Below are 57,671 nucleotides of genomic sequence, written 5' to 3' on the forward strand. Positions count from 1 at the left end.
AATTCGAGAGAAAAAAACAGCAATTCTCTGTTTGATAGCTGTTTGCTGAAAAATGGCCTTTCGTTCCAGCCGAAATAATTCACCCTAGTTCATGTTTTACGGTCGTAAGGCGGTAAAAATGCCCAACGCTACCGCATCTGAGGGCCGATGCCTATATATGTGTAGGCTTACGCCACTATATGTGTAGCTTGACGCGACTATATGTGTGGGTTGACACTGCTATATGTGTGAGTTGATACAGCTATATGTGTAGGTTGATACGTATATATTCGTTAAAAAGCGACGTTTATCGTGTTAAAAAGCGGTTGTGGCAGCTTGTTCGCGCTCCCCGTTTACGCTCGTTGGCTTTTATAGCCAGAGAGCCGTGTCGTGAAAAAGAAGGCATTTCAATCAAAAAGATACCATTCATCGCGTTAAGCTGACATCCGCGATTCTTGTTTTATCCCTTTGAATTAACTCTGTTCCCAATAAATATCGGGTGAGCCAAGTAATCGCATCCAGACATTGCATCTCTATGTAAATTCGCAAGCGAAACTCTTGCATAATCAAAAAAAATCAATACCTTTGCACCCGGTTTCAACAAGACCTTGGAGAGATGCTCGAGTGGTTGAAGAGGCACGCCTGGAAAGCGTGTAAACCCCTAAAGGGTTTCGCGGGTTCGAATCCCGCTCTCTCCGCAGAACTAACCAGACAATGAACAGTTAAGTCCCACAAATCCAACGATTTGTGGGACTTTTTAGATTTTTTGTTACCTACACTAAATCTTCTTGTTTGATCGAATAACACTTAGTGTTTGTAAGATGACAGACAATATTATTACCCCTAGCCCTATATAAAAAGCGGCGTTCAACTCTTTAGCCTCACTAAAAAGAAGCATAGCCAAGATAATGCTATAAATAGGTTCCAGATTATAACTCAAGTTTACCGTGAACGCAGAGATCTTTTTCAGGACTTGTATCTGAAGTAAATACAAACCAATCGTACAAACAGAAGCTAAAAGCAATAAATAAGTAAAATCTAATAGCCCGGGAACAATCGTCGATACAGGAAAATATCGCAAATAGAACGGTAAAATACAGGAAAGCCCGATAAAGCCACCTACCATTTCATACAAGAGCATGGTACTTGTTGAATAATTATTTCCGATCTTCTTATTCGTGATCGTGAACAAAGCCGCTAAAGCGGATGATATAATACCCAAACCTATTCCTAAACGATAGCGAGTATCAAAATGGAAAATCAGCACCACCCCGAATAAAGTCAACAAACTAAAAACAACCTCCTTGAAAGACACTCTATGACAATTAATCAATGGTTCTAGAAAAGCCGTAAAGAAACCTACCAGAGAAAAACAAACCACTCCAATAGACACATTCGAAGCCTTTATACTTCCATAAAAGAAAACCCAATGCAATCCCAGCAATAACCCTACTCCCCCTATTCTCAAGGCATCCCCGAAAGAAATTCGATTCAATCTTTTGCCGACGGATAAAACGAGTAAAAACAACAAAGACGCAAGCATCATACGATACCAGACCAATAGGGCTTCATTCAAGCTAATCAATTTTCCAAATATGCCCGTCGCACCTGCCAAAATAATAGATATATGCAGTTTTATAAATGCGTCTTTCATTATGTCACTATAATATTTAATTATGGACAAATGTACAAAGGAAATATAAGCTATCGAATTCAAACTTGATAAATACTCCGTTTTTTACCCTAATGGTAACTTTTTTCTAAATGGAGAAGCCTACTTTTGTGCCGCAAAAATAAAAAGAAAAGAAACTGATGATGCAAGACAGTATTGATTTTGGAACAATGAACATTCCGAAGTTGTTCCGTATGATGTTTATCCCTACCTTATTAGGTATGGTCCTTTCCGCCACTATTAATATCGCCGATGGAATATTCGTAGGAAGAGGCGTAGGAAGTGACGCCTTGGCTGCGGTAAATATCGTGGCTCCTTTTTTCATGTTAGCAACCGGAATCGGGCTTATGTTCGGAGTAGGCGCATCTATCGTCGCCTCGATCCACCTTTCACACCAGAAAGTCAAGGTAGCGAATATTAATATCACGCAAGCGCTTTCGGTCTCATTATGTATTATGTTATCGCTTTCCTTGTTAGTGATGACATTCCGTGCTGAGGTCGCTCTTTTATTGGGTAGTTCCGAACAATTATTGCCCTCCGTATTGGAATATATGAACTGGATCGCCCCGTTCCTTGCCTTTTACATGTTATTGAATATCGGGTTATTCATTATCCGGTTAGACGGATCACCTACATACGCCATGTTATGCAGCGCTATCCCGGCCCTGATAAACCTAACATTAGACTATATTTTCGTTTTCCCATTGCATTGGGGATTAATGGGAGCCGCTTTAGCTTCCGCTATTTCCGTAATCGTAGGAAGTATTATGATCGTGGTTTATATCGTAGGTTTTTCTAAAGTATTACATCTTTACCGCCCTAAATTCTCGCTTAAAAGTATCTTATTGACAATCCGCAATATCGGATACATGGTAAAGCTTGGTTCTTCCGCGTTCTTAACTGAGGCAGCTATCGCTTGTATGATGCTGGTGGGTAATTATATATTCATGAGATACCTTGGGGAAGACGGGGTTGCCGCCTATAGTGTAGCCTGTTATTGCTTTCCTATCGTATTCATGGTGAACAATGCGATCGCCCAGTCTACCCAGCCGATCATAAGCTACAACTATGGCATACAGCAGTGGAAAAGAGTACGGCAGGCGTTTAAGTTAGCCCTGCTATGCGCTGTCGTGTGCGGAGGACTCGCCTGCGTGGGTACTATTTTATTCTGCCCGGAAGTCTCCTCCTTATTTCTCGGTAATCATGGCAACGCTTACGAGATAGCGGTCTCCGGCATTCCCTATTTTTCTTTGGGATATGTCTTTTTCGCTCTCAATATCGTTTGTATCGGGTACTACCAGAGCATAGAACGTTTCAAACCCGCTACGCTATTCACTATTCTACGAGGAATCGTGATTATCACCCTAAGTTTCATGTACCTACCTGTTGTCTGCGGAATTAAAGGTATTTGGCTGGCCATACCTTTGTCGGAATTAATTACTTTTGTAATCATAGTGGTATACTATCTATTGAAACGTAGAAGAGCATGAAAGAGGAAGTTCGCCAGAAAGTGATGGAACGGTTTTCAATCTCTGAGCAGGCCATGCAGTTATTGCTGGAAAGCGCAGAGATGATGTCGTTTGTCCCCAAAGATATAATCGTACATGAAGGTGAGATAAACACGAATATGTATATCTTATCCAAGGGAATCTGGCGGGCTTATACATTTAATGATGGGACGGAAGATACCTTTTGGTTCGCCGTGGAGAGCGAGATCGCACTCCCGGTATGGGGATATACTTCCGGCTCTCCTTCTCTTTATACCATAGAAGCCGTTACGGAAAGCGAGGCGTATTGCCTATCCAAACAGAAACTAGAAATCCTATTTCAATCCTCCGTGCAATTAGCAAATATCGGAAGAAGGATTCTAGAGAATTTTATGCTTGAGATCGAGACTTCATGGTTAAGTTCTTACAAACGAACCGCCATTGAACGTTACGCCATTCTATTGGACAAGCAGCCCGAAATCATCCAATCCGTCCCCCTAAAATATATAGCATCTTATCTAGGTGTCACGGCTCAATCCTTAAGTAGAATCCGAGCGAAGTTAGCTAGTTCCTTAACCTTTATCGTGTAAAGCCCCTTCATATCCCCTCGGACTGGAGATACCATGTCCAGCCATTTATATTTACCTGTACGGCATTCCATGTATTATCAGCAAAGAAAAAGATAATCTTATATCTATCTTGGCGATCCAGATATTCTTGTACATCCATATTATTTCCCTCCATACTAGTCAAGGCTAAAAAATCTGTCAAATTAATATTGAATACCTTTTTGCCAGTAGACTTCTCCGTTACGACAAAACGTGTCGGCCGATCTTCCATCAGCCGCATCGTGTTCAACTCGACAGCTGCCGCCGATGATGACTTTTGTTCCATATAATAAGGTCGGAAACTTAACACATCATCCTCCAATAACGAGTTGTCATAGGCCAGATGGCCATTCGACTCGATGATCTCATATTCATAATCATTCATGTTCACATTCCAATTATCTCCGGAGGTAGCCCGGATATAACTATCGGAATAACCTTGAAAAACAAACCGTATCTTATTCGTATCTTTTATCAGATCAATCGTCTCAGTCTGATGGCTGGTCCCTGTAAAATCAACGTCACTGATATAACCATACCAAAGAGGCTCCAGTTCTTTACTGATGATGAGAGACTCCTCACGTTTCAGCCTTAACCTCATATCAGTAATCGTATTCTCTCCCCTAGGCGTATAAATATCGTAGGAGTCACGTGCGCCGGCCCAAGCCAGAAATTGGTATTCTCCTATCGGAAGCTTTACCTCCATTTGGTAATTGCCTGTCGCCAACGCTTCACCTTCCTCTACTTGACTGAACAGAAACTTTCCGTCTTTGTCAAATACATAAAGCTCCACTTTATCCACCTGCGTATGGAACGCATCCGTGAAAAGCATATTATAGTCGTACTTAAACTTGACAAATAAACGACATTCGGGAAGATCCTCATGAAACATATCGCAAGAGGTCAATATCCACGGACAGATAATAAGGATTCCCCAAATTGTATAACGTATAAGACGGTTCTGTTTCATATTTTTCTATTTTTCTAATTAATCCTTACTCTAATTAAAGGGAGTTCCCAGAAGGAAAAAACACTGTTTGGAAACTCCCCTTTTCTAACCTGCGATACCTAACTAATAACCTAAAATCATAAGATCTCCTCTTGGCTATACCAAGTCCACGGGTTCACGTTAATCTGGATAGACAACCATGTCTCATCATTCTCATCTGGCGTATCTGGGTCCGGATCCGGAATAGTAGGATAACCCGGATTATTAAATCCCTTGATATTAATATCATAAACGGAATTACGCACAACCCCAAACTCTCCAAACTCATTCATCGCCTTATCCGAGTCATCATGTTTAATCATGATCTTGTAATAACTTACACCACCATCATAATAAAAGACCGTACCATAACTACCCGCCCCTTTATTCTCTACGGCAAGCCTTGCGTCTACAAATTTCTGTTTAAGTGCCGCAGCCTGCGTTTCTGCGCTTTGACCGGATTGCTTAAATTCATCTCCGGTTGGAATAGTAACCTCCTTGGAGGAATCCACGTATTTTACATACCGGTTGAAGGCTGTTGATATAGAGGTTGGATAACCGTCAGGGTTCCCATCCTTATATTTCTTTGTCAACTCATTTTCTATCCAGTCCATCAAGGTATCATATGTATAGCTTACGCCATTTACGATCATCCAAGACTCACTCTCTCCCACATCAACCGTACCGCCATCTAACTTTTTCAGTTTCTTCGGCGCGAAGTTCGCTTGTAAAAGGACTTGGGTCGTATAAGCATGGTTGTTATACTCTTTTTCTTGTGTATTCTCCAGACAATATTCAGTAACGGGATTAGATGCTGAACTTATCTCATTCCAAGATATGGCAGATGCGTTCGTCGAAGCAGACACAAAATTGTAATTATTCGTATACGCCACTTGATTCGCCTCGTTCCACTCACCGATATTCGTATTGTTGTAATTCGGGTCTACCCGGTATGAACCGATCTCATACCTATCGAATGGAGTGACACAAGTACTGCGAGCATCCGGAGTATTGGCAGGATCTTCATTCCAAGTCTTAATCCTCCTCGATACAGGATAATACCATTTATTAGTAACGTTCAGAATCCATTTCGGGCTATAGATCGATGCCGTGCTATTATCCATAGCGCCATCGCTGGTATATACACGTACTTTAGCGACAACACGATCTATATAAATCGCTAGCGGATTCTTTACCGCGACATCTTGGCTCTTATAAAGAGTTAAGTTTATCGTATTTCCCGAGTTATCCGAAGGTTCCAGATGACCTTTTGAGTTTGTCATCAAAAATGTTCCTGTTTTCGCGACACTCGTTGTTATCGACTCATCCTTCACCGCCTTGTTCACATCCACGAAACTAGAGCCTTCCCCGACGCTGGAGAAACCGGCACCCGGATTCGCGATAATCAGTATTGTCTTAGAAGTAGCCGGAATCTGAAAAGCCTTACTGCTACTGCTTGCGCCGGAAGATGTCAAATCACCGGAGCCGGTACTTAGGTCTATCACTTTTGTAACTAGACTCGCATCTTGATCGCCATCGAAGAAAATCGCTTTAACATCCTCAATCTCATATTCGCCTGTTATCGCATTCTCTTGATTAGGGATATTCAATCCACGGGTAACGGCGGCGGGAGTCTTAATATTCAAAGCCACCCACGCATCGCCCGAAGGATCGGTTACTACATCGCTATTCCCATCCGAAATAGCATGGTCATCACTACACGCAGCAAACACTAGCGTCGCAAGCGCAAACATAAAAAGTCTTTTCTTTTTCATTTTACAACAATTAAACTGTTTCTAACTAAACACTTATCACTTTTTATCTCTTAGTCATCTTTTAATCCGTCACGACCGTTTGGGATAATTGACTAATATTTAACTTTATACGTTGTACAGAATTAGTATTCGAGGATACACCGGGATCTTTTATAGTAGTCAGGTATATAATGCCACTTCTCTGTTTGGACATTGTATTCCCCAAGACTTCAATATAAATTGTCCCATCATCAACCGTGATCTTATCCGTGTCCTCCCGTACAGCGCCGACGGAAGGACGCAGCTTTATCCAGCTCTTAGGATCATCCGCCCCATCTTCCACATATGCGGAAAGACAATAGTAGTTCATATCGAAACTATCGCTGCTATCCGCAGCCGGCATATATTTAATTGTCACTCCAGCCGCCGGTATAGCATATCTTTGCCTAATACGCACCGTCTTTTCGAGAGTCCCCAATTTCAGCGTGATATACGCATGATCTAACAAGCCATTCGATATTTGAGCTTCCACAGCCGTGATATTCGGATCTGATGTCGTATCATCCACGATCGGTATTCTCGCTCCATTAGATGGGTTTACCAGCAAGGGTACCCCAATGCCGACCTCGTTTCCATTATCACTAATCCGGCAGGCATTCGGAAAACGAGTCCGGCAATCCGTAATCAATTTAAAAACCTCAAAATTGGCACCCTCACTCGTATAGGCGATAAATACCGAATTACTGACTCCCAGAAAGAAATCGTTGTTCGCTACAACTTCGTATGAGTCTCTATTATCAACTGAGATCTCATAATCCAGAGCTGTGTTGGAAGGTTTAGAGGCTTTTGCATCTTCTACCGTATCATAGCCGGGACCTTTTGCCGTAACAATAGTGAATTGATAAGAATGATTACGTTGTAAATCCATTAACTGGACATCCTTATTGACGATCGCCATTTTATAGAAATAATCCCGTCCCCCATACGCACCTTGAATAATCAAGTGTGTATTATTCCGCATATCAGACTCATATAAATAGACTGGATCATTCTCAGTACTCTCCCCCCCATCTATGAAATCTGCCTGAACCAATAAGGATGAATAAGCAGCATCATTCCTGTATTCAGTCAAATTAGAGGTATTATCCCTAATGAGACCATCCAGCGTATGAAACGGTCCTTGCCTAGGTACATTCATAACCGCCACAACTCCCTTTAGCTCAAAGTTCGTCGCCTTATTGACAATTACCATTTTAGCGATCGCCCGGGTAAGCATCAAGGGCGTTCCGTCCGTATTCTCGATCTTTGTTGTATGATCTATCTTATCTACTTCCAGTAAATAACTCATCGGGATCACTTGCCCGTTACCACTATAAGGAATGACAGAAACCGAAGGTACCGCCAATGGAGCCGTCAGCATATTCGTACAGAAATCAGCCAATGTCGTCAAACCTTGCATCAATTGGGCAGAAAATCCAGTTTCATCGAATCCATATTCCGTAACCGCATCCCCATAATAAAATCTATCGGGTGAATTAGCCAATATCAATAACTGATATTTACTGTCATTCGATTGTTTAGTCAATATCACATATCTTTTTCCCGCTAATTCAAAGGCTTGCACGGCTTCCACAAAAGTAGCGTTAGGCCCTTCTCCTTTGAAAACAAACATCCATGGGTTCTTACCCACCGTACCCTCATCCATAAGTCCTTTTGTTGACGGGAGATGGTACGAATTAGCACGGGCGAAAATCTCCAGCTGTACTTTTTCAGAAAAGACTTCTTCCTCTCCTACCTGTTCAGACAAAGCAAATTCATGCTCACAGCCAGATAGCATTAATAGGGATAACAGAGCCCAAAAACCGATCATATGCATACTAATTATTCTCATTCTTTCACGCAACGAATTGTAAAACCAAATTGATGACTCGAAGACTTGGGAGTTGTCGCTAAATAATTATACTCTATCCCCCAAATATTACCGTGAGCAGAACCTTTCTCTTCTCCACTTGACGTATCAGTCCACCCCGGAGCCGCTGAAGAAGACCAATAATACCCTGTCTCACTCGCATATTCCAAACTACCATCCGTATGCCATCTTCGGCCTGCGGCCGGAAAGAAAATAGAGGCGTTATTGTCCGGATTAAATATCAAGACACCCCCATAAGCCGCTTCCGTCGTATCTAAAGACACTCCTTTATACTTACTGACCTTCCCCGAACCTCTTTCTATGCCATCGATCATATCTCTTTCCACGATAGGACGCCTGTCGAAAAAACCATCCGCATAGAATCCGTACTTGATCTCTTCCAGAATCTTAGGGATATATTTCTCCGGTTTATTCTGTGGATCAATCGGTTTTTCAGCCGTCACCCAATTTCCATCCCCTTTCATTGGATTACGGAATAACGACATTCTTATCTCGGATTTATATACATCATTATAGGTATAACTATTCAACACAATCCTATCCAAGGGACCGTCGCTTGGACGATGATAACCCGGGGGACAGATCTCGTAATAATCTTTCAGTTTATCCCCGCTCGTAGCATCCCAAAAAGTGGGAGTCTCAATACGTCTTATCGGCCATTCCGATAACTCCCACGTAGCACTCTTATTATTCACGTTGGTAGGGTGATACGCACGAAGTGCTAAAGAAGCATATGCTACCGGTAATCCCCATTGAAAATGAGCGCCGGCTTGAGTCGGATACTTAACAAAATCAACTTGATCAGTGCTTTTATCTATCTGCCTCCATTCATCCTTTGTATCAACATCATTTAAGAATGACCGAGCTGTCAAATTGTACGCACTAAATTTTACACCTAAATCCGGCCCCTCGTTTGTACCCCTCCGCATTATATAATCAGGAGCCTCTCCTTGGCGGACATATAAATCAGTTTCGTAAGTCGTCCCATTTTCCGTATAAGAAAGCTTTACGACACCATATCTAGGCACTCCTTTTCTAGGATTCTTGCTCTTCAATCCTATCCGGAAGTAAACACGTCCTCTTCCTTGTACAAAACTGCCTGTCTCACCTTTCTGTGAATTAGGAATAACCGGATAGTCTTCCGGATCTCCCGGAGAACCTGTTCCAACGTTAGGATCAAAGCTAGGTGTCGAGCTTATCACTATAAAATCCTGATATTCGGTTGGAACTTCCACACGCCACTGATACCAATAACTCCACTTGTTCCCACTAATTATCCTTTCTCCACTTTCATCATCCTTATAGAAAGCCCCTACATAAGGGTTAGACCATAGATGATTCGTTGAATTAATATCAAACGGATAACGATTTCCATATTGACTGACCTTTACGGTTATCGTTCTACGAATAGCGTTCTTCCCCGAGAAATCTTCCGCAGCCATCAATGTAATCTCATAGGTTTCCTTACCTATAATATAGTTTGGCAAATCAAGTAAGATATCCATATAGCCCGCTCCAGTACTCGGATCATACGAAATCCTCTCATCAGCGTTCGGCTGCCACTCTTGACTCGACAAAGCGTTAAACACCTCATTCGTTTCCTTATAAGTGTTTGTACTTAGCACTTTTACTTTATCAAAAATCCTCACAACCGGCATATTGGACGAGAAAGAGATTCGTGCCCCGTTAAAATCGGTAATATCGACCTCTGTATGTGACACATTTAGCACTCTATTACCAGATATATTCCAATCATTTGCTATTGAATCCCAATCCGATGCCTGTATATTCATCTCCAAGGGTTGTTTAATGATCCCGGTAAGATCTAGCTTCGTATTTTTAGGTAAGTTATAATCAACCGGCTCTGAGTTTATTTTCAACTCACAGGAGGGATTATAGCTATCCTCCATATCTACCGTAAAAACCACCGCATTTGCCGGATCGTTCTTTCTCTCCAACTCATTAGAGGGCAAAATAATACGAGTGATCTTCCGAGCCCAATTCATTCCGGGAATATTTGGAGTAACAGAGGAGAAATAATCACCATCTTCTCTCAATGTAAAATTACGTGTTACATTCCTCTCAATAGTAGAGCCACTATATTGAGCTGTCAATGGGATCAAATTAGGGATACCACTAAATATAACTCCATTAAAAATATCATCGAAATTATCTGCCGCCTCCAAAACAACATCTACTCGAACTCCCAGACGATTAAGGGCCAGTTGTAATAAAGAAACCGTTGTCCCATCACTCAATTTAGCCCCTTTACCTTTTGGTAAAACCTCTACGTTATTTATTTCCTGCATCATTGGGATCGATTTCTCCGAAGAAAAAGAGCTTGCGGGATAAGCGATAAGATTCAAATCGTCATAACGTGAAAGAGTGTTCAGTTTATTGGCTATAACGTTATCCGTCGGTTCATTCGCCAAAAATACGAAATCATAATTCCCAGCTACGATTGGATGCCGGATGATATTTTCTATCCATTGATTCTTACTATAGTGAATATTAGATATGCATGCTCCCGTTGTCTTATTGAAAGCCAAAACACGAAGCGTATTCACGTCGTAGTCCTCTTCGCTACCCGAATGAGTCGTATTTTGAGAATCTATATTCCTAATAGAAATATAGGCTCCTTCCACATTACCGCTAATCATTGTCTCATCCGTACATGAGAAAAGGATTATCAATAACAAGACTGCCACGAAACCTTTATATATTTTACACTCTTCCACTATCATAAAAATTGCTCTAATGTTATAATGCAAATATCACGATATAAAAAGTCACAATAAACTAAATATGCACCCAATAATGACAATATGAATCACAGTTTACATCTAATTATGCAATTATTTTTCAGGCCGTTACAGTTTCCAGAAAAACAAGATCAAAAGGCTCTATTTTTCTATTATACGCAAGACTCTTATCAAACAGTTCCGATTATCGAAACAAATCACATTAATAAGAATCCACGAAAAAGCCCTTAAACGAAAGATCGCTTAAAGGCTCAATAAACATCCCTTATAATATTCATTTATGTAGAAATTAGGTCCGTTATATTTCGTCTTATCTATAATTATAATATATCAATAACCGATCTCTGTCTTTTTATAAAATCGATACGTTGTGCCTCTCCACTTTCGGATATTAGGATAGAATGGCGTTTCAATGCCTGAATCCAATCTCGTTGCATTTTACAAATCTGCGGACTTTGGGAGTCCATAGAATTGATTGAATAAACTCGTAGCATACTAATTTGGAAATCCAGCTTCTCTATATAAGTATAGGTTGCCTCAAAATCAATGCTTGATAAGTAGAAAAACACCTTATGGCCCTCACTGAACTCTCCTGTGATAGATAAAGCCTCCATATGAGTAAGTAATTGATAAAGTTCCTCTTTCAAGCACAGAACATCCTCTTTCGATATCAAATTCAGGCAAGCAAAGTATTGGACCTCTTTCACGAAAGAAACAAAAATATTCATATCCCAGATAAAACTGGTTTTCGGACAATTCTTTACGCTATAACTTAATTTTTTATGTACATTTATAATTCGTTCTTCCACCACCATCCCATATAGAGAATTTGGAGTCTTTATCTGTCCATGATGATATAACCAGCGGCAAAGACGGAACTTAGACAGATATTCAAAAGAGGAATAAAGCGTAAAAGGCAAAACATTCGATGCCGTACAAACCTCCGTACTCTTATCTCCTTTCACATAGTCAAATATCCGTAAGTAACGATCAATAATCTCATAATAACTTTCTATCGCATTGGCAGACCGGAGCAAGTTCATATCGAAAGTCACTCTATTATGCAAGTGATTTCCTATGATCTGATCTATGGAGATCCCCAACTTATAGGAAATTTGCGCAACCTCATCAATCGTAAAAGCGACCTCTCCCCGAAGCCTGCGGTACACCGCCTCTCTCCCGATACATAAAGTATCCGTCAAGAAATTAGCAAGATTTTGTCCGGGAGGAAGCCTATCTTTCATTGCGGTTATCAATTCATTTACAATACTATCTTTCATTGCCTTATACCTTATTTCCAACTATTAATATTCCTTGATACATTTGGCAAATGTAAAACATGTAAACGATAGTTTTGTACGATAAAGCAAGCCTATGAGAATTGTTCCTTTTCTAATTAAAGCAAATACAGACAGAAAAAGATAGAAAACGAAATTAAACTAAAAAAGCACCTATAAATTTCGAATCGCGCAATCGGAAGATCTAGGTTGTTTCATTTATCGAAACAAGTTCAAACTCTAAAGCGTATTTATAATCTCCCTTTGTCTATTGAAAAACTGGATACGTTGCATCTCTCCACTCTCGGAGATCATGGTAGAGAACTTTTTTAAAGATTGAATCCAGTCTTTCAAGCTATTAAACATCTCAGAATCCTGTGTCGTAATAGAATTTATCGAGTAAACCCGTATCATACTTAACTGCAAAGAACTTGTTTCCAGATAACTATACGTAGCCTCAAAGTTAATATGCGATACATAAATTCGTACACTATTGCCAGCCTCGGTCTTTCCTCTCATGGCAAGTTCTTCCAATTCATCCACCAACACTAATAACTCCTCTTTGATACGTTGTATATCCCCACAGGAAATAAGATGGATATCGGAGAAATATTTAATGTCATTGACCAAATGATGGAAGATCATATTATCCCAAATATAATCCGTAGAATGGATATACTGTGTCAACGATACAAATTCTCTTTGGGTATCAACCAGTTTTTCCGGTATCTTCAGATTCTCAAAATGATTGCATTGGATATGCTTATTCTGATACATCCACTTAAATAAACGAAACTTTGACAAAAGGTCATGCTTCAAATAAAGGGTCTGAGGAATAGTATTGGAAGAGGTACCCAAAGCCGTAGTAGGATCATCCTGAAAGGCCCTAAAGATCTTCACATATCTAGACAAGATCGTAAAATAAGCATTAAAAGGATCATCGTGATCTACCACATTCAAGTCGAACACGGCATTGGCACTAAAACTAACCCCTACTATTTTATCCAATGACACACCCAATTTCCTTGAGATAAGAGCTGCCTCTTCCAAGGTGAAAGGAACCTCGCCACGTAAGCGCCTATAAATGGCTTCTCTGCCAATATAAAGGGTATCCATCAACAGATTCGCCAAATTTGTCTTAGGGGGAAGTTTTTCTTTTAAAGCTTCAATCAAGCCTGTATTTAATTCATTTATCATCATAACCATGTCGAATGAAAAATCATCTACTCTAGTAACATATATAGAGAGGAAGTTGTTTCGAGAACAAGTACATTCGTAGATGGATTTTCAAAGCACGTAGCTTTTCAGCTTATTCATATCAACTATTTTCCCTTCCCGGGAAATAGCCCCTTCCTCTATCATTTCCGAGAAACTACGGGCCAATGAAGGACGGGCCACTCCAAAATATTCCGAAAGCTCTGTTTGATTACGATCCTGCTTATAATGATCTCCTTGAATACGTTTAAGTATATAGTAAGCCAGTTTACCTTTAATGGTCTTAATCGATAATAATTGAAGACGTTCAGAAAGAAATTGTGTCCGGTTGGCGTTAAAAGCCATATAGCTTTGAAGAAAATGCTCGTTTGTCGCCAGCAAACGCATCACCGCATTCTTAGGTATTAAAATGATCTCGCATTCCTCTAAGGCGATAACATCTACCGGGAAGCGATTATTTTCCGCAAACAAAAATGCGGAGGCCAAAGGAGTAGGCGCCGATAAAGTCTCCACTTCCAGAATTGTCCCGCTTTCGGTGATCATCTCAGTCTTTACCCGTCCTTTACTCAATAGATAAAGCGAAGATAAGGCATCTCCCTGACGAGCCACCCAGTCACCTTTCTTAAACGACCTTGTCGAATAATCCAACGAACTGAAAAGAGCGGTTTGCTCTTCCTCAGACAATTTTCCGCAAATAGGACACAAACTCAGATTCATAAAACTTCCTTTTGCGGATAAAGATAAAGAAAATAATCAAAGAGTGTAACAACTGTTACAGGTTAAACGATCTTCTATCCCCTACATTCGCGATAAACTTATAAAATAAAAGCTATGTTCTGTTATCAATGTCAAGAAACCGCCCAAGGAAAGGGCTGTATATTAAAAGGTGTATGTGGTAAGACCGCCGAAGTGGCCGGATTACAAGATTTACTGATGTACTTAATGAAGGGAATCTCCAAACTAACAACGACTTTACGCAAGCGAGGCGTGGAATCAGCCACGGCCAATAAGTTCATCGTCGACGGACTTTTCATGACCATCACAAACGCCAATTTCGATTCATCCAGATTCGTCTCAAAGATCAAAGAAGCCTATCAGCTACGGGAGAACCTTCTCGACGAGCTACATCGACAGGGAATCCATCCATCCTTAACCTGCGATTGTCTGACTTGGAAATCGGACAAAGTAGAGGAAATGGAGGTCAAATCGAAAGAAGTAGGTATTCTCGCCACAGAAAACAAGGATATCCGCTCTCTACGAGAATTACTCACTTATGGGGTAAAAGGTATGGCTGCCTACGTGGAACACGCTTACAATCTAGGCTTCGAGGATACCAGCCTCTATGCCTTTATCCAAGACGCCTTGGTCGCAACGACTCAATCGGACCTGACCGTCGCCGATTTAACCCGATGGGTACTCACCTGCGGCGAATACGGAGTAAAAGCCATGGCCTTATTAGATAAAGCGAATACTTCCACCTATGGCAACCCGGAAATTACGAAAGTGAATATCGGCGTAGGAAAGAACCCGGGTATACTTATCAGTGGGCACGACTTGAGAGACATTCAAGACTTGCTGGAACAAACCGAAGGTACAGGCATAGATGTCTATACACATAGCGAGATGCTTCCTGCACATTATTACCCGGCTTTCAAGAAGTATAAGCATTTTGTAGGAAACTACGGTAGCGCCTGGTGGAAACAAACATCTGATTTCGAGACATTCAACGGAGTTATCCTGTTTACGACCAACTGCCTTGTCCCTCCCCGTTCTTCCGCCACTTATGCCGATCGGGTCTATACGACCGGCTCTACCGGGTTCGAAGGATTCCCACATATCGCCGATCGTAAGCCCGGAGGCTCTAAGGATTTCTCTGCGTTAATCGAACACGCAAAGAAATGCGCCCCTCCAACGGAAATCGAACACGGAGAAATCATCGGTGGATTCGCTCATGAGCAGGTATTCCAATTAGCCGACAAGGTTATCGATGCCGTAAAATCAGGAGCGATACGTAAATTCTTTGTCATGGCAGGTTGCGACGGAAGAATGAAGAGCCGTAGCTACTATACCGAATTCGCCGAGAAATTACCGAAAGATACCGTCATATTAACCGCCGGTTGTGCCAAATATCGTTACAACAAACTGCCTTTGGGGGAGATCAGAGGTATTCCACGGGTATTAGATGCCGGACAATGTAATGACAGTTACTCATTGGTGATGATCGCCCTCAAGTTAAAAGAGATCTTCGGGCTGGATGATGTCAATGAATTACCTATCGCATACAATATCGCATGGTACGAGCAAAAAGCGGTAATCGTATTACTCGCCCTACTCTACCTAGGCGTAAAAAACATTCACTTAGGACCGACATTGCCAGCGTTCTTGTCGCCGAATGTAGCCAAAGTATTGGTCGATAATTTCGGGATCGCCGGAATAGGTAGCGTGGACGAAGACATGGAACTATTTCTAGGAAAGTAAAATAAACCTTTCCCGATCCGCTCTTGTTTTCCTATCACATTTTAATCGATTCAAGATGAATAAGGAACAACAAAAAAGAGTAGCCGCCATTCATGACCTATCGGGATTTGGCAAATGTTCATTGACAGTTGCCCTCCCGATCCTCTCGGCGGCAGGAATAGAGACAAGCGCCTTACCTACGGCCATACTTTCTACACACACAGGAGGTATTCTCGGCTATACTTATAGAGACTTGACGGAAGATATGCGTCCGTTCATGAAGCATTGGAAAGAATTGGATATCCGTTTCGACGCCGTCTACAGCGGCTTTCTTGGATCTTTCGAGCAATTAGATATCGTAAAAGAGTTCTTCTCCCTTTTCAAGCGGGAAGATAACCTGATTCTAGTCGATCCTGTCATGGGCGATAACGGAGAACTATACAAGATATTCACCCCTAAATTCGCCAAAGGAATGAGATCCCTTTGTGAAAAAGCGGACATTATCGTACCGAACCTGACGGAGGCCGCATTATTGTTGGGCGAACCCTACCAAGCAGGTCCCTATACCAAAGCTTATATCGATGGTATTTTACATAAACTAAGTCAGCTAGGCCCTAAGCAAGTTGTCTTGACCGGTGTCTATTTCGACGAGAAAGAACTGGGAGCCGCCACTTTCGATATGGAACGAAATGCGACAGAGTATGTTTTAACAGAGAAAATACCCGGTTATTATCATGGTACGGGAGATGTTTTCGCAAGTGCTTTACTGTCCGGTTTGTTAAATAATTTCAACTTGGAGAGATCTGCGGAAATAGCCGTTCGCTTCACGACAGAAAGTATTCTTCGAACATTCAAGGCGCAAACGGATTATCGCTTTGGCGTGAACTTCGAACAATCCATTCCGGATTTACTAAAAGAACTGAAACTGATATAAATGAGAGCCTTTTTTTTCTCATATTTGCAAATAAAAGGAATATAATAGTATGGCTAAATTAAGAATAGCGTTTTCTGGTATCGGTGCGGTGGGTGGTTATTACGGAGGTATGGTCGCCGCCCGCTATCAAGGAACAATAAAAGCAGATATCTTTTTTATCGCCCGTGGAGAAAATCTAAAGGCTATCCGTGAAAACGGTTTACAAATGCAACTAGGCATCCGGACAATCCATACGGCTCCGGCACTAGCCACCGATAATCCCGCCGAGATAGGGCCGGTAGACTACCTTTTCTGTTGTACAAAAAGTTACGATCTAGAAGAAAACATCCAGCAGCTAAAGCCTGTTATCGGACCTGAGACCGTTATCATCCCCTTGCTAAACGGATTGGATATCGAAGAACGAATCCATAATATACTACCCGAACAAGAGGTCTGGAAAGGATGTGTTTACATCGGTTCTCGCTTGACAGAGCCGGGTGTTGTCGAGAAATTCTCCTTGAAAGAACGTATTTTCTTCGGCAACAAAGATGCAAACAAAGATAAGCAAACCGAGTTGCTTAAATTACTTATGTATGCCCGGTTAAACGCTTTTAATCCAGCGGATATAGACCTACGCATCTGGAAGAAATTCTTCATGATCTCTACGGCGGCTACGGCTACGAGTTTCTTCAACCAGCCCATTGATGAAGTACTAGCCCAACATATCGACCTGTTCATCGCTTTGGGTACGGAATTAAAAAGCGTAGCAGAGGCTATGGGAGTCCGTTTACCCGATGACATCGTCTATACTTCCATCGAGACGCAAAAGATGATGCCGGCCGGCTCCACGACTTCCATGCATAGTGATTTTCTCGCCGGGAAAAAAACAGAGTTGGAAACATTGACAGGATATGTAATTCGTCAAGCGGAGAAGCTCGGCGTTGATGTCCCTACTTATCGATTTATGTATAACGGATTGTCTTTTTATCCCTATCCGAAGAAAACAGAAATATCATAATTATGCAAGATATAATAAACGGGCGTTGTGGTTGGTGCGGAACTGACGAGTTGTATATGAGATACCATGATCAAGAGTGGGGAAAGTTGGTGACTGACGATAAAACACTGTTTGAGTTTCTTGTGCTGGAAAGTTCTCAAGCCGGGTTAAGTTGGATAACTATCCTTAGGAAGCGTGAGGGATATCGCAAGGCATTTTGTGATTTTGATATCGAAAGAGTGGCGCAAATGACCGATGAAGATGTTGAACGGTTGATGCAGTTTGAGGGAATTGTGAAAAACCGTCAGAAAATTAAATCGACAATCACAAACGCAAGGCAGTTTCTCTCCATACAGAAAGAGTTCGGTAGCTTTTATAATTACACTCTATCATTCTTTCCTAACCAAAAACCGATTATCAACACCTTTCAGTCATTGAGTGAGATTCCGGTATCATCTCCCGAATCCGAAGCCATGAGCAAAGATATGAAGAAACGAGGATTCAAATTCTTCGGAGCCACAATTTGTTACGCCCACCTACAGGCTTCGGGATTTATCAACGATCATCTGATGGACTGCGTTTGCCGAAAAAGATAATAAAAAAGGCGGAAACAGCATGTTCCCGCCTTCATTATTATTTTAGTGAGTGATCTTATTGACCGATATAAGTCTCCATGAACTTAGCGCCCGGAGCCGGAGAGATGGTTATTACCTCCGTATCCGCAGGGATCAAGACAGTTTGACCTTGGTGAACAAAGATCTCGTTTCCTTTATTATCACGGATGGAAGCCTTGCCTGCCATACAGATGTAAACGACAAAAGAATCCAGTTCCGAGAAATTACGAACCATAATCGTATCCAGATCCAAAAGGTTTGTCGTGAAATATTTACAGTCCGCCAACTCTACCGTGGCATTCGTATGACCTTTGTAGTGAGTACGGTAATCCGGATACAACGTATAATCGATAGCGTCTTTCGCCAATTCCGTATGCAGCTCACGGCCATTACCGTTCACATCTTTACGGTTGTAATCGTAAATACGATACGTGATATTACTGGTCTGCTGGATCTCGGCGATAAAACAACCCGCTCCGATCGCATGCACACGTCCCGCCGGCAAGAAGAATACATCGCCTTCATTTACGTCGTAACGTTGAAGCACATCCATGATCGTATTGTTCTCCACACGTTTCACATATTCCTCAGCGTCGATTTGCTCAGAGAAACCGGAATACAGGCCAGCGCCTTTCTCTGCCTTGATCACATACCACATCTCCGTCTTACCGAAAGAGTTGTGGCGTTTTTTCGCCAGCTCATCGTCCGGGTGAACTTGAATGGATAAATTATCACGGGCATCGATAAACTTGATAAGCAAGGGGAAAGTCGTCCCGAATCTCTCCATCACCTTCTCTCCCAGCAATTCCTTGCCATAAGAGCGGATCAACTCATCCAAAGACTTACCTTCCAACTCGCCATTATCGACGATTGAATAATTTCCCTCAACATGAGAAAGCTCCCAGCTCTCGCCTACACCATTCTCAACCGGAGTAATACCCTTAAACGGGCAGATATCTGAACCGCCCCAAATCACCTTCTTGAGGATCGGCTTAAATGTAAATGGATATAACATAACGTGTTTTGTGTATAGAGTTTTACTTTTTGACCTTCACTTTCCTTAATACGACGGCGCTACGTGCCGGGATATAAAGTTTCAGCCATTCTTTCTTTTCTTTCTTATATAACGGATCAAATTGCGTGAAATGCCTTATGGTATCATCAGCCAAGCCAAACCCCCCGAAACGGGTAGCGTCGGTGTTCAATACGACCTCATATTCTCCCTTCGGAACTAAGAAACCGTAATCCGTGAACGATTTCGTCGGGCTAAAGTTGAACACAAAAACCAAGTCTTTACGCATATAAGCCAATATCTGATCGCCATCATTATCCCAAACCTTCTGGATAGGGGTATCTTGGAAATTCTTCACATCCCCGATCAATTCCAACATCTCACGGTCGAAATCGCCCAAGAAATGGTACTTCAAATCCAAGTTGTCCACCAAATCCCATTGGCGGCGAGCGTATTTATAAGACCATCCATTGCCCTCCCTCGGGAAGTCGATCCATTCCGGATGCCCGAACTCATTTCCCATAAAGTTCAGATAACCGCCATTAATAGTAGAAGCCGTAACCAAACGGATCATCTTATGCAAGGCGATACCTCTATCTACCATGAAATTATGGTCATCTTTTTGCATATGCCAATACATATCGGCGTCGATCAAGCGGAAGATGATCGTCTTATCACCCACCAAGGCTTGATCGTGGCTCTCGGCATAACTGATCGTCTTCTCATCGGCACGACGGTTCGTCGTCTCCCACCAGATCGAAGACGGATGCCAATCCTCATCCTTCTTTTCCTTGATCGTCTTGATCCAATAATCCGGGATGTTCATGGCCATGCGATAATCAAAGCCATAACCACCATCCTCTATCTTAGCTGCCAAGCCTGGCATGCCACTCACCTCCTCAGCGATCGTTATAGCGCCCGGATTCACCTCATGGATCAATTTATTGGCCAAGGTTAGATAAGCGATAGCGTCGCCATCTTGGTGGCCATTAAAATAATCGCCGTAATTACAGAAAGCCTCGCCCAAGCCATGGCTGTAGTAAAGCATGGAGGTCACGCCGTCGAAACGGAAACCATCGAACTTATACTCCTCCAGCCAGAACTTACAATTCGACAATAAGAAATGAAGTACCTCGTTCTTTCCATAATTGAAGCACAGGGAATCCCATGCCGGATGCTCACGGCGTTCGCCACTCAGGAAATATTGGTCATACGAACCGTCAAAGCGGCCTAATCCCTCCACCTCGTTCTTTACGGCGTGGCTATGTACGATGTCCATGATCACGGCGAGCCCCATCCCGTGCGCCTCGTCAATCAGTTGTTTCAACTCGTCCGGCGTACCGAAACGGGAAGAGGCGGCGAAGAAGCTACTTACGTGATAGCCGAACGATCCATAATAAGGATGTTCTTGTATAGCCATGATCTGAATGGCGTTATAACCATCCTTCGCTACACGAGGCAATATATTTTGACGGAATTCATTATACGTCCCCACCTTCTCCTCGTTGGTGCTCATACCGATATGGCACTCGTAAATCAAAAGGGGAGACTTCTTAGGTTTGAATCGTTTATTCTTGAATTTATAAGGTTTCTCCGGGTTCCATACTTGAGCGCTGAATATCTTAGATTGCTCATCTTGCACCACCCGGCGAGTCCATGCGGGAATACGTTCTCCGCTACCGCCGTCCCACTCGACCAGCAACTTAAACAAGTCCTCATGATACATCTGCGCATCGGTCAAAGCGATCTCCCATACGCCATTCGCCTTACGTTTAAGCTTGTATTTATTATCTTTCTGCCATCCGTTGAATGTTCCAATCAAATAAATAGCGGTAGCATTCGGCGCCCATTCACGGAACACCCAGCCTTTCGTGGTTTTGTGTAACCCAAAATAAAGATATCCGGAAGCCATCTCGGATAAGGTTAGTTTACCATTATTCGTCAGGCTCTTTTCTTTATCAATCACGTATTGATACCGGCCTTCTATAGCCGCCTCATAAGGGGCCAGCCACGGGTCATTTTTTATCAGATTTAGAGACTCCATGATTTATTATAATTTGGTTCTCGGCAAAGATAAAAGAAAAAAACATACCCATTGATAATATTAGGATATTTCTTATATTCGCGGTAAACCGTACAAAGATGAGCAAAGGAACAAAAAGTATAGCCTTTTACCTAATGATGATCCTCATTTTCGGTTCGCTGATGTACTTTATCGCCAAAGAAGGGGAAAGTCAGCAACTGGAAAATTCGATTGCGTCCATCCAAAACGCACCTAGTAATTTAGAAGAGGGATTTACCATATTTACTCAATTATTAGTACATAATATCGAGTCTTCCATAGGAATTCTGCTTTTACAAATCATCACGATATTGCTTACGTGCCGTTTGTTCGGTTGGTTATTCCAGAAGATCGGGCAACCCACCGTCATCGGCGAGATCGTTGCCGGAATCGTGCTAGGGCCGTCCGTATTAGGCAATTTATTCCCGGAGGCTTCCGCCTTCCTTTTCCCTGTGGAATCGTTGGTGAATATAAATATGCTGAGTCAATTCGGACTTATACTCTTTATGTTCGCTATCGGGATGGAACTTAATATCTCCGAGGTAAGGAAAAAGCTGAAAGAGACGATCTTAATCAGTCATACCAGTACGATCGTCCCCTTCTTTTTCGGTATGTTGACCGCCTATTTCGTGTACGACAAATATGCGGATAAGAGTACGCCTTTCCTCTCTTTCGCCTTGTTTATAGGTATCGCCATGAGTATTACCGCCTTTCCCGTATTGGCACGTATTATCCAAGAGAAAGGACTTACCAAGACACATTTGGGTACCATCTCGTTGGCAAGCGCAGCGAATGGGGATATCACCGCATGGTGCTTGCTAGCGGTTGTCATAGCGATCGCACAAGCGGGTTCGATGCTAAGTGCCGTTTACAACATCTTATTCTCGGTCCTTTACATAGTGTTTATGTTTTTGGCGGTGCGGCCATTCCTGCGGATGATCGGACATATCTACCACAACAAGGAGGTAATCGACAAGGGGCTGGTCGCTTTCATCTTCTTGCTATTGATCACCTCGGCTTATCTGACAGAGATATTGGGATTGCATGCCTTATTCGGCGCTTTTATCGCAGGGGTGGTGATGCCGGGAAATGTCAAATTCCGCAAGATCATGACCGAGAAAGTAGAGGATGTATCCCTTGCGCTATTTCTTCCCTTATTCTTCGTATCTACCGGATTACGTACGGAAATAGGTCTTCTAAACAAGCCTGAGTTATGGTGGCTATGCCTTATCTTCATAGTCGTGGCCATCGCGGGAAAGTTTGGGGGAGCGATGTTCTCCGCCCGATTCGTGGGTGAGAGCTGGAAGGATAGCCTATACATAGGGGCGCTCATGAACACCCGCGGGTTGATGGAGCTGGTCGTATTGACGATCGGGTACGAGATGGGGATATTGACACCTTCCGTATTCGTGATCTTAGTGCTAATGACGCTGGTCACCACCTTTATGACAACACCGTTGGTCTCATTCATCAAATTCTGTTACCGGGCGCATGACAAGTTGATGGAGCAAAAAGAGAGAATGCCATTAGAGGGGATATTCAAGGTACTGTTGTCCTTCGGACGAGCCGGAAATGGACAGATCATGCTGGACGTAGCCCACCAGATGTTTGCCCAAGGCAAAAACAAGCTGGAGCTGACGGCACTGCACTTAACGGTTGGCTCGGACGTAAACCCGCTACACACGGATAATTTCGAGGAAGTCAGCTTCGGCCCGATCCTTTACGGGGCCAAGAAGCTGGGCATTCAGATACAGACCCGCTACGAGGTATCGAACAACGCCGGAGTGGATATTTGTAGCATCGTAAACAATGAGGGGTACGATTTCCTTCTGGTCGGTTCCGGGATATCGATGAGCAACACACCAGACGATATAGCGGCAAGCCACTACCGGGCCTCTTTCTACAACCGTTATTTCAAACGCTTCAAAGCTCCGGAATCCTGGTTTTATCCGGGTGCCTTATTGAAAGACAAGACGAAGATGTTTATCGAGCAAAGCAATTGCCCGGTAGGTGTATTCGTGAACCGGAATTTTGTCAAGGCATCGAACGTGATCGTGATCATCGACTCCGAGGAGGATTTATTCCTGTTGGGATACGCCCAGACCTTATTGAAGTCTACACACGGCTCGGCCAGCGTACTTGATAAATCCAGCAGCACGACCCCGGGGAACGAGGTGATCAAGGAAGGAATCCTGCGATTCACGGAAGACGTGAAGCAGACCACGCTTCTACGAGAGAAAGACCTTACGCCCCAGTCTTTCAACGGCTTCAACTTCATGCTGATCAGTTATAAGACATGGAACGATGTCTCCGAGCACCGGAAAGAAGCCTTGCAGAAGATGCCTTCTACGTTGATATTAAGTAAATAATCCGTTATAAACCATATAAACCCGTCTTTATGAGAATCTGTCTTTTCTTCTTGATCACCGTTTTCCTCATGGCCTGCTCCTCTACGGGGAACCAGCGGCAGGAACCGGAAAACCAGACCTTGGAAACGATACTCAATCGCAAAAGCGTACGTAAGTATAAGGATCGCCCGGTAGAAAAGGAAAAGATAGACAAACTGATACGAGCCGGAATGGCCGCCCCCTCCTCCCGTGACAGGCGACCTTGGGAATTCATTATCGTAACCGACCGGAAAGCCTTGGACACAATGGCCGAAGGTCTCCCCTTCGCCCGGATGCTGAAAGAGACAAGGCAAGCGATCGTCGTTTGCGGCGATACGATCAAATCCTCCAACGCTTGGTTTCTGGATTGTTCCGCCGCCTCGCAAAACCTGTTACTTGCCGCCGAATCCATGGGATTGGGAGCTGTATGGACGGCTGTTTACCCCTATCCGGACCGGATTGAGATCGTCCGGAAAGAGCTTAGGCTACCGGATCATATCATGCCGTTGAACGTCATACCTGTGGGATACCCCATGCAGAAAGAGACTCCCAAAAACAAATACAACGTCCAACAGATCCATCACAATGGCTGGTAAAGCTATATGACTTCCAGATAACTCCGTCCGTTTCCCGCCCGGTTCACCCGGATCTGCACGGGAATACGTTCCGTCATTTCCTGTACGTGCGAGATAACGCAGATCTTGCGCCCTTGCGTACGCAGGCTCTCCAAGGCATCCATAGCGAGCCGCAACGTCTCCGCATCCAAAGAGCCGAAGCCCTCATCGATAAACAGGCTCTCTACCTTCATCCGGTTCGAGGAGAGAGAGGACAAGCCTAGCGCCAAGGCCAGCGAGACCAAGAAAGATTCCCCTCCGGAAAGGCTATGCACGGTACGGATCTCGTCGCACATATCTTGGTCGATCACCTGCAAAGCCAAGGTATCCGGCACACGCTCCAACCGGTAACGCTGGGATAGTTGCCGCAATTGCACATTTGCGTAACTCAACAAGACATCCAAGGTGTAGCCTTGGGCGATCCTACGGAACTTGGCGCCATCCGCCGAGCCTGCCAATTCATTCAGCTTCGCCCAACGCTCGCTCATCGCCCTCCGCTCCGAGAGCTCTTGCTGGAAGCCGGCTATCTTCCGCTTATTCTCCTCGTGCGTACGCAGACGGAAACTACATTCAGACTTTTGGGCCGTCATTTCCGACAGGGATTCCTCCAGCGTCTTGCCTTCGTAGGTCTCTTGGTAGGCGGCCAACCAGTTATCCAGTTCTTGCCGGCGTGCGGAAAGAAGGCCGGAAGTCTCCACCAGATCCTTCTTGATCTGTTCCGTAATCCCCCGGTATTGCTCCACCTCGCCGGCGTGCTTCGTCGTACTCTCTTGCAGCTCCTTCAAATGGCTCTTCAAGGCTTCCACCCGTTCGTGGAAGGTACGTTCCACCTGGTCGGCGGGCTGGCCTCCCAGCAGGAGATTCCGTTCCGAGCGCAAACGGGTATAGGATTGATTCTTCTCGTCGTAGGCTTTCGCGGCGTCCTCGTACTGCTTGCGCAAGGGAGGGAGGAAAGCCTCGTACGACTCCCGTTCCGCTTTATAGGCGCTCCGCTCCCGTTCCAATTCCCGCAAGCGTTCCCCGTTGGCTTGCCACTGCCGGGCGAAATCCGTCAAGGTCTCCCGGAAGCTTTCCGGCTCCTTGTTCCAGCCCGTCTGCCATGCGTCGTTCCCGAACAGGGCGTTGGCGGCGGATAGGGATTGGGACAGCTTCTCCTGCTGCTCCCGCTTATCCAATTCTTCCCGGTCGATTTGCTCGGACAGGGATTGTAGCTGATTCCTTAATTCCGTCCGTGCGTTCTCGTCCGCGGCGAGTTGTTTATGCAGCTCCAGTTCTTTCTGTTGCAGGGCGGCGAGTTGTTTCCCGCAGGCCTCCTGCCGTTCTTTCCGGTCGAGAAGCCGCTTGAGGCGCAGGGTAGCTTCCGAGATGTGATCCGCCAAGGCCAACAGACGCTCATGCGCCTCGTGAGAGGCGAAAGGATGCTCAAGGCTTCCGCAGACCGGGCAAGGCGTTCCGGCGGTCAGCTTGTCCCGCAGGCTTTTGATATCGCCAGTCGTCACGAACTGGGCTTGCTCCAACAATAAACGCTCCCGTTCCGTACGGCAGGTCTCGATCGATCGATCCAAAGCCTCCGGTTCCAATTCCTTGAGGGCAAGCGCTACGGACTTCCGCTCTTCCTCAATCTTTACCTGTTCCTTGGCGTGCGTCTCCGCCTCCCGCCGCAAGGATTGCCTCCGAACCTCCAACCGCTGGATTTTCTGTCGGATGGCTAGCAAGGCCTTGTCCGACCGCTCGACTGCCCGGCGAGCCGTAAGGCAGGTATCCAGATGAATCAACAAGGCCGACAGTTGCTCGGCGATCCCCTCCTTGCTCCGGTAACGTTCACGCCACGACGTCAGCTTGTCCCATTCCTCCGAGGCTTTCTTCTGCCGCTCTTCCACCTTCCTGAGTTTCTCTTCCGCCTCCTGCTTCCGCCGGGAGAAGTCTTTCATCCGTTCATCGGCCTCGGAGCGGGCTTTCAAGGCAGATTCCAGTTGCACGTCCAGTTTCCGGGCCTGTTGCAATTCCAGTCGCAGACGCTTAGATTCCTCATCCGTCCTCGCCAATCGCACCTCTCCTTGCTCATACTCCTTCCTTACGGTTTCCAGCGATGCCAACGCCCGTTCCAAGAAACGAGCGTTCTCCTCCCGCTGTTTTTCCTTCGAGGCGATCTGGACCTCGGCCGCTTTCACGGCCTCCCGTAAGCTTTGCCGCTCGACCCTCGCCTTCTCCAGACGGGCCAGCTCCCCCTCCAAGACCGAAAGGCGGGTTTGGGAGGCTTCCACCTCCTCCTCCGATAGAAGCTCTATGCCTTGTACGCGGGCGCATAGCCGCTCGTAGGCCTCCTTCGCCTCGGCGTTCTTGGCGAAGATCCGGCGGGAGATCTCCGAGTATTGCTCCGTACCGGTCAGTTTTTCCAGCAAGGAGGCCTTCTCGCCCTGCTCCGCTTTTAGGAAGGTAGAGAAATCGTTCTGGGCCAAGAGCACCGAGCGGGTGAACTGATCGAAAGTCAGGCCGATCAGCTCGATGATACGGGCTTGCAGGTCCTTGTTGGTTCCCGGCTCCTCTTTCCCGGCATCTATATTATATAATGTAAGGCGGGCGGCCTGCAAACGTCCGCTCTCCTTCTCCCGGGCCCGGGATACGGACCAGCGGGTGCGATACCGACACCCGTTCAGCGCCACGAAATCCACCTCGGCGTAGCCCGAGGCCGTCCCGCGGCGCAAGAGGAAGCGGGGGTCGCTTTGCGGCAACACCTCCTCTTGCACGTCCCTCAGCCGCACGTTATTCTCCTTCGCCAGCTCCGTTCGCGGCGTACGGGAGAAAAGGGCGAGGCACATGGCATCCAGCAACGTGGATTTTCCCGCCCCGGTAGGCCCGGATATAGCGAAGATACCCGCCGAAGCCAAAGGCTCTTCCGTAAAATCAATGGAAAACTCTCCTTCCAGCGACGCCAGATTGCGTCCTCTGATCGCCAGCACTCTCATAAAGAAACCTCCCTCATCACCTCATTAAACAATGTCTCTATCTCCTCGGGCAACTCGCCTCCGTATTTCACGGCAAACGTATGTCTCAGCATATCCAGCGGGGCTATCTTTTGCAAATCATTATACGACAAGGCCCGCTCCTCTGCCTCTCCTTCCCGCCGGGGATACGAAGGAACGATGGAGGTGAGGCGGACTGCCTTCCCGACCAACGCCTCCTCTACCCGATGGCGGAACGTAGGGTCCGGCTCCGTCAGCAGGACCCGTATCTCCACGTAAGGCCAGCGGCTCTCATCCTCGCTGACCACCTCCGGCTCCGGAAGCCCGGCGAGGCATCGCAAGACCTCCTCCGGGGGTAACGGGCTATCCGGTATACGCATCAAGTCCGCAACTCTTGGGATCTCGATCGCCTCGGTACCAGCGACCTTCCCCTCCTCGACCGCTACGGCTATCACTTGATGCCGGTAATTCTTCTCCGAGAACGACATGGGAAGCGGGCTTCCGGCGTAACGTACCGCCTCGCGCCCGCCAATCCGTTGCGCTTTATGGATATGCCCTAGCGCCGTATAAGCGATCCCGGCGTCGAAGGTATCCGCAGATACGGACTCCAGCCCTCCCATGATGGCACGCTCGCTCCGGTCGTCGTCCGATAGTTCGGCTCCGGTGGCGTGGAGGTGGCCCAAGGCTACGATCGCCTCGCCGGGGTTCCTCCGGGCATCCGCATAAGCGTAGAGCCGCTGGTACATCCGGCCGATGCCCGCCACATACGAGTCGGGCTCTCCCTCGGACGCCGCCGGGTAATCCCCTTGGCGGAGGAAAGGCACTGCTAGACAAAGCGCCTCCCGTTCTCCCGCCCGGTTCCTCAAGGGGACAACGAGCGATCCGAGATCGATCTCCCCGGAATCCGTCCTCCCCACGATACCTACAATCGAGGTATTCAATTCCTCCAGCAAGGGATTCGGGGCTTCCAGACGGATCGCGGAGTCATGATTGCCGGCGATGATCACGATCTGCAAGCCCGGATTCCGGCGATTCGCCTCTTTCAGGAAACGATAGAAACGACGTTGCGCCCCGGCGGAAGGGTTCGTCACGTCGAACACGTCGCCGGCGATCAACAGGACATCCGTCTGCCGCTCCACCAAAAGATTTGTCAGAAAACCGAGGAAAGCATCGTGCTCCGCCTCCCGGTCGTAGCCGAAAAAGGTCTGGCCCAGATGCCAGTCGGCCGTATGGATAAGTTTCAATGCCATTTATCTTCTTCTATTTTGATCCGGCAAATGTACTTCTTTCCCTTCAGATATCAGATTTTGGTAGAATGAAAAAGACGAATGATCAAGCGTATCCCCCCTTATATACCGGCAGCACGACCGAGAAGCGGCTTCCTTCTCCCTGCTTAGAACTCAGCGCTATCCGTCCCCCCAAGTTTTGTACGATTCCTTGGCAGATAGACAACCCCAGACCGGCCCCTTGGCTGAATTCATCTTGCTTGAAAAAACGGCTGAATACCTTCTCTTGTTCCTCCTCCGATAGACCGATCCCGGAGTCCTCGACAAATATCGCCGCCTCATCCGTGCCCCTCAGATGCTTAAATCCCAACTTTATATATCCGCTATTCGTGAATTTACAAGCGTTTGTCAAGAAATTGGTTATAACTTGAGAAAGTCTCTTTTTATCCGTATAGATAAACAAATCCCCCTCCGCCTCTTTCGAGAATCGTAGGTGGGTGGGGACCAATAACTGATGGGCGAGGTAAAGATCGTCTACCAACTCCTTGACGGAGCAGCTCTCTTTCTCGAATTTCATTTGTCCCGATTGAAGTCTCGAAACCTCCAGAATATCATTGATGAGCACCAACAGCAGATCGCAGCTCTGATTGATCGTCTTGGCAAACAGCTGCTTGTCGGCCTCGTCTAAGTCCTTCTCCGAGGCCAGCAGGTTCGAGAAGCCTACGATAGAGTTCAGCGGCGTACGTATCTCATGGCTCATGTTCGCCAAGAATTTTTGCTCATATCCCCTCATGAGGATAAGCTCTTTTTCCCGTTTCTTCATGTCATTGATATTGATAAGTATACCGCTCACGTCTTTGCCTCCCTCCGCATTATCTAACGCAGGCATGGCGCTAAAGCGGAATTCCCACCATTCATAATCAGATCCGGCGAAGCGGGCACGGCATTGGAATACCTCCTTGTCCGCCTTCCATAAGGATTGCCTCTGCAGCTTGAAAGCGATGAGATCATCGGGATGTATCAATTTCCACATCTCCTCCAACTCGATTCGCGACGGCTGGTCACCGACAGGATACTTGAAAAAGAACTCCTCATCCTTGAATTCCCAGATGTATATGCCTCCACACTGTATGGCCAAATCCAAGAAGAAATTCTTTTGAGACAAACGGGAGAAGATCATCTTGACTTGCCTCTTCTCCCGCCGGTACAGGTATAAGACAACGATTAGCAGCAGGATAGAGGAGATCTCAAAAATAGGCCTCAGCCTGTAATACTCAAATAAGGGGGAGCGCTCGGGCAGTAAATAGATCGCTGCGAACAAAGCCGCCAAAACCAAGAATATGTAAAGTAGGTGCTTCATCATTCTTCAAATTTATAAGTCCTCGCGGGACTACGGTAAATTATGAGACCAAAGGTATGAATATTTATTAAACAGTCAATGAAAATCAACGATAGTCTTAATAATAAATAATAATGTTAACACGGGAGGAAGAAATAAAGCCGTCTATCACCGTAGTCCCGCGAGAACAGCGCCTACCTCTCCCGCAATCATCCATCCATCCCGGCTTATATCTCGTCCGGAGATTCCCGGTCGGAGCCGAAAAAGGCCCGGCCCGGATGCCAGTCGGCCGTATGGATAAGTTTCAATGCCATGATGGTAATCTTGTTTTATGGAGGCCAAAGGTAGGGAAAAATCTCAGGAAAGACCTTTAGAAAGGAGGAGAGGATGCGGGAAGGAAGCAAGTTGTCATTTCCGGGTGCCGGAAACGGACGTTTCCACGTATCGGAAACGAGAGCTTCCGGGTGTCGGAAACGAGAACTTCCGACACCCGGAATAAAAGTTAAACCTCATCGGGGCTTTCGCTATCTCCATCACCTCCGCCCACGGTTAATGGATAAGGGAAGCGATTCCGGCGTACTTCCTTCAAAAAGACTTTACTGTTGCCACTCGAGCGAGTAGCCACCTCCAAGTAATACGTGCCATCCTCCAAGGCGGGGATGATAAGCGAGAAGGCCGACGGATCGTTGCGCAACACGGAGGTCATCGGCACGGCTACCGACGTTTGGGAGCCGTCCTTCACGAAGAAGAAGCCCACGGCATCTCCCGTCTCGCCGGCGATCTTGATACGTTGCCCGCTGCCGGTCAATCCTCCGCCCGGGGTCAGTTTCGTATTCACGGCACCGGACGCTACGTCCGTCACGCTGATGATCGTAGGCAGCCCCTCCTCCACGTGGCTGACGATCACGCTGATGTCCGTCAGCTTCGAACGAATCTCCGCCGTGGGCGTGGAACGGAGCACGACCTTGTTGCGCGCCGGGTCGAACTGCGCCTTCGGGCCGATGAACGAGCCCTCCACACCCAAGCTGTTCGTCGTGAAACCGAACTCCACGGTACTGCCCGAGTACAGCTCCTCCTCGGCCACACCCTTGATCTCACTGTAAATACCTTCAATCTCCGAGGCCGAATATTTCGTACCGAGCCGAGCGGCGGCCAGCTTGCATAAGTCGCCGATCGAACGACTTTGTACGTAAGTGACGTTGAACGTGAAATCGTCCGTGCGCGCCGTCAACTTGTTCTCCACCAGCTTACCGGTGATACTTCTTTTCTTAGGTTCTGCCATACTATCATTCAGATTATGGGCCTCTCTTGGATAGAGACCCTAGTTATTAAACACCCAAATGTAACAATAAACTTTCACTCCGACAAGCGGGAATCGGATTACTATTCACGCTTTCCCAAAAACTATTTGTAAGCAAAACCTAGCCAACTCATAATAATTTGTTACTTTTGCGGTGGTTTTAAATAGGAACAACATAATTAATAAACATACCTATGGCAAAGATTACAAAAGAGGAGGCCCTTCGGTACCATGCCGAGGGCAAACCGGGTAAGATCGAGGTTATCCCGACAAAGCCTCATAGCACGCAAACGGATTTATCCCTGGCTTATTCGCCGGGCGTAGCCGAGCCGTGTCTGGAGATCGAGAAGAATCCGCTGGACGCGTACGAATATACGGCGAAAGGTAATTTGGTAGCCGTAATCTCCAACGGTACCGCCGTACTCGGGCTGGGCGATATAGGCCCCTTGGCCGGTAAGCCGGTGATGGAAGGCAAGGGATTGCTATTCAAGATATTCGCAGGCATCGACGTATTCGATATCGAAGTGAACGAGAAAGATCCGGAGAAGTTTATCCAGACCGTGAAGGCGATCTCGCCCACGTTCGGAGGAATCAACTTGGAGGATATCAAGGCACCGGAGTGTTTCGAGATCGAGACTCGCTTGAAGAACGAGCTGGATATCCCCGTCATGCACGACGACCAGCATGGTACGGCAATCATCTCCGGCGCCGGGCTGATCAACGCCTTGGAGATCGCCGGCAAGAAGATCGAGGACGTGAAGATCGTGGTGAACGGCGCCGGAGCCGCCTCTATCTCATGTACGAAACTGTACGTGATGCTGGGAGCGCGCAAGGAGAATATCGTCATGTGCGACAGCAAGGGCGTTATCTCTACCAGCCGCCCGGACTTGAACGCCGCCAAGCGGGAGTTCGCTACCGACCGTCCGATCAAGACCTTGCAGGAGGCCGTGGTGGGAGCCGACGTATTCTTGGGCCTCTCCGTGGCGAACGTATTGACCAAGGAGATGGTACGTAGCATGAACGCCGACCCGATCGTATTCGCCTTGGCGAACCCGAACCCGGAGATCTCCTACGCCGATGCTATGGCCTCGCGGGACGATATCATCTTCGCTACCGGACGTTCCGACTATCCGAACCAGATCAACAACGTGCTGGGATTCCCTTATATCTTCCGCGGCGCCTTGGATACGCACGCCAAGGCGATCAACGAGGAGATGAAGCGGGCCGCCGTCTACGCCATCGCCGACCTTGCCAAGGAGCCTGTCCCCGACGTGGTGAACGCCGCCTATAAGCTGAAACGAACCACTTTCGGACGCGACTATATCCTTCCGAAAGCGCTCGATCCCCGCTTGCTGACCCGTGTATCTTGCGCCGTGGCGAAAGCCGCTATCGACTCGGGCGTGTCTCGCAAGACGATCACCGACTGGGAGGGCTACGCCAACCATTTGCGTGAGATGATGGGGTACGATAATAAACTCTTGCGCTCGTTCACCGATATGGCGAAAGCGAACCCGAAACGGGTGGTATTCGCCGAGGCGAACCACGTGAATATGCTGAAAGCCGCCGCCGAGGCGAAAGCGGAAGGTATCTGTTTCCCGATCTTGCTGGGTAACGAGGAGCGTCTGGCCAAGATCGCCGCCGAGGAGAATATCAGTCTGGACGGTATCGAGATCGTCAACCTCCGCCACGACCGCGAGACGGAACGCCGCCACCGCTACGCCCGCATCCTTTCCGATAAGAAGGCGCGCGAGGGCGTGACCTACTCGGAGGCTTGCGAGAAGATGGTAGACCGTAACGCCTTTGGTATGATGATGGTGGCTACCGGCGACGCCGACGCTTTCGTGACGGGTGTATACAGCCGCTACTCGGAGGTTACCAAGATGGCGGAGCAGATCATCGGCATCCGCCCGAGTTACAAACATTTCGGCGCCTTGAACATCCTGACGTGCAAGAAGGGTACGTTCTTTATGGCCGATACGTTGATCAACCGTCATCCGTCGGCCGAGGTATTGATCGATATCGCCCGCCTGACGCACGACGCCGTGAAGTTCTTCGCTCACGAGCCGGTGATGGCGATGTTATCTTACTCGAACTTCGGGGCCGACAAGCAGGGTAGCCCGCTGAAGGTGCACGAGGCGATCGACTTCTTGCATAAGACATACCCAGACATGGTAGTAGACGGAGAGATGCAAGTAAACTTCGCCCTCGACAAGAAGTTGCGCGACGATATGTACCCGTTCAACAAGCTGAAAGGGCAAGACGTGAATACCTTGATCTTCCCGAACCTAAGCTCCGCCAACAGCGCGTATAAGCTATTGGATACGCTGGGTATCACCGAGACGATCGGCCCGATCCAGATGGGATTGAACAAACCGATCCACTTCACCGACGTAGAAAGCTCTACCCGTGATATCGTGAACCTGACTACCGTAGCTGTCGTAGACGCTATCGTTCAGGAACAGATCGAGAAAGAAGGTTGATAGGGCTTATCCCCTATCAATACTATCCCCAGTTGTAGAGACAGGGCGTGCCCCGTCTCATCCCGGCAAAATGGTATTCTAAATTACTATCAGACGGTGGTGAGACGGGGCGTGCCCCGTCTCTACAACTGGATATATCAATTCTGATAGCTTTCGATATTCGCTATTACCTTTTGCGACAATCGCTCCATACATTGCTCCGAGTGGCCGGAGACTTTCGGGGTATATATGACATTATCGAATTGCGTCAAGGTATCCGCATAATTCCCAATACCTACCTCATCGCATAAGAAGAAATTCCGCTTATGGGCGCTAAGCCAACGTTGTAAATCCGGGACACGGAAAGTAGGCCCTACCGACGTATTGATCAATATCTTCAGATTACCGAACAAACGAAACTCACCCGCCCCCAGAAGAATCGTATTACGAGGTAAGCAAGTACATAAAATATCCACCTCCGGCAGCAACTCCCGCAAAGGCAGGTAAGCGATACCGGCGGCCTCGGCATCCAGCTTACGGGTACGGCTGAAATAATGAACCTCCGCCCCCAAGAAACGAAGAGCGTCAGCGATCATTCTCCCGGTGCGACCCAATCCCACGATGCCTACTTTTTGCCCGCCCAGCTCATACGCCTTATGTCTCCACTGTTTCCCGCCGAAACCATGCAACAAACGGACCAGCTCGCTAATGACATACTCCACGACTCCCTCATCGCCATAGTCGCGGATACCCAAGACCGTTATCCCCCGCTCACGTGCGGCGGCGATATCCACATTCGCGCTAGACTCGCTATAGAGGGTACAGCACATCCCGATGTATTTGATATTCGGGCAAGCCTCGATCACGTTCCTCCGGATCTGTGTATTATAAGAGACGAGTACGCAATCTGCGTCCCCGATCCGGTTCACAATCTCCTCATCCGTTTCCGGAATGCCGGTATAAAAAACAACCTCTTTTCCAAGCTCCTTCAAACGCTCCACTCCCCATGTATTCAACCCGGTAGAATCTACCACTACTATTTTCTCAAACATATCTCACATTATTAATTACCATCTTCAATTAATTATCCCTCTCACAAAGCTATAAATAAAATAGCCGCAAAGGGTAACCTTCAGCACGACACTCAATAAAAAACCAGCGAACGCCCCGAAACCAGCCTTCAACGCATCCCCGGACGCCTTGCCTCCCAAAAGTTCCCCCACGAAAGCCCCCACGAAAGGACCCAGCAAGATTCCCCAAGGCGGAAACACGAACATACCGGCCACGGTTCCCACGGCACATCCCCAATTTCCCCACTTGGACCCTCCGCTATACTTAGTCCCCAGCATGGGCGTAACATAGTCCATCGCCTGTGCCAACACGACCAGCAATCCCCACACGACCAACTCCGTAACCGTAAATTCCGCATAGCCCGTAAAATGCAGCAGCCACAAAGCCACATACGCCACCGGCGGCCCCGGCAAGACCGGCAAAAAACACCCCGCCAATCCCACCAACAAACAGATAACGCCTAGTATAACCAATAAGATATCCATACAATCACTATTTACAATAATCCTTTATTTCACCAATTCTCCTTATTAATCAAATTCACCACGACTTTCACCATCATATCTTTTTCCTCCGTCCGGCTTTCCGCTATCATCAAGGTTAAAGCGACCAATGTATTATCAGCGATACGTTTCGTCCCATCCGGATTATATAAGATTCCATTATTATCGAGAAACCACAAGAAAAGCGTTGCGGCTATACGCTTATTACCATCGCTGAACGAATGATTTTTTGTAACCAGATAAAGAAGCATAGCCGCTTTTTCCTCTACCGAGGGATAAAGATCCTCCCCACCAAAAGTTTGGTAAATCTGTCCGATAGAGCTTTTGAAAGAGCCGTCTTTCTCGTTTCCGAATAAATTACTTCCACCAAATTTACTTTTCAATCCTTGGATAGCCAACATCGCATTTTCATAGGTAGCCTTAAACCGTTGCTCATTTGTCGTCGAATGAATATCCAATTGCTGATAGTCATACTTATCCAGTGTATCTAAGGCATAGGTATAGTCTACAACTACATCTAGTAACGTACGGCTTTCATCCGAGGAAAGAACCTCCTGACCCTTAACTGTACGACCGAGGACTTGTACAAGCAGCTTCAGTTCGTCGTATTTTTGTTGGGTCAGTTGTTTATTGACAGCGTAGCCTTTGACAAGGTATTCTTTTAGGATTTTATTCGCCCAGATACGGAATTGCGTACCACGCTTAGACTTGACACGATAGCCGACTGAGATAATGACATCAAGACTATAAACCCCAGTAGGCTTGTATTTGGAAAAAGTATTATGCAAAATTTGCATATTACTCATTTCCTCAAGTTCTCCTTCTTTAAAAACATTTCTGATATGCCGAGCTATTACCGATTGATCCTTTTGAAAAAGCTCCGCCATCTGCGCTTGCGTAAGCCATACTGTATCATTCTCCAATTTCACGTCAATTGAAGTCTCACCATCGGCTGTCCGATAAATAACGATCTTGCCATTTTCCATACGTTTCAGTTTTTAGGATATATAAATAGACAAAGATACAAACATTTCCCACCCTTAACTGTTTTGCTAAAAGCTAAATCTAAACATATATATTTATGCACAAACATTTACGCCTGACATGTTATGCTTTGTTGTGCTTGCTGGTACCGATCGGGGTAATGGCGCAGACAGAGCATACGTATTTAGACCGTGCCCTACCCGGGTCATGGTCTGAGGAAGGGAGTGATTTCCAGCAGACACTTCCCGTAGAAGATAATTGGTGGAGAAATTTTAAGGACCCGTTGCTGGACTCGCTGATAGAAGTAGCCGTGAAACAAAACTATTCCGTGCAAATGGCGATGGACAGGATCGCCATGGCGAAAGCCAACCTGCGGTCGGCACAAGGAAGCTACTCGCCCACCCTAGGGCTTTCCGCCGGATGGACACGGCAACAAAGTAGCGGCAATATCAATCAGGTACCCAAGGCGATCACCCAATATTCCAGCGCTACCGTAGATATGAACTGGGAGGTGGACGTATTCGGGAGTATCCGGAACCGGGTGAAAGCGGAGAAAGAGAATTTCGCCGCCTCGAAAGAGGAATACAACGCCGCCATGGTCTCCCTTTGCGCTCAAGTAGCCTCCTCCTATATCAATATGAGGGAACTGCAACAAGAGGTAAAGGTAGCGCAACAGAACTGCCGCTCCCAACAGACCGTCGTACAGATCACCCAGAAACGGTATGAGACCGGGCTAGTCTCTAAACTGGACGTAGCGCAGGCGCAATCCGTATACTACAGCACGAAAGCCTCCCTACCGATGCTGGAGGCCGGTATCATCCAATACGCGAACTCCTTGGCGATCCTGTTAGGCCTGTACCCTTCCGATCTACAAAAGATCATGGAGACAGACGCTTCCTTGCCGGAATATATCGAGCCGGTCGGTGTAGGGCTGCCGGCAAACCTGTTGCTACGCCGTCCGGATGTACGTGCGGCAGAACGGCAGGTCAATGCGCTTGCCGCCTCGCTCGGGGCCTCTAAGTCCGATTGGTGGCCGAAAGTATTCGTGAAAGGTTCGATCGGTTTCGCCTCCCACGACTTCGACAAGCTGGCGAATCATAATAGCTTGACCTATGAGATCGCCCCTACCCTTACGTGGAACTTCTTCCAAGGCACCCAGAAGATACAGGCTACCCGGTTGGCGAAAGCCCAGTTGGACGAGTCGATCCGGCAATTCAACCAGACCGTGCTTACCTCCGTACAGGAAGTGGATAACGCCATGAGCTCGTACAAGAACTCGATCAAGCAGATCGTAGCCCTCCGGGAAGTGGTAAACCAAGGAAAACAGACCTTGGATCTTTCCCTAGACCTCTATAAGCAGGGCCTTACCCCTTTCCAAAACGTACTGGACGCGCAACGCTCCCTCCTCACCTACCAGAACCAATTGACACAGGCTCAAGGTAGCTCACTACTGAACTTGATACAGCTTTATCAGTCATTGGGCGGAGGATGGAATCCTATGTAGGCCGTTCGATCCGATCGAACAAAAGCCCACTCAAACAATATAATATAAATAATCATTAAAGACAAAAGATATGAAGACATTTGTTTACATAGGGATTATCGGAGCCTCCGCCTTATTACTGGCGTCTTGCAAGGGGAAAAGCAAGCCGATGGAAACGCCCGTGCCCTCCATAAGCGTATCCACGCCGATCGTGAGGGACATTACCTTGACGAAAGAATACCCCGGATACCTTAGTTCACAACTGAAAGTAGACTTGGTAGCCCGTGTCAACGGATACTTGCGTACCTCTTACCTCAAGGCCGGAAGCCGGGTGAAGAAGGGCGATCTTATCTTCGTGATCGAACCGGACACCTATCAAGATAACGTCACCCAAGCCGAGGCTTCCGTAAAGACCTCCAAAGCCCAGCTGGAATATGCACGCAGTAACTACGAGCGTATGAAGGAGGCGGCTAAGAGCGGCGCCGTAAGCCAGATACAAGTGATCCAAGCGGAGGCTACCGTATCGGAGTCTGAGGCTGCCGTGAAGAATGCCGAGGCGGAGTTGAATACCGCACGGACCAACTTGAGCTATTGCTATATCCGTGCGCCTTTCGACGGTGCGGTTACCCGGGCCAGCTACGATATAGGTAATTACATCAACGGAGCCGTCCAGCCGGTTACCTTGGCCACCTTATACAAGGACGACTTGATGTTCGCCAATTTCAATATCGAGGATAACCAGTTCATGAAGATGATGCTGGAAGCCGCCCGCAACGATAGCACCGTGAAACTTCCGACCGAGATCCTCGTCAGCATAGGCAAGAATGGCGGCAATGCGTATACGGGCCGGCTGGATTATCTATCCCCAAATATCGACCTATCGACCGGTACCCTGAACGTACGTGCCAATCTGGATAACCCGAAGCATGTATTGAAGAGCGGCTTATACGTCACCATCACCCTGCCGTATGCCGAGCAGCCGAATGCGGTCTTGGTTCGCGACGCCTCGATCGGTACCGACCAATTAGGGAAGTACCTTTATATCGTGAACGACTCCAATGTCGTACGATACCGTCCTATCGAGGTGGGCCAATTGGTAGACGATACGCTTCGCCAAGTGACCGCCGGTATCAGCCCCAAAGATTCCTATGTCACCTCCGCCCTGCTTAAGGTACGAGATGGCATGACTATCAAACCTATAAAATAAGCAAGCTATGGTAAAGTTCTTTATTAACAGACCGATATTCGCCACCGTACTTGCTCTGATCATCGTCGTAGCGGGTTTGGTCACCCTCAATATATTACCGATCGCCCAGTATCCGGAGATCACGCCGCCTACCGTACAGGTATCCGCCGTTTATCCCGGGGCGGACGCACAGACCGTAGCGCAGACCGTAGGTTTACCGATCGAGCAACAGGTAAACGGCGTGGACGGTATGCTTTACATGAGTTCAAACTCCTCCAGTTCGGGGGCTTACTCCCTAACGATCACCTTCGCTGTGGGAACGGATATCGACATGGCGACCGTCATGGTGCAAAACCGGGTGAGTATCGCCCAAAGTAGCTTGCCGGAACCCGTGATCGTACAGGGTATCACCACCCGCAAGCAATCCTCCAATATCGTGATGATGCTTACCCTAAGTTCCAAGGATTCCATTTACGACGGGTTGTATTTAAGTAATTACGCCACCTTAAATATGATAGACCAGCTAACCCGCCTGCCGGGTGTAGGCTCGGTACAGGTGATGGGAGCCGGAAACTATAGCATGCGTATCTGGCTAGACCCGGAGGCGATGCGTATCCGTAACTTGACGCCGGACATGGTCTATCAAGCCATATCCACGCAAAACGCCCAAGTATCCGCCGGTTACGTAGGCCAACCGATTCTACGGGCGGATAACCCCTATCAATATACCTTGACCGTGAAAGGACGGTTGACGACACCGGATGAGTTCGGCAATATTGTCCTTAAGACCGGGCAAGGTGGCAAGATCCTGCGATTGAAGGATATCGCCCGCATAGAGTTGGGTAGCTCCTCTTACAACGTGGTCTCTAAATTAAGCGGACAGCCGACTGCTGCGATAGCGATCTACCAGTTGCCGGGCTCCAACTCCTTGGATGTATCGAAGGTGGTAAAGGCCAAGATGAAAGAATTAGGCAGTTCCTTACCCGAAGGCGTGGAATACAAAGTGACCTTGGATACGACCGAGGTGATCGACGCCTCCATCCATGAGGTGCTTATCACGTTCTTGGAGACAACCTTGCTGGTGGTCTTGGTTATCTTCTTATTCTTACAGAATTTCCGGGCGGTAGTCATCCCGTTCATTACGATTCCGGTCTCATTGATCGGTACGCTGGCGGTCATGGCGGCTTTAGGCTTCTCCATTAATACGTTGACCTTATTCGGCTTGATTCTGGCGATAGCGGTGGTGGTAGACGACGCCATCGTGGTGGTAGAGAACTCCACCCGGCTCCTCGATACCGGGAAATATACGGCCCACGAGGCGGTATCGAAGGCCATGGATGAGATCGTAGGGCCTATCGTGGGCGTGGTATTGGTATTATTGGCGGTATTTATCCCGACAACGTTTATCAGCGGTATCTCCGGGCAGCTCTATAAGCAATTCGCCTTGACAATCGCCGCCGCTACCGTATTAAGCGGATTTAACTCGCTTACGCTTACGCCCTCGCTTTGCGCCCTTTTCTTAGAGAAGAATACGGAAGAACCGAAATTCTTCCTCTTCAAAGGATTCAATAAGGTATACGGAAAGACTCAGAAGATGTACGACTCGATCGTGGAGCGGATGCTGAAACGACCGGGAGCGGCGATGATCGTTTACGGTATCATCACGGCGGTAGCGGTTATCTTGTTTATGCGTTGGCCGACAACCTTTATACCCGAAGAGGATGACGGCTATTTCCTAATCGTATCCCAATTACCCCCGGCGGCGAGCTTGAACCGGACGGAGGCGGTCACCAAGCAGATCGACGAGATCCTAAAGACATACCCCGAGGTGAAATCATTCATCAGCGTTAGCGGATTCTCCGTGATGGGTGGAGGGGAGCAATCCAATACGGCCACCTTCTTCGTGATCCTAAAGAACTGGAACGAACGTAAAGGTAAGGAGCATACGGCAGAGGCCGTGACCAACCGTTTCAACCGGGAGGCATCGGCTATCCAAGAAGCGCAGGTATTCGGTATGGTACCGCCAGCTATCCCGGGGTTGGGCGCTTCGGGCGGCTTGCAACTGCAATTGGAGGATCGTAAGAACCTAGGTCCGACGGAGATGCAGCATGCCGTGGAGACATTGCTGGCCAGCTACCGCTCGAAACCGCAATTGCTGAACCTTTCTTGTATGTATCAGGCCAATACCCCGCAGTATCTACTGAAGATAGACCGGGATAAGGTGCAGATGCTCGGTCTTCAGTTGAATCAAGTATTCTCCACGCTCAGCTATTATATGGGAGCGGCGTACGTGAACGATTTCGTGGAGTTCGGACGTATTTACCAAGTTAAGATCGAGGCGAACGGAGAGGCGCAGAAAGTGATCGATGATGTACTCCGTTTGAGTCTGGCGAATAGTAAAGGAGAGATGGTACCCTTCTCCTCTTTTATCGAATTAGACGAGCAATTGGGATTAGACCAGATCAACCTATATAATATGTATTCATCGGCGGCTATTACTTGTATCGCCAACCCGAAATATAGTTCCGGAGAAGCGATCCTAGCGATGGAGGAGCTGATACAGGAACAATTAGGTGATAATTTTGGATATGAATGGACCTCGGTCGCTTATCAAGAGACGAAAGCAGGATCTACGACGGTGATTATTTTCGCCATGGCGTTGCTAGTCGCTTTCTTGGTTCTCTCGGCTCAATATGAGAGCTGGACAAGTCCGTTGGCGGCTATCATGGGTTTGCCGATCGCCTTGTTGGGAGCTATTATCGGCTGCTGGGTGATGGGGGTTCCGGTAAGCGTATATACCCAGATCGGTATTATCTTATTGATCGCCTTGTCCGCCAAGAATGGTATCTTGATCGTAGAGTTCGCCCGGGATTTCCGAAAGGAAGGTAATCCGATACGGGATTCCGCCTTGGAAGCCGGACACGTTCGTTTACGTCCGATCCTGATGACCTCGTTCGCCTTTGTATTGGGTGTCATGCCTTTGCTTTTCGCTACCGGAGCGGGAGCGGCCAGCCGTATATCCTTAGGTGCGGCGGTAGTATTCGGTATGGCTATCAATACGATATTCGCCACGATGTTCATCCCTAACTTCTATGAACTGATGCAGACCATCCAAGAGAAATGGCTGGATAAAGGAAAGAAGACGGATGTTACGCCTAAACAATAGAAAGTTTCCAATCCTCTAATGAGGCAAAAAGAGAATAGCCATGGGTTTAGCCATGGCTATTCTTTTTTACTCCCTTCAGATACATTATTATATATTCTATGATTGGAATTAGGCGATTCCCAACAACTCTACCTCAAATATTAATGTGGAGAAAGCAGGGATCGGACCCGAGGCACGATTACCATAACCAAAATTGTAAGGGATATAGATTATCCATCTATCCCCTACCCGCATTTCTTGAAGAGCCAATTGCCAGCCTTCAATCACTTGGTTCAAGCGAAAGGCTTCCGGGCAACCCCGTTTCCATGAGTTATCAAATTCCCTTCCGTTAATCAACGTTCCTTTATAATGTACGGAAACGACGCTTTCCCGATTAGGAGAGACTTTGCCTGTACCCGCTTGTATTACCTTATATAATATACCACACGGTAATGTCCGGATTCCCTCTTCCGAAGCGATCTCGTCCAAATACAATAGATTCTTCTCTTTGTACTCCTCTTTTCTACTCATATATATTACATTATCTTACATTTAGCTCCGCAAATGTAGCAAATAGAAATAGAAACGCAATGGCATGGTAACACAATAGACATGCCAAACGTTCAAATACTATCATTATATGAATCTGATTCCCGCTTTTTTTATCATAGATCAAGAAAACATAGGAATCCGCAAAAAACATGCTATAAAACATACCACGTATGGAATAACGCCGTATATTTGTGTCGTAAAACATAATTGTAAAGCAAATATGGTAAAGAGATTGTTTAAACGTTACATCGATTTGCTAGGGTTTCAACCTTGGACAATTTGGGTTTACCGCATGTGGTAAACCTCACGATGAAAAAGAGGAAGGTTTAGGTTAAGGTTATCAGAAGTCCGGGATTAGGTTAGTAATAGGTTAAAAGGTTAAAGGTTTAGGTTTTCAATTCATTCGTTACTCGGACTTCAAAAGTTATGTGAGATTTAGAACGTGTCGAAAGGCACAGATTTATTAATTAAAAAGAAAATGAGCTATGAAAAGTTTTATTAGACATTTTTTGGATAGCTGCTTGAGATCACTCGCTGCTATCGGTCAGTCGGAGTTAACGAAATGGGGTTACAATAAATAAGTAACACCCCATTTTACCGGGAAGGTGAACATTTGATTTTTTCAAACCATACCGCGGTTGCTTGGCATCTTGCCAGACAACCGCTTTTTTGTATCCATACCTTTTAAACAAGGTATCTTAGTTTCATAGAGAAAGTATCCTAAGTTCATTGGCGAAGTATCTTAGGTGTATGGGGCGATGAAACTAAGATACTTTTATAACTCATGCGCCTATCCCCACTGAGTTTCTACTACCCGTCTATATATTTATAGATATTAACTATTTGACAACTGTCTAACAACATCTTATTTTTGTCAGGAAGTTAAAAACAATTGTTGTTTCTAAACAGTTTTATTTAAAGATTACTTTATCTAAAATTCTTTATTGCGACATAAAAACTAAAGTTATGGAAGACAAAAAACTAACTGCCGCCAACGGGCGCCCTGTTGCGGACAATCAGAACGTACAAACAGTGGGGCCACGTGGCCCGATGGTATTACAAGACCCTTGGTTCATTGAGAAGCTAGCGCACTTCGACCGTGAAGTGATCCCAGAAAGACGCATGCACGCCAAAGGTTCCGGCGCATTCGGTACCTTTACCGTTACACATGATATCACAAAGTATACGAAAGCGGCTATTTTCAGCGAGGTAGGCAAGAAAACTGACTGCTTTGTCCGTTTCTCCACCGTAGCCGGAGAGCGTGGAGCAGCCGACGCAGAGCGTGATATCCGTGGATTCGCCATGAAATTCTACACAGAGGAGGGTAACTGGGACTTGGTAGGTAACAACACCCCCGTATTCTTCTTGCGTGATCCCCTAAAGTTCCCGGACTTGAATCATGCGGTCAAACGTGACCCGAAAACGAATCTACGAAGCGAGGATAACAACTGGGATTTCTGGACTTTGCTTCCCGAGGCCCTGCATCAAGTAACGATTACGATGAGTTCTCGCGGCATTCCTTACTCTTATCGACATATGCATGGTTTCGGTAGCCATACGTACAGTTTTATCAACAATAAGAACGAACGTATCTGGGTGAAGTTCCATCTCAGAACCCTGCAAGGTATCAAGAACTTGAGTGACGAGGAAGCGGCTGCGATCATCGCCAAGGATCGTGAATCCCATCAGCGTGATTTGTTCGAGAGTATCGAGCGTGGGGACTTCCCGAAATGGAAATTCCAGATCCAATTGATGACTGAGGAGCAGGCTGAGACCTATCCGATCAACCCGTTCGACCTCACGAAAGTATGGCCGCATAAGGACTTCCCGTTAATGGATGTCGGTATCCTCGAGTTGAACCGTAATCCGGAGAATTATTTCCAAGACGTGGAGCAAGCCGCATTCAACCCGATGAATACTGTCGAAGGTATCGGCTTCTCCCCAGACAAGATGTTACAAGGTCGTCTATTCTCTTATGGCGACGCCCAGCGTTACCGCCTTGGCGTGAACCTAGAGCAGATCCCGGTGAACAAGCCCCGCTGTCCGTTCCATGCCTATCACCGTGACGGAGCGATGCGTGTAGACGGAAACTATGGAGCCGCAAAGGGTTACGAACCTAACAGCTTCGGCGAATGGAAAGACTCTCCCGAGAAGAAGGAACCGCCTTTGAAAGTACACGGGGATGTTTATAATTACAACGAGCGTGAGTATGATGATGATTATTACAGCCAACCGGGTGCCTTATTCCGTTTGATGCCGCCGGAAGAGCAACAATTGTTATTCGGAAATACCGCCCGTGCGATGGGTAACGCCCAACTGTTCATCAAGCAACGCCACGTACGCAATTGCTACAAGGCAGACCCTGCTTACGGTAAGGGAGTAGCTGAAGCTCTAGGAATCAGCTTGGAAGAGGCCTTGAAAGAAGACCGATAAAGTAGTAAGGCTACGATAGAAAGCGATAAAAGAGGGATAACCCCAGTAATCCTATGGATGAACGGGTTATCTCATTCTTTTTTAGTAGGATAAGAGAGGATATGCCATGAGACCCCGATACTGATAAGCCCTAACAAAGCTTTCACCCACCAATAGCCGACTAGCAAAAGGGAAGTAATGATCGTAGATAGCCACATGATAGCGATCGTGATAATCTTGGAACGCAAAGGAATAGCCTTATCTTCCACAAAGCCCTTAATATGCGGCCCGAAATAACGATTGCTCATCACCCGGTTATAAAGTCTCTCCGAGCTACGGACATAAAACCAACAAGTCAGTAACCAAAAAGGAGTGGTCGGGAGCAAAGGGACAAAGATGCCGATCGCTCCCAATATGAGAAAAAACGTTCCTAACGTAATGTATATGATACGTCTCGTCCCGTTCATCAGCCAACCGTATATTCTGCGATTTGCTTGAAACCGTTCAAGAAGTCCGTTATATTCATCCGTTTCTTTCCGGCAAGTTGCAAGGAATGCAATCGAAGGAAACCATCCTTCACGGCCACATCGATATACGATTTATGATCTGTATGGATAGAACCTACCGGGAAGTTATGCGTTGCCGGACGCTTCTTCGTCTGGTAAACCTTCAAGACCATACGTTTGCCATCCGCTGAGATCAATTCCGTCCAAGCGGCAGGATAAGGAGAAAGCCCACGGACGAAATCATAGATCTTCTTCACCGGTTGGTTCCAGTCGATATGACAGGTATCTTTGAAGATCTTCGGGGCCGGACGCAACTCGGCGGCATCCTTATAGAACTCCTCTTGAGGGATAGCGTCTGTTTTTCCATCCAACAGTAAGTCCACGGTCTCGGTAACCAACCCCGCCCCCATCGCCATCAAGGCATCGTGAACGGTTTCTACATCGTCGGTATCAGCAATCGGCAGATGTTTCTGACGGATGATCTTACCCGTATCAATCTCATGCGTAAGAAAGAAAGTAGTCACGCCGGTCTCCGTATCACCATTGATAACCGCCCAGTTGATCGGAGCGGCGCCCCGGTATTGCGGAAGCAAGGAGGCATGCAGATTAAAAGTTCCCAGACGGGGCATATTCCAGACCACCTCCGGCAGCATACGAAACGCCACCACGATCTGCAAATCCGCCCGCAAGGCACGCAGTTCCTCTAAAAATGCCTCGTCCTTCAATTTCTCTGGCTGCAAGACCGGAAGACCCACCGATACGGCATATTGCTTCACAGCGCTCGGCTGAAGCACGCTACCATGACGCCCCATTGGCTTATCCGGCATCGTAATGACACCTACCACATTATATCCACCTTCTACCAAGGCACGCAGGCTCTCCACGGCGAAATCGGGAGTGCCCATATATACGATTCGTAAATCCTCTTTCTTCATATACAATAAATTGGATCTGTTTTTAACAAGTTAGTCCCCGGAAAAGTTATCGACCAATACCTCCCGATAGGAATTAAATATCTTCGATTTCGACATAAAGCCGATATAATGGCCATTCTCATCGACCACCGGAAGATTCCACGCTTTCGTATCATCAAACGTCTGCATGATCTGATCCATCGGTGTGTTGATTACGATCTTGGCCGGGGCGGAAACCATGAACTTCGATACATGGAAACGATTATACAACTCCGGACGGAACATGATATTCCGGATATTATCCAGCAAGACGATACCCAGCAACACGCCCCGCTCGTCCACGACAGGAAAGGTGTTACGTCCGCTTCGGGAAATGACCTTTACCATATCGCCCAACGTCATCTCCGGAGACACCATCTGGAAATCTTTCTCGATCACGCTATCCGCCCGTAGCAAGGTAAGCACCGCCCTATCCTTATGGTGCGTCAGCAACTCGCCTTTCTGCGCCAAACGCATGGAGTAGATGCTATGAGGCTCGAACATAAGGATCGTGATATAGGAACTGATCGAGACGATCATCAAGGGGAGGAACAAATCATACCCACCCGTCAGCTCGGCAATCAAGAAAACCCCGGTCAAAGGAGCGTGCATCACCCCGGACATAATGCCCGCCATACCCAGCAAAGCGAAATTCTTCTCTGAGATATACATCGTGAACGGGAAATAATTAGACGTATGCGCAAAGATAAAACCGGCGATACAGCCCAGATACAAACTAGGAGCGAAGATACCACCGCAACCCCCTCCGGCATTCGTGGCGCTGGAAGCGAATACCTTCGTAAGCAAGATCAAGGTCAAGAAGATCAAGACCCCGAAATACGTATCGTTCAGATCGTAAAACAAACTCTTGTCCATGATATGCGAGAACTGCCCGTTCAGCAACGAGCCGATCGTATCATAGCCCTCACCATATAGTGGGGGGAACAGGAATATCAAGATACTCAGCATCACGCCGCCCAACATGAACTTCTTCCAATACGTACCCAACTTCCGGTACATCCCTTCCACCTTGTTCATCACACGGGTAAAATAAAGGGATACCAATCCGCAAAAAACACCCAGCAAGAGCACGTAAGGAATACGCTCGATCTCGAATGCCTCGGTCTGAGAAAACTTAAACATGGCCTCGGTACCGGTAAAGATATAAGACATCGTAGCCGCCGTCACCGACGAGATCAGCAAAGGAAGCACGGAAGTCATCGTAAGGTCCAGCATCAATACCTCGATCACGAACACCAACCCGGCGATAGGCGCCTTGAAGATACCGGCGATCGCTCCGGCGGCACCACATCCCACGAGCAACATCAACGTCTTCTGCTCCATCCTGAACACCCGTCCCAGATTAGAACCGATAGCCGCCCCTGTCAATACGATAGGAGCCTCCGCCCCGACCGATCCACCAAAGCCGATCGTCACGGAACTGGCTACGATAGACGTCCATGTATTATGCGGCTTGATACGGCTCTTTCGTTGCGAGATGGCATACAAGATCTTCGTCACCCCATGGCCGATATCGTCACGCACGATATATTTCACGAACAAGCCGGCCAACAAGATACCGATCACCGGATAAAGCAAATAGAGATAGTTCACGCCATCAGCACTGAAATTACCCGTCAATACATGTTGTATGAAATGGATCAATTGTTTCAATATGATAGCGGCCGCAGCTGTGCAAATTCCCACGATAAAGCTGATAATAAGGATAAAATGCTTCTCCTTGATGCGCTTTTCCCGCCATAACAACAATTTATAGAATAACCCTTCGTTAGCCATTTTAAATACCTTTACCTGTAAACACTGTTTTAACTGTATAAATGAGAATCGTTATGTCCAGAATCAAGGACATATTCTCATAGTATAATATATCATATTCCAAGCGCTCGATCATCTCATCCACACTGCCGGCATATCCATATTTCACCATACCCAACGAGGTGATTCCCGGACGTACGTTATGCAGCAGATAGTAGAAGGGGGCTTTCCTCACGATCCGCTCGATGAAATATTTACGTTCCGGACGGGGGCCAACTAGCGACATATCCCCTTTCAGCACGTTCCAGAACTGCGGTAACTCGTCCAAGCGGTATTTCCGCATCACCCGTCCGAAGGGAGTGATACGGGAATCGTCCTCGGAAGAGAGCAACGGACCTTCTTCCTCGGCGTTCGTATACATCGTACGAAACTTATAGATCATGAAAGGCTCGCCCATGTATCCGATCCGTTCCTGACTGAAAAACACCGGGCCGGGGGAATCCCGCTTCACCCGCCAAGCGATATACAGGAACAAGGGAGATAAGAGCACCAAGAAAATCAGAGATAACATCTTATCCATAAAGAGCTTTACATTCTGCTCGATGGGCAAGAAGTTGTTATCCGTCACGTCCACCAGCGGAACGCCCTTTATCGCCTTGATCTTTACTTGCGATAATGAACTGGATTTATCCGCCAATATCTTGATCGGCCGTTTATAGCAATATAACGAATACAGGATATCCATCAAACGGCTATTATCCACCGTCTCCAAGGCGACAACCAGCTCATCCACCTTTTTCTCCTCTACAATCACCGGCAAAGATTCCAGCCTACCGATCACACGATCTCCGGCGACCCCGCCTTTTTTCTCCGTACCATCGGAGACAAAACCGACGATATTATAACCCAACCCATACAGGTCGTCGGCAATACACGCCGCCTTCTTCCCCGCCCCAATCATCAATACGTTCAACGCCCATTCCCTGCACTTTATCTTCCGTAACCCGGCCTGCGTAATCAATAACCGGGGAATATACGTCAAGACAAACTGTAATCCCCATAAAGAGAAAAACATATCATAATACACATGATAGGAACGGGGCAAGTCATTCAGCACTAAGGCAAAAAACAAGATCACGACACCGATCGACACGCTCCCAAGGGTAGAGAACAACTCAGTAAGCCTCGACTTACCGAACGGTTTATTATAATAACCGGAAAACCAATATAATACGAACCAGAAAAACGGGATCAATAGCTGCCCCTTCAACGAGGGGATATGCAGCAAAAAGGCCCCGACGGTATCAAACCCTTCATACACCGCCACCTCCTCATAGCGTATCAGGTTAAATAATAACCAGACTACCGACGACGCTATAAAATCCGAGACAATATATTTTCCGGCTTGTACGCTTTTCTTCATCCTTATCTAATTACCTGCACAAGCCCACCGGCTCCTAGCTTGATAATGCCGGACGGAGCGGCCTTGCTCATATCGTCCTGACGATAACTCACGATATAATCCACACCCTCCTTGATCACCTCCGATACCTCGCTGAAATTAGCGGGAGAAGGCTCGCCGCTTACGTTGGCGGAAGTAGAGACCAAGGGTTTACGGAAGCGCTCGCACAATTTCTTGGAGAACTCCTCGTTCGTGATGCGGATACCCACGCTACCATCGGCTCCCAATAGATTTGTCGCCAAGTTCTTGGCACTTGAGTAAATGATGGTCAACGGCTTATCAGACACGCTAATCAAATCCCAAGCGATATCGGGAACATCCGACACGTACCTATCCAATTTAGCCTCGCTGTCCATCAAGACCAACATAGCCTTATTGTCTGCCCTTCGCTTTAGCTCGTACACTCTTTGTACGGCTTTTTCATTGGTAGCGTCGCAACCAATTCCCCAGATAGTGTCTGTAGGATAAAGTATTATGCCGCCTGCGGCCATTACTTCGCAAGCTTTTTTAATATCTTCCGTCATTGTATTTTATAATATTTAGGCAAATGTACGAATCATTCTCCTACTTCAAAAAAATAATAACAAAAAAACTATTTTCTTTAAGCCATACCGGATATACCATATTTAATTTCTAACTTTACAGGTTGAAATATATTGCGGAAATCTCGCCTTTGTCATACGGTAGATTAAGGATGACAAGGTATCCGTAGTATCAGGCAAGCAAAAAAGAAAAAAACAATATATAATGATTAACAAATGGAACTTTCAAACCCCATCAGAAGAAGAGTTACATAAGAGAGACCAATTGGTGGCTGAATTAGGATTCAGCCCGGTGATCTGTCTCTTGCTCGTTCAACGAGGTATCACTTCGATCGAAGAGGCGAAGAAATTCTTTAAACCCAGCTTGAACGATTTGCACGACCCGTTCCTTATGCCGGATATGGATAAGGCGGTGAGGCGCTTGAACAAAGCCTTGGGGAATAAAGAAAAGATTTTGATCTACGGCGATTACGACGTGGATGGAACGACAGCGGTATCGCTCGTCTTCAAGTATTTAAGACCTTACTCGTCTACCTTGGATTTCTATATCCCAGATCGATACGACGAGGGGTACGGTATCTCTTACAAGGGTATCGATTATGCCGCCGAGAACGGCGTGTCGCTGGTTATCTCGCTGGATTGCGGTATCAAAGCGATCGAGAAGATCGAGTACGCCAAGGAGAAAGGTATCGACTTTATTATTTGCGACCACCATATGCCGGACACCACTTTGCCGGACGCTGTCGCCGTATTGGATGCCAAGCGCTCGGATTCTATCTATCCGTATGAGCATTTATCGGGTTGCGGAGTGGGATTCAAGTTCATGCAGGCGTTCGCCAAGAGTAATAATTTCCCGTTCTCGGATCTGGAGAAGTTGTTGGAACTGACGGCGGTCAGTATCGCCTCGGATATCGTCCCGATTACGGGAGAGAACCGCATCCTCGCCTATTACGGGCTGAAGCAATTGAACAGCAACCCCAGCCTCGGGCTGAAAGGGATCATCGATATCTGCGGATTGACCGGAAAGGAGATCACGATCAGTGATATCGTATTCAAGATCGGTCCCCGTATCAACGCTTCCGGCCGTATGATGAACGGGAAGGAGGCGGTGGAACTGCTACTGTCCAAGGATAGCGCCAGTGCCCGGGAGAAGAGCGAGAGCATCAACCAATATAATGAGGAACGCCGGGAATTAGACAAGAAGATCACCGACGAGGCGAACGCTGTCATCGACGAAGTAGAGAACATGGATGACCGGAAGGCGATCGTGGTGTATAACCCGGGATGGCACAAAGGCGTGATCGGTATCGTAGCGTCCCGTTTGACCGAGAAGTATTACCGTCCGGCGGTCGTTCTTACCAAATCGTCCGAGTTGATCACCGGATCGGCACGTTCCGTAACGGGTTTCGATATTTACAAGGCGATAGAGAGTTGCCGGGATTTATTGGAGAATTTCGGGGGACATACCTACGCCGCCGGGCTTTCCCTTCGGGAGGAGAACCTAGAGGCATTCACCGAGCGTTTCTTGAAGATCGCATCCGAAGAGATCATACCGGAACAGATGATCCCACAGATCGATATCGACGCTATCTTGGATTTGAAAGAGATCAACCAGAAGTTCGTGAACGACCTAAAGAAGATGAGCCCGTTCGGGCCGGACAACCAGAAGCCTGTATTCTGCTCGCTTGGCGTAAAGGACTACGGTACCAGTAAGCTCGTGGGTAAGGAACTGGAGCATCTCAAGCTGGAATTGATCGACGGAAACTCAAGCACCCCCATGCACGCCATCGCTTTCGGCATGCACAGGCACAACGACCATATCAAGAGTATGAAGCCTTTCAACATCTGCTACACGGTGGAGGAGAATACCTACAACGGCAACACCTCTATCCAGCTGATGATCAAAGACATCAAACCCGACGATATATGAGGAGGACAGGTGGACGTCTACCATAAGATATTAGAGAAGTATTGGGGATACCCTGCTTTTCGCCCCTTGCAGGAGGATATTATCCATTCCGTCTGTGCCGGAAAAGATACGCTTGGGCTGATGCCTACAGGTGGTGGTAAATCCATCACCTTTCAGGTGCCGGCCTTGGCGATGGAAGGGATTTGCATCGTCGTCACTCCCTTGATCGCCTTGATGAAAGACCAAGTGGAGAACTTACGCCGGGTCGGCATCAAGGCTACGGCTATTTATTCGGGCATGAGCCGGCAAGAGATTATCACGCAACTGGAGAATTGTATCTTCGGAGGGTATAAGTTTTTGTATGTCTCCCCGGAGCGGCTTAGTACGGATATTTTCCGGATCAAGATGGAGGCCATGCAAGTTTGTCTGCTAGTGATCGACGAGAGTCACTGTATCTCGCAATGGGGATATGATTTCCGTCCTTCTTACCTCAATATCGCTGAGATCCGGGACTTATTGCCGGGTGTTCCGGTATTGGCCTTGACCGCCACGGCTACCCCGGAAGTGGTGAATGACATACAAGAGCGTCTGCGGTTCAAGGAGAAGAACGTATTTCAAAAGAGCTTCGCCCGCAAAAATCTGGCTTATATTGTCCGGAAGACGGAAGATAAGTTAAATACACTCGTTTATATATTGGGAAAAGTTCCGGGTACGGCCATCGTATATGTCCGCAACCGGAAACGCACCAAGGAGATCGCCGTCATGCTGCAACAGGCGGGTATCTCCGCCGATTTCTTCCATGCCGGATTAAACCGTGACGAGAAAGAACTACGTCAGGCCCGTTGGAAAAGCAACGAGTGCCGGGTAATCGTATCGACCAACGCTTTTGGTATGGGTATCGATAAGCCGGACGTGCGATTGGTCGTGCATATGGATATGCCGGGATCGTTGGAGGAATATTATCAAGAGGCCGGACGCGGGGGACGTGATGAGAAGAAAGCCTTCGCCGTGGCTCTTTGTTCCTCCACGGATAGCGCCAAGCTAAAGAAACGGCTGGCGGATGAGTTTCCGGACAAGGAGTTTATCTACCGGGTCTATGAGGCGTTGGGTAATTATTACCAGATCGCCGTAGGGTACGGGCTAGATACGGTACACGATTTCTCATTGACGGATTTCTGTTCCGCTTATAAGTTCTCTTTATTGCAAGCGCATCATGCCTTGAAGATCCTTGGGCTATCGGGCTATATCGAATATACGGAGGAGGTAGACAACGCTTCCCGCCTGATGTTCACAGCTACCCGTGACGAGCTTTACAGGTATTTAAGTGAGAACAAGCGAACGGATGAGGTGATTCAGACAATCTTGCGTTCTTACACCGGGTTATTCGCAGATTATGTTTATATAGATGAGAGCGTAATCGCCACCCGTGCGAGAGTGACACCTCACGAGGTGTATGAGACCTTGGTAGGTTTATCCAGATACCGGATCGTAAACTACATCCCGCATAAGAAAACCCCGTTGATTATCTATACCCAGACCCGGGAGGAACAGCGGTACCTTTCCATACCCCGCTCGGCGTATGAGGAACGCAAGGAGCGTTTCGGGAAACGGATCGAGAAGGTGCTGGAATATATCAACGAGGAGCGGGTATGCCGTAGCCGCATGCTCCTATCCTATTTCGGCGAGGAAGATTCCGCCCCTTGTGGCTGTTGCGACGTATGCCTATCGAAGCATGAATCACAGCTTATGAATTGGGAATTCAACGCTATCCGGGAAAGTCTCATAAAGATATTGGCCGGGGAATCCCCTATCCCCGTGAAAGAACTTATTGAGAAATTACCTTTCCCTCAAGAGAAAATCCTCACGGCCATCCGCTTTCTGGCGGATCAAGATCCCCGATTCACATTAAGCGACGGCTATCTATCGCACGAGGATTCAGCAAAATAGCACGATGCCCATCGTAAGCTCCTTAGAATGCCCATTGTTAGCTTGCTAGAATGCCCATCATAAGGAGCTTACAATGGGCATTCTAATAAACCATGTATCACCGCTTATAATTACTCCGATTAGATACTTGTTTTTCCGTCGGGAAATCAGCGGGAACCTTTTGGGTTACCTTGCCGGTAGCGGCCCATTCCGCACCTCTTAACAAGGTAATCTGGAAGCCGGCGCATTGCATAGCCGGACAATTCTCTACCGTTTCCCCCGCGTGCCCTAACATCGTATGAAATATACGGGCATTCCCATAATCAACCGTAAAGATCAACGGCTCCTCACGGCCGGAACCTCCGGTCTCCTTATCCGAATAAGCCGTATACAAGCAATCCTTTATATTTCCCGGGCCACGCATACGATCATATAACTCATCCTGCGCATGTTTCCATTTATTCGGCAGCCCCTTCATGATCGGATGCTCATGGTTCCGGGCATTCAGCACATACTCATGCTGCTTGCCATGAGAGCCACCCACGCCCGCCGAGCTATCCTTTATCAACTTACCATCGCTCCAATATACATAGGGTCCCGCTTTCTCATCCCGGTTCTCCCAACCGCCCAAGGCACAAATCTTATTGTATTCCGGCCAGTTCACGAAGGCGTTATCAGCGGCATGATAGACCACGACACCTCCACCTCCTCGCACATATTCCAAGAAACGACGGTTTGTCTCCTCCGGCCAAGCATCCCCATTATAATCCAGCACCACCAGCTCGTAAGGACTGAAATCCAAGACAAAGCCGGACATATCCTTCCCTGCCTCCGGAGAGACCGCGAAATCCACGGAGAAGCGTCCCGAGTTCTCCAATATCTGTTTAAGCACCACATGGCTCACCTGCCAATTATGGTTATTCTGCCCCGTTATTAATAACGTCTTGATCGGCTTACGGGCCGACATGCCGCATACAACCAGTAAAGCGGCCAAAAGGAAAACGACCTTCCTACAAAATACATGTCTCATGGTATGAATCAGATTTAAGTAAACAATTGATTATCCGTCTTTATTTATCATAACAAAGGGAAGCGGCACCGAATAGCCCCGGATTCTCCAGCTTAGAGAAACGTATCTTCAAGTTCTTGATAGAGTTCGGATAAGCGAAATCCTTCAAGTCCTCATACATGCTCTCCTCAAACAACTCATGGGCGGCGGTCACCGAGCCTCCGAAGACGATCATCTCCGGATCTACCGTCAATACCACGATCTTGATAGCGGCGGCCACATGTACGCCCAACTGCCGGTAAGCCTCCAGCGCCTGCTCGTCCTTCCGCATCGCACGGGTGTACATCTCCTTCCCATCCACGCCCCATACGTTCATGAAATAGGAACCGCTACAGAAATATTCCAAGATCTGTCCTTGGTAGGGAATCATGCCAAATTCTCCCGAGCCACAATTAGCGTCGGCCAACAGCTTGCCATTCTGGATAATTCCACCCCCCAAGCCCGTACCCAAGGTGAGGCCCACGAAGTTATCAACCGTCTTTCCTTCGCCAAAGATACGCTCACCCAGAGCGAAGCAATTCGCGTCGTTATCCACATAAACCGGCACGGAGAAGCAAGCCTCCAAGATCTCCTTCAAATGTACCTCCTCCCAATGCGGGATATTCACCACGTTATATACGATCCCCTTCTCACGATCCACCACGCTCGGCACACCGATACCGATAGCTACCACACTCTCGTCCCACACGGAACGGATCACCTCTATCAAAGCCTCCAATGTCTCCTCGCAATCCGCGGCGTCCTTGGGAGTCGGGGCGCTCCCCTGAGCCACTAATCGATCCCCTACGATACGGCCGGCACGCATATTCGTCCCCCCTAAATCCACTCCGATATAAGCGTTTTTCTTCTCTACACTCATTCTTTCCACGATATTAATTAGATTATACTCCCACAAAGCTAACAAAAAAGGCAATGTTACGAATAACATCACCTTTTAAACTGATAAATTTAATACATCTATGCTTTTTATTTTCCCCGGCGTCAACTCCATCCAGCACGTATACCGACATCGCCTCACGCCTACGCTCGCATAGGCCAACGTCGATATACGTGTGAGGCAATGCCGATATACGTGTAAGACGGCACCATTATAACTACCGCATCAAGCGAAGAACAAGATCAATAATTGCGCCGTAAGTACCCTCAAGAACATGGTCAAGGGGTATACCGTAGCGTAACCTACGGAAGGAGCGTCGTTTCCAGCCGTAGCGTTCGAGTAAGCCAAAGCGGGCGGATCCGTCGTACTACCGGCGATCAAGCCCATTAAGGTGAAATAATTGATCTTATAGAAATAACGGCCTACACAACCGATGATCAGCAAAGGAATCGTTGTGATAATGAAACCGTAACCGATCCAAGCGAATCCACCATTGTTCACGATCGTATCCACAAAACCATCGCCGGCACTGATACCCACACAAGCGAGGAAGAGGGTGATACCGATCTCACGCAACATCAAGTTAGCGCTCTGGGTCGTATAGGTAACCAGCTTATAACGGTAACCAAAACGGCTAATCAAGATCGCCACGATCAACGGACCTCCCGCCAAACCTAACTTAACCGGTTGCGGAATGCCCGGGAACGTGATAGGAATACTCCCCAAGACAATACCGAGGGCAATGCCGATAAAGATCGTGATCAAGTTCGGCTCGTTCAAGCGTTTCAAGGAGTTACCCAATACCTTTTCTACATTCGAGACAGCCGTCTCGGTACCCACCACATTCACACGGTCGCCCACCTGCAACGTCAGAGCCGGCGTAGCTACCAAGTCCACGCCCGCACGGTTGATACGGGTGATATTGATACCATATAATTTACGCAGTTTCAACTGTCCCAGCTTCTTGCCGTTCAACTCCGGTTTCGTGATCAAGATACGGCGGTTGATAAACTGGCTCTCCATACGAATCCATTGCTTGCGCTCCATATCGATCTCCTCGCCAATGAATGTCTTTACGGACTCGGCATCTTGATCGGTCGTGATCACGAAAATCTTATCATCCTCATTCAAGATCGTACCGGCGGAAGCGATCTCGATCTGCTTGTTATCATTACGCCATACACGGGAAATCACGAAATCCAGATGATCCATCAAACCGGATAACTCCCCTACCGTCTTACCGAAAACCGCCGGGTTCTTTACGACCAGCGAGATCGGTTTCGCCTCATTCGTATGCGAG

General features: G+C 47.2%; 41 protein-coding genes and 1 tRNA gene (1 of these 42 running past the window's edge). 16 read left to right on the top strand and 26 right to left on the bottom strand.

The genetic code is table 11. From position 1 onward, the window contains the following. The first annotated feature begins 589 nt into the window (after positions 1-589). A tRNA-Ser gene (locus DW033_RS15895) sits at positions 590-677 on the top strand. An 80-nt stretch (positions 678-757) separates the two neighbouring features. On the opposite strand, the gene DW033_RS15900 is transcribed toward DW033_RS15895, so the two are convergent. Then, the gene (locus DW033_RS15900) at positions 758-1,633 is read right to left on the bottom strand and encodes a DMT family transporter (RefSeq protein WP_005858170.1); all 876 of its coding nucleotides are present in this window, start codon (positions 1,631-1,633) and stop codon (positions 758-760) included. Positions 1,634-1,791: 158 nt separating this feature from the next. On the opposite strand from DW033_RS15900, the gene DW033_RS15905 reads away from it, so the two are divergent. Together DW033_RS15905 and DW033_RS15910 are read left to right on the top strand one after the other, a co-directional pair. After that, positions 1,792-3,141, top strand: coding sequence for an MATE family efflux transporter (locus DW033_RS15905; RefSeq protein WP_034532297.1), 1,350 nt, complete (start codon positions 1,792-1,794; stop codon positions 3,139-3,141). Then, positions 3,138-3,728, top strand: coding sequence for a Crp/Fnr family transcriptional regulator (locus DW033_RS15910; RefSeq protein WP_048927774.1), 591 nt, complete (start codon positions 3,138-3,140; stop codon positions 3,726-3,728). Before DW033_RS15905 ends, DW033_RS15910 begins: the two co-directional genes overlap by 4 nt. Before the next feature lie 7 nt (positions 3,729-3,735). On the opposite strand, the gene DW033_RS15915 is transcribed toward DW033_RS15910, so the two are convergent. The 7 genes from DW033_RS15915 to DW033_RS15945 form a co-directional block, all read right to left on the bottom strand. Then, positions 3,736-4,716, bottom strand: coding sequence for a FimB/Mfa2 family fimbrial subunit (locus tag DW033_RS15915; protein WP_048927773.1), 981 nt, complete (start codon positions 4,714-4,716; stop codon positions 3,736-3,738). Positions 4,717-4,832: 116 nt separating this feature from the next. Beyond that, positions 4,833-6,509, bottom strand: a complete 1,677-nt coding sequence (locus tag DW033_RS15920; protein ID WP_199712374.1) for an Mfa1 family fimbria major subunit — start codon at positions 6,507-6,509, stop codon at positions 4,833-4,835. A gap of 61 nt (positions 6,510-6,570) precedes the next feature. Next, positions 6,571-8,379, bottom strand: a complete 1,809-nt coding sequence (locus tag DW033_RS15925) for a hypothetical protein (protein ID WP_048927771.1) — start codon at positions 8,377-8,379, stop codon at positions 6,571-6,573. Further along, positions 8,376-11,162, bottom strand: coding sequence for a fimbrial protein (locus DW033_RS15930; protein WP_005866256.1), 2,787 nt, complete (start codon positions 11,160-11,162; stop codon positions 8,376-8,378). Before DW033_RS15930 ends, DW033_RS15925 begins: the two co-directional genes overlap by 4 nt. A 338-nt stretch (positions 11,163-11,500) precedes the next feature. Then, positions 11,501-12,460 (bottom strand): hypothetical protein, encoded by a 960-nt coding sequence (locus DW033_RS15935; RefSeq protein ID WP_008774203.1) that lies wholly within the window; start codon positions 12,458-12,460, stop codon positions 11,501-11,503. A gap of 237 nt (positions 12,461-12,697) precedes the next feature. Then, entirely contained in the window at positions 12,698-13,657 is a 960-nt protein-coding gene (locus tag DW033_RS15940; protein WP_122382935.1) for a hypothetical protein, read from the bottom strand. An 87-nt stretch (positions 13,658-13,744) separates the two neighbouring features. Continuing rightward, on the bottom strand, positions 13,745-14,389 hold the full coding sequence (locus tag DW033_RS15945) for a Crp/Fnr family transcriptional regulator (protein ID WP_005866248.1): 645 nt from the start codon (positions 14,387-14,389) through the stop codon (positions 13,745-13,747). 114 nt (positions 14,390-14,503) lie between these two features. Between DW033_RS15945 and hcp the strand changes: the two genes are divergently transcribed. From hcp to DW033_RS15965, 4 genes are read left to right on the top strand one after another with little or no spacing between them, the layout of a single operon-like run. Further along, positions 14,504-16,150, top strand: coding sequence for a hydroxylamine reductase (gene hcp / locus DW033_RS15950; RefSeq protein WP_036610443.1), 1,647 nt, complete (start codon positions 14,504-14,506; stop codon positions 16,148-16,150). A 55-nt stretch (positions 16,151-16,205) separates the two neighbouring features. Further along, positions 16,206-17,063 carry a pyridoxamine kinase gene (locus DW033_RS15955; protein ID WP_005866243.1) on the top strand — a complete coding sequence of 286 codons (858 nt, stop codon included), beginning with the start codon at positions 16,206-16,208 and terminating at the stop codon, positions 17,061-17,063. A 49-nt stretch (positions 17,064-17,112) separates the two neighbouring features. After that, complete coding sequence (locus DW033_RS15960) at positions 17,113-18,060, top strand: ketopantoate reductase family protein (protein WP_122144145.1); 948 nt, start codon at positions 17,113-17,115, stop codon at positions 18,058-18,060. A 2-nt stretch (positions 18,061-18,062) separates the two neighbouring features. Further along, the gene (locus tag DW033_RS15965; RefSeq protein ID WP_121962605.1) at positions 18,063-18,635 is read left to right on the top strand and encodes a DNA-3-methyladenine glycosylase I; all 573 of its coding nucleotides are present in this window, start codon (positions 18,063-18,065) and stop codon (positions 18,633-18,635) included. 55 nt (positions 18,636-18,690) lie between these two features. On the opposite strand, the gene DW033_RS15970 is transcribed toward DW033_RS15965, so the two are convergent. Next, positions 18,691-19,668, bottom strand: coding sequence for a type I phosphomannose isomerase catalytic subunit (locus DW033_RS15970; RefSeq protein WP_005866237.1), 978 nt, complete (start codon positions 19,666-19,668; stop codon positions 18,691-18,693). A gap of 22 nt (positions 19,669-19,690) precedes the next feature. After that, on the bottom strand, positions 19,691-21,709 hold the full coding sequence (locus DW033_RS15975; protein ID WP_022192727.1) for an alpha amylase C-terminal domain-containing protein: 2,019 nt from the start codon (positions 21,707-21,709) through the stop codon (positions 19,691-19,693). Between the two features lie 98 nt (positions 21,710-21,807). On the opposite strand from DW033_RS15975, the gene DW033_RS15980 reads away from it, so the two are divergent. Together DW033_RS15980 and DW033_RS15985 are read left to right on the top strand one after the other, a co-directional pair. Further along, on the top strand, positions 21,808-24,096 hold the full coding sequence (locus DW033_RS15980) for a cation:proton antiporter (RefSeq protein WP_122382927.1): 2,289 nt from the start codon (positions 21,808-21,810) through the stop codon (positions 24,094-24,096). Between the two features lie 29 nt (positions 24,097-24,125). After that, complete coding sequence (locus DW033_RS15985) at positions 24,126-24,710, top strand: nitroreductase family protein (RefSeq protein ID WP_008779572.1); 585 nt, start codon at positions 24,126-24,128, stop codon at positions 24,708-24,710. Positions 24,711-24,712: 2 nt separating this feature from the next. On the opposite strand, the gene DW033_RS15990 is transcribed toward DW033_RS15985, so the two are convergent. The 4 genes from DW033_RS15990 to DW033_RS16005 all read right to left on the bottom strand — a co-directional run bounded on the left by DW033_RS15990 (position 24,713) and on the right by DW033_RS16005 (position 31,538). Beyond that, positions 24,713-27,694 carry an AAA family ATPase gene (locus tag DW033_RS15990; RefSeq protein ID WP_122297377.1) on the bottom strand — a complete coding sequence of 994 codons (2,982 nt, stop codon included), beginning with the start codon at positions 27,692-27,694 and terminating at the stop codon, positions 24,713-24,715. Beyond that, entirely contained in the window at positions 27,691-28,941 is a 1,251-nt protein-coding gene (locus DW033_RS15995; protein ID WP_048927761.1) for an exonuclease SbcCD subunit D, read from the bottom strand. Before DW033_RS15995 ends, DW033_RS15990 begins: the two co-directional genes overlap by 4 nt. Before the next feature lie 82 nt (positions 28,942-29,023). Further along, positions 29,024-30,277, bottom strand: a complete 1,254-nt coding sequence (locus DW033_RS16000) for a HAMP domain-containing sensor histidine kinase (protein WP_048927760.1) — start codon at positions 30,275-30,277, stop codon at positions 29,024-29,026. Positions 30,278-30,758: 481 nt separating this feature from the next. Beyond that, positions 30,759-31,538 carry a DUF4469 domain-containing protein gene (locus DW033_RS16005; protein ID WP_005866221.1) on the bottom strand — a complete coding sequence of 260 codons (780 nt, stop codon included), beginning with the start codon at positions 31,536-31,538 and terminating at the stop codon, positions 30,759-30,761. A 212-nt stretch (positions 31,539-31,750) separates the two neighbouring features. On the opposite strand from DW033_RS16005, the gene DW033_RS16010 reads away from it, so the two are divergent. Continuing rightward, positions 31,751-34,036 carry an NADP-dependent malic enzyme gene (locus DW033_RS16010; RefSeq protein WP_044544770.1) on the top strand — a complete coding sequence of 762 codons (2,286 nt, stop codon included), beginning with the start codon at positions 31,751-31,753 and terminating at the stop codon, positions 34,034-34,036. A gap of 137 nt (positions 34,037-34,173) precedes the next feature. Here DW033_RS16010 and DW033_RS16015 read toward each other — a convergent pair whose 3' ends face one another. From DW033_RS16015 to rhuM, 3 genes are read right to left on the bottom strand one after another with little or no spacing between them, the layout of a single operon-like run. Beyond that, a complete protein-coding gene (locus DW033_RS16015; RefSeq protein WP_005866216.1) occupies positions 34,174-35,067 on the bottom strand; it encodes a D-isomer specific 2-hydroxyacid dehydrogenase family protein in 894 nt (297 codons plus the stop codon). Between the two features lie 24 nt (positions 35,068-35,091). Then, positions 35,092-35,571, bottom strand: coding sequence for a DUF456 domain-containing protein (locus tag DW033_RS16020; RefSeq protein ID WP_122382928.1), 480 nt, complete (start codon positions 35,569-35,571; stop codon positions 35,092-35,094). Between the two features lie 29 nt (positions 35,572-35,600). After that, the gene (gene rhuM / locus DW033_RS16025; protein ID WP_048928374.1) at positions 35,601-36,575 is read right to left on the bottom strand and encodes a virulence protein RhuM/Fic/DOC family protein; all 975 of its coding nucleotides are present in this window, start codon (positions 36,573-36,575) and stop codon (positions 35,601-35,603) included. A gap of 95 nt (positions 36,576-36,670) precedes the next feature. Here rhuM and DW033_RS16030 point away from each other — a divergent pair, with 95 nt between their 5' ends. The 3 genes from DW033_RS16030 to DW033_RS16040 all read left to right on the top strand — a co-directional run bounded on the left by DW033_RS16030 (position 36,671) and on the right by DW033_RS16040 (position 42,408). Then, entirely contained in the window at positions 36,671-38,077 is a 1,407-nt protein-coding gene (locus DW033_RS16030) for an efflux transporter outer membrane subunit (RefSeq protein WP_005858204.1), read from the top strand. Positions 38,078-38,147: 70 nt separating this feature from the next. Beyond that, the gene (locus DW033_RS16035; protein WP_048928373.1) at positions 38,148-39,263 is read left to right on the top strand and encodes an efflux RND transporter periplasmic adaptor subunit; all 1,116 of its coding nucleotides are present in this window, start codon (positions 38,148-38,150) and stop codon (positions 39,261-39,263) included. Between the two features lie 7 nt (positions 39,264-39,270). After that, positions 39,271-42,408 (top strand): efflux RND transporter permease subunit, encoded by a 3,138-nt coding sequence (locus tag DW033_RS16040; RefSeq protein ID WP_048928372.1) that lies wholly within the window; start codon positions 39,271-39,273, stop codon positions 42,406-42,408. 108 nt (positions 42,409-42,516) lie between these two features. On the opposite strand, the gene DW033_RS16045 is transcribed toward DW033_RS16040, so the two are convergent. Beyond that, entirely contained in the window at positions 42,517-42,918 is a 402-nt protein-coding gene (locus DW033_RS16045) for an FKBP-type peptidyl-prolyl cis-trans isomerase (protein ID WP_005866204.1), read from the bottom strand. A 987-nt stretch (positions 42,919-43,905) separates the two neighbouring features. Between DW033_RS16045 and DW033_RS16055 the strand changes: the two genes are divergently transcribed. Then, a complete protein-coding gene (locus tag DW033_RS16055; RefSeq protein ID WP_005858216.1) occupies positions 43,906-45,372 on the top strand; it encodes a catalase in 1,467 nt (488 codons plus the stop codon). Between the two features lie 71 nt (positions 45,373-45,443). On the opposite strand, the gene DW033_RS16060 is transcribed toward DW033_RS16055, so the two are convergent. The 5 genes from DW033_RS16060 to DW033_RS16080 are packed head-to-tail and all read right to left on the bottom strand — an operon-like array spanning position 45,444 to position 50,572. Further along, entirely contained in the window at positions 45,444-45,818 is a 375-nt protein-coding gene (locus tag DW033_RS16060; protein ID WP_005866200.1) for a YbaN family protein, read from the bottom strand. Continuing rightward, entirely contained in the window at positions 45,818-46,792 is a 975-nt protein-coding gene (fmt, locus tag DW033_RS16065; RefSeq protein WP_036610396.1) for a methionyl-tRNA formyltransferase, read from the bottom strand. The genes DW033_RS16060 and fmt overlap by 1 nt, the downstream gene beginning before the upstream one ends. Before the next feature lie 30 nt (positions 46,793-46,822). Next, positions 46,823-48,607 carry a chloride channel protein gene (locus tag DW033_RS16070; protein ID WP_005858223.1) on the bottom strand — a complete coding sequence of 595 codons (1,785 nt, stop codon included), beginning with the start codon at positions 48,605-48,607 and terminating at the stop codon, positions 46,823-46,825. Position 48,608: 1 nt separating this feature from the next. Continuing rightward, complete coding sequence (locus DW033_RS16075) at positions 48,609-50,009, bottom strand: sugar transferase (protein ID WP_005866194.1); 1,401 nt, start codon at positions 50,007-50,009, stop codon at positions 48,609-48,611. Positions 50,010-50,011: 2 nt separating this feature from the next. Next, positions 50,012-50,572 (bottom strand): L-threonylcarbamoyladenylate synthase, encoded by a 561-nt coding sequence (locus tag DW033_RS16080; protein WP_008774182.1) that lies wholly within the window; start codon positions 50,570-50,572, stop codon positions 50,012-50,014. 223 nt (positions 50,573-50,795) lie between these two features. Here DW033_RS16080 and recJ point away from each other — a divergent pair, with 223 nt between their 5' ends. Then, positions 50,796-52,520 carry a single-stranded-DNA-specific exonuclease RecJ gene (gene recJ, locus DW033_RS16085; RefSeq protein WP_044544853.1) on the top strand — a complete coding sequence of 575 codons (1,725 nt, stop codon included), beginning with the start codon at positions 50,796-50,798 and terminating at the stop codon, positions 52,518-52,520. A gap of 9 nt (positions 52,521-52,529) precedes the next feature. Beyond that, on the top strand, positions 52,530-54,446 hold the full coding sequence (locus DW033_RS16090) for an ATP-dependent DNA helicase RecQ (protein ID WP_044544852.1): 1,917 nt from the start codon (positions 52,530-52,532) through the stop codon (positions 54,444-54,446). A gap of 97 nt (positions 54,447-54,543) precedes the next feature. Here the strand turns inward: DW033_RS16090 and DW033_RS16095 are convergent, their stop codons facing one another. From DW033_RS16095 to DW033_RS16105, 3 genes are all read right to left on the bottom strand, one after another. Then, on the bottom strand, positions 54,544-55,455 hold the full coding sequence (locus DW033_RS16095) for a ThuA domain-containing protein (RefSeq protein WP_005858233.1): 912 nt from the start codon (positions 55,453-55,455) through the stop codon (positions 54,544-54,546). Positions 55,456-55,495: 40 nt separating this feature from the next. After that, the gene (locus tag DW033_RS16100) at positions 55,496-56,353 is read right to left on the bottom strand and encodes an ROK family protein (RefSeq protein ID WP_036629002.1); all 858 of its coding nucleotides are present in this window, start codon (positions 56,351-56,353) and stop codon (positions 55,496-55,498) included. 243 nt (positions 56,354-56,596) lie between these two features. After that, on the bottom strand, positions 56,597-57,671 hold the 3' portion of the coding sequence (locus tag DW033_RS16105) for a putative transporter (RefSeq protein ID WP_048928404.1). It continues 602 nt past the right edge of the window; only the last 1,075 of its 1,677 coding nucleotides appear in the window; the start codon falls outside the window, past its right edge — the gene reads right to left on this strand; its stop codon occupies positions 56,597-56,599.

Origin of the sequence: Parabacteroides sp. AF39-10AC (genome assembly GCF_003635405.1) — a bacterium.
GTDB lineage: Bacteria > Bacteroidota > Bacteroidia > Bacteroidales > Tannerellaceae > Parabacteroides > Parabacteroides distasonis.

Bases quoted from the DNA above. Each gene is read 5' to 3' on its own strand.
- DW033_RS15900 (WP_005858170.1), bottom strand. From the start codon at position 1,633: ATGAAAGACGCATTTATAAAACTGCATATATCTATTATTTTGGCAGGT.
- DW033_RS15905 (WP_034532297.1), top strand. From the start codon at position 1,792: ATGATGCAAGACAGTATTGATTTTGGAACAATGAACATTCCGAAGTTG.
- DW033_RS15910 (WP_048927774.1), top strand. From the start codon at position 3,138: ATGAAAGAGGAAGTTCGCCAGAAAGTGATGGAACGGTTTTCAATCTCT.
- DW033_RS15915 (WP_048927773.1), bottom strand. From the start codon at position 4,716: ATGAAACAGAACCGTCTTATACGTTATACAATTTGGGGAATCCTTATT.
- DW033_RS15920 (WP_199712374.1), bottom strand. From the start codon at position 6,509: ATGAAAAAGAAAAGACTTTTTATGTTTGCGCTTGCGACGCTAGTGTTT.
- DW033_RS15925 (WP_048927771.1), bottom strand. From the start codon at position 8,379: ATGAGAATAATTAGTATGCATATGATCGGTTTTTGGGCTCTGTTATCC.
- DW033_RS15930 (WP_005866256.1), bottom strand. From the start codon at position 11,162: ATGATAGTGGAAGAGTGTAAAATATATAAAGGTTTCGTGGCAGTCTTG.
- DW033_RS15935 (WP_008774203.1), bottom strand. From the start codon at position 12,460: ATGAAAGATAGTATTGTAAATGAATTGATAACCGCAATGAAAGATAGG.
- DW033_RS15940 (WP_122382935.1), bottom strand. From the start codon at position 13,657: ATGATGATAAATGAATTAAATACAGGCTTGATTGAAGCTTTAAAAGAA.
- DW033_RS15945 (WP_005866248.1), bottom strand. From the start codon at position 14,389: ATGAATCTGAGTTTGTGTCCTATTTGCGGAAAATTGTCTGAGGAAGAG.
- hcp (WP_036610443.1), top strand. From the start codon at position 14,504: ATGTTCTGTTATCAATGTCAAGAAACCGCCCAAGGAAAGGGCTGTATA.
- DW033_RS15955 (WP_005866243.1), top strand. From the start codon at position 16,206: ATGAATAAGGAACAACAAAAAAGAGTAGCCGCCATTCATGACCTATCG.
- DW033_RS15960 (WP_122144145.1), top strand. From the start codon at position 17,113: ATGGCTAAATTAAGAATAGCGTTTTCTGGTATCGGTGCGGTGGGTGGT.
- DW033_RS15965 (WP_121962605.1), top strand. From the start codon at position 18,063: ATGCAAGATATAATAAACGGGCGTTGTGGTTGGTGCGGAACTGACGAG.
- DW033_RS15970 (WP_005866237.1), bottom strand. From the start codon at position 19,668: ATGTTATATCCATTTACATTTAAGCCGATCCTCAAGAAGGTGATTTGG.
- DW033_RS15975 (WP_022192727.1), bottom strand. From the start codon at position 21,709: ATGGAGTCTCTAAATCTGATAAAAAATGACCCGTGGCTGGCCCCTTAT.
- DW033_RS15980 (WP_122382927.1), top strand. From the start codon at position 21,808: ATGAGCAAAGGAACAAAAAGTATAGCCTTTTACCTAATGATGATCCTC.
- DW033_RS15985 (WP_008779572.1), top strand. From the start codon at position 24,126: ATGAGAATCTGTCTTTTCTTCTTGATCACCGTTTTCCTCATGGCCTGC.
- DW033_RS15990 (WP_122297377.1), bottom strand. From the start codon at position 27,694: ATGAGAGTGCTGGCGATCAGAGGACGCAATCTGGCGTCGCTGGAAGGA.
- DW033_RS15995 (WP_048927761.1), bottom strand. From the start codon at position 28,941: ATGGCATTGAAACTTATCCATACGGCCGACTGGCATCTGGGCCAGACC.
- DW033_RS16000 (WP_048927760.1), bottom strand. From the start codon at position 30,277: ATGAAGCACCTACTTTACATATTCTTGGTTTTGGCGGCTTTGTTCGCA.
- DW033_RS16005 (WP_005866221.1), bottom strand. From the start codon at position 31,538: ATGGCAGAACCTAAGAAAAGAAGTATCACCGGTAAGCTGGTGGAGAAC.
- DW033_RS16010 (WP_044544770.1), top strand. From the start codon at position 31,751: ATGGCAAAGATTACAAAAGAGGAGGCCCTTCGGTACCATGCCGAGGGC.
- DW033_RS16015 (WP_005866216.1), bottom strand. From the start codon at position 35,067: ATGTTTGAGAAAATAGTAGTGGTAGATTCTACCGGGTTGAATACATGG.
- DW033_RS16020 (WP_122382928.1), bottom strand. From the start codon at position 35,571: ATGGATATCTTATTGGTTATACTAGGCGTTATCTGTTTGTTGGTGGGA.
- rhuM (WP_048928374.1), bottom strand. From the start codon at position 36,575: ATGGAAAATGGCAAGATCGTTATTTATCGGACAGCCGATGGTGAGACT.
- DW033_RS16030 (WP_005858204.1), top strand. From the start codon at position 36,671: ATGCACAAACATTTACGCCTGACATGTTATGCTTTGTTGTGCTTGCTG.
- DW033_RS16035 (WP_048928373.1), top strand. From the start codon at position 38,148: ATGAAGACATTTGTTTACATAGGGATTATCGGAGCCTCCGCCTTATTA.
- DW033_RS16040 (WP_048928372.1), top strand. From the start codon at position 39,271: ATGGTAAAGTTCTTTATTAACAGACCGATATTCGCCACCGTACTTGCT.
- DW033_RS16045 (WP_005866204.1), bottom strand. From the start codon at position 42,918: ATGAGTAGAAAAGAGGAGTACAAAGAGAAGAATCTATTGTATTTGGAC.
- DW033_RS16055 (WP_005858216.1), top strand. From the start codon at position 43,906: ATGGAAGACAAAAAACTAACTGCCGCCAACGGGCGCCCTGTTGCGGAC.
- DW033_RS16060 (WP_005866200.1), bottom strand. From the start codon at position 45,818: ATGAACGGGACGAGACGTATCATATACATTACGTTAGGAACGTTTTTT.
- fmt (WP_036610396.1), bottom strand. From the start codon at position 46,792: ATGAAGAAAGAGGATTTACGAATCGTATATATGGGCACTCCCGATTTC.
- DW033_RS16070 (WP_005858223.1), bottom strand. From the start codon at position 48,607: ATGGCTAACGAAGGGTTATTCTATAAATTGTTGTTATGGCGGGAAAAG.
- DW033_RS16075 (WP_005866194.1), bottom strand. From the start codon at position 50,009: ATGAAGAAAAGCGTACAAGCCGGAAAATATATTGTCTCGGATTTTATA.
- DW033_RS16080 (WP_008774182.1), bottom strand. From the start codon at position 50,572: ATGACGGAAGATATTAAAAAAGCTTGCGAAGTAATGGCCGCAGGCGGC.
- recJ (WP_044544853.1), top strand. From the start codon at position 50,796: ATGATTAACAAATGGAACTTTCAAACCCCATCAGAAGAAGAGTTACAT.
- DW033_RS16095 (WP_005858233.1), bottom strand. From the start codon at position 55,455: ATGAGACATGTATTTTGTAGGAAGGTCGTTTTCCTTTTGGCCGCTTTA.
- DW033_RS16100 (WP_036629002.1), bottom strand. From the start codon at position 56,353: ATGAGTGTAGAGAAGAAAAACGCTTATATCGGAGTGGATTTAGGGGGG.